Genomic DNA, 57,671 nt, shown 5'->3' with positions numbered 1-57,671 from the left:
ATGCACAAACATTGTGCGCGTCCGATCGTATTCCCGCTATCAAACCCGACTAGCCGTGTTGAAGCGACACCGAATGACATTATTCGTTGGACTAACGGTGAGGCACTAGTTGCAACAGGTAGCCCATTTGATCCCGTAGTACACGATGGCAAAACATACCCAATCGCACAATGCAATAACAGCTACATCTTCCCAGGTATCGGTTTAGGTGTACTTGCTGTCTCTGCACGTCGTGTTACCGACGAAATGCTGCAAGAGTCAAGCCGTGCACTTGCAACGTGTTCTCCACTGGCAATCAATGGCCAAGGTGCGCTGCTGCCACCACTAGAAGCAATTCACTCTGTATCGAAGAAAATTGCCTTCGCCGTGGGTAAGAAAGCCATTGAGCAAGGCGTAGCTCAGGAAATCACTGACGAAGCACTAGAAGAAGCGATCGAAGCTTACTTCTGGCAGCCAGTTTACCGTCGCTACAAGCGTACTGCGTTCTAAACGCTATTTTAATTAACGTTAAATAGAAACAAAGCCCCTTTTAGGGGCTTTGGATTAAATTGATATGTTTGAATTTTTAGCCCCAGCCGGCCAATACATCGCCCCTTATTTAAGTGAGATTGCAACGGCTCTGATTGCGTGTGCATTGGTGATGTTTGGTGGTGAAATCAATTCTAACCTGCGAAAATTGCTCCGAAGTCAGAACTTTGTCGTAAGAACGATTGTCTTCATCTTGATCAATGCGTTTGGTTACGGCTTAATCATCGTAAAAGCAACACCTTACCTTACCAAGACATTAGGCCAACTTCCGTATGGCACAATGTTTATTGTTGTAGTGACAAGTTTTATTGTCATCGGTCTTTGGGCTCAACGGAATAGACAGATTTAGTGCGTAAGATTTTTTATAACCCTTTGAATAAAATCCATTTACGATGGATAGTTAATGCTCTGAAGTTATCACTCATTTCAGTGGTACTGCTTGTGGTCGCTCTATTTGCCATTGACCGCTGGGTCAGCTATCAAACGCAAGACCAACTCTATTTTTCAGCCGATGAGGTTACCTCATACGATGTCGCGGTCGTTTTAGGTACTAGCAAATATTTAGGTAAAGTACTCAATGAGTATTACCTACATCGTATTAATGCTGCGATTGAACTTTATCAGCAAGATAAAGTGGATAATTTTCTTCTCAGTGGCGATAACGCCCATCGTTCATACAACGAACCTTGGACCATGAAACGCGATTTGTTACGTGCAGAGATCCCTGAAGAGCGTATTTACCTTGATTACGCAGGGTTTCGTACTTTAGATTCCGTGGTTCGTGCTAAAGAGATATTTGATACCGACAATTTCTTGATCATTTCGCAAAAGTTCCACTGTGAACGCGCCTTGTTTATCGCTAATTATCACAATATCCAAGCGAAATGCTTGGCTGTGGCCGGCCCTTCTTCCCACTCAGGGTTTAAAGTGCGCTTTCGTGAAGTCTTTGCCCGAGTCAAAGCAGTGCTTGATCTTTACATCACTGGAGAGAAACCCAAATTTCTCGGTCCGAAAGAGCCGATTGTCACGATAGACGAGCAAGAGCAAGAGCAAGAGCAAGAGCAAGAGCAAGAGCAAGAGCAAGAGCAAGAGCAAGAGCAAGAGCAAGAGCAAGAGCAAGAGCAAGAGCAAGAGCAAGAGCAAGAGCAAGAGCAAGAGCAAGAGCAACCTTAAACTCTAACTAACGCATATCCAACACAAAAAAACGCCCCATCATTGGGGCGTTTTCATCATCGATGAGACAAAATAATCTATGAGACAAAGTCGTGGCGAGTAAATAGCTTAAAACCACACTCTAAACATTATTGTTCCTGACTCTCTATTTCCACTCGGTTTCGACCACTTCGCTTAGCTCGATAAAGCATTTCATCCGCTCGCGTAAGCATATCAATCGCCGTTTCTTGACCTAACTCCGCTACACCTAGGCTCGCAGTCAATACTTCACCATGCATCCATTTATGCAGTTCGATTTTTTGTCTTAGCCGTTCAGCCAAAATTGAAGCGTGGCGTAGCGTGCTGTTAGGACAAAAAACCACAAACTCTTCACCACCCCAGCGAACAAACCGATCACTAGCGCGCAACTCCGACATCACGACAATGGCAAATTCTCGCAGAATATCATCCCCCATTTTGTGGCCATGAACATCGTTAACTTGTTTGAAATAATCGATATCGAGATAGATTACGGTCAACTGCGTTTTGAGTTCACGTTCAGGGTAATACTCTTGTTCCAGCCAATTACGAATAGAATGGCGATTCATCGCACCTGTTAACGCATCGCGATGGGCTAACTCAGCAAACTGGGTGTTTTCTTCCCGTAGTGAGCGGTTCAACATTTTTAGATGTTGGCGACGCGCTTCTGATTCACTCAAAATACGTTGCTTGCGATGAATTTGCGTTGCACTAAATATCAGCGCTAATCCAACCCAAATAAACAGCAGCAGCAACATTAATATTTCACCGTCAATATAATGACCGACAAATTCAATACTACGAATACGTAGCTGATACTTCCCGACGGGCGTTCCTGAGCCAGTGGCAAATTCAATTCGATTAACGTTATTAAATTCAGGCGCTGAGTGCGCGATCGGAATTTTGTTATCCACTAACCACCAAGTTAAGACTTGTAAACTTTTCAGGGGTACTTCTAGTACTTGAGAGTAGTCAGCTTGGCGGTAATCAAGGCCATTATATTTATGGGTATATTCGTTGTCTGGTAGAGAATAAACTGGATTATAGTTGCGTAAGTAGACACGTAGGGCGGGGTTGGTATCACCATCAAGACGGATAAAATCCACATCTAAACGTACGGTGTGGTAATCAGAGAGGTCCTTACCTCGTGTCGGATCTTCTTTATCATACAAAATGGAGATACCGCAGTATGGCCATTTATAATCCGCGCTAACTTTGAGTTCACAGTCAAGAATAACTTCATCACCTTCCCTGCTGATTGAACTAGTGGAGGCGCCTTTTTGTAACTGATCATTAGTTGCAAGATAAGTATATTGGCTTGGACTTACACGATAAATTTTCTTCTCACCATACAACCAATGCAATGCAACGACAATTATCGTAAAGATGAATAAGCCAAATATAAGTTTATGAATTGTTTTCAATTTCACATTCCAGCCAGACAAGCACATTAACGTTTGAATTAAATCTTATTTTTGAGAGCAAATTTACTTAACTCAGCAGACCAACACAACTAAAAATCATTAAGTAGCACAATATTTATGAGACAGCTCATACAACACAGCAGACGGATAACTTGTGAACCGTTGCCGGATGAAAATGTACAGTTAAACAAAATGGTGCATATTTCTGTTAACATACTCCTGAAACGGATCGTCAACGATTCCACCCAATAAAAAAAACATATAGAGCAAAGTCATGTCGTTAATTACAACCGGTACGCTACAAAAAATGCGCGCGTCTCTTGATCAAGAAGTTCACTACCACCTTCCTGTTGGTGAACAACTTGTTGACCTTAAACCCTTTCTCGGCAAGGCACTGACGCTAACTCACACAGGTAATATTTTTTGTCAATCGTGTGGAAAAAAAACCAAGAAAAGCTACTCTCAAGGCCACTGTTTTGTCTGTATGAAGAAATTGGCGAGCTGCGATATGTGCATCATGAAGCCAGAAACCTGCCATTATGAGCAAGGCACTTGCCGTGAGCCACAATGGGGCGAAGAAAACTGCATGGTTGACCATTACGTCTATCTTTCAAACACCTCGAGCTTGAAGGTCGGCATTACTCGTCACACACAAATTCCCACTCGCTGGATCGACCAAGGTGCGACCCAAGGCCTACCAATTTTGAAAGTGAAAAGCCGCTACATCTCGGGCTTAGTCGAAATCGAGTTAGCCAAACATATCGCCGATAAAACCAATTGGCGTACATTGCTCAAAGAAGATGGCGCACCACTGCCGCTTGAAGAGAAATTTGCTCAGTTACTGCCATTGATTGAAGAAAAAATCGCTGAAATTAAACAACAATTTGGTGATGATGCGATTGAGATACTCAATGAGGCAATCACACCGATTGCTTACCCTGTTAACGAGCATCCAACTAAAATTGTATCGCACAATTTTGATAAAAACCCAGTGGTAACCGGCACGTTAAAAGGCATCAAAGGCCAATATTTAATCTTTGATACTGGTGTGATTAACGTGCGTAAATTTACTTCCTATGAAGTGGAAGTGAGTGACGAGGCTTAAACTAAGCCGTCCTCATAACATCACTCATAAAACACAGAAAGCCGCTAGACGCGGCTTTTTTATTGGAACATTACAACTGAGCATCACCGTGTGATTAATGATCCCTAAATCAATCAGCAACACAAAAACGCTCAAGCGCGTCAAACAAACGATCGACCTCCGCCTTCGTGTTGTAATGCATCATGCCAATGCGTACCACACCACCGTTTTTTTCTAGATCGAGTTGACGCACCAAACCCAAAGCGTAGAAGTGCCCACTCCACAGGCATATATTTTGCTCGCCTAACGCTTTAGCGACATTCACCGGCTCAATGCCCGAGAACGTCAGCGCAAAGGTTGGGGTGCGCAGATTAGCGTCAGCCACATCCCGCCCCAACAATGTGACCCCTTTCATTTTGCCTAAACGCAGCAGAAAATAGTCACTTAATTGAGTTTCATAGCGATTATAAATTTTAAAACTCTGCTCTAAACGCTCTCTGAGCGTCAGGCGCTCATCAGCCCATTGAGCGAGGTACTCAATCGTTGCCACCAGCCCAGCTAATGCTTCGAAGCTTTGTGTCCCAGTTTCAAAGCGTCCCGGCCCAAGATCCGCGGCAGGCTCTACTTTATAAGGCTGCAATACTTGCAACCATTTGGGGGCAATATAGGCAATACCGATATGCGGCCCACAAAACTTATAAGCGGAACAGACTAAAAAATCGCACTCAAGTGCTTGAACATCAATGAGGTGATGAGGTGCATAGTGCACGGCATCCACATACACCTGAGCTCCTACCGCTTTCGCCGCTGCGATCACTGGTGCAATATCGACAATAGATCCTGTGGTATTGGACGCTAATGTAATCGCAATTAAACGTGTCTTTTCGTTAATCAATGACAGTAGATGATCTATATCAACGCTGCAATCTTGTGGATCCACTCTTGCCATAAAAACTTGAACGGACTTATCTTCCGCAGCCTGCTGCCACGTACTCACATTGGCATAGTGATCAAGGGCTGTGACAATCACCTCATCTCCCGCTTGCCAATGGCGGCTAATCGCCCGGCTCAAAGAAAAAGTCAGCGAAGTCATATTAGCGCCAAATACGATTGAATCGGCGCTGGGCGCATTCAACAACGCTTGGCAACTACTACGCGCGTCACTAAGCAATTGATTGGTTTTGTGGCTGGTAAAATAATGTCCCCCCAAATTGGCATTGGAGTAGCCTAGATAAGCGCTCATTGCATCGAGCACCGACATCGGCACTTGCGCCCCACCCGGCCCATCAAAAAAACTGACGGTTTGATTATTATGCCGCTGATGCAAGGCGCTAAATTGCGCTCGTACACGCTCAGGAGTGAAGCTCATCAACACCATCCTTAGCCGTCAAAACAAACACATCCATGTGACCTTCATTGTGGTGGTCAATCGCTCGAATAGGACAAGCGTTATGCCATAATTTGCTGTCGGCTAATAACGCCACTTCACCATTTTCCAGTACTTTCCTAAAAAATGGCGCTTCATGATTATCGTTATATAGCATTATTTCTCCGCCAACGATGTTATGGCGGTCAATACCAATAAGGGCAATATGATCAAAGCCATCTTGGTGCACACCTTCCGGTGCAACTTGTGTTTCGTCAAAGATAGCCGTCACACGTATCTGATGAATTTCAATCTCTTGCCCATTTGCAAGTTCATTGCTTTCCACAAACAAGGCGACACATTTCTTGCATTCCTTGGCTGGTTAACGTCGCATCAAGCAAAGGCTCAAATTGACGCACAATATCACCTTGAAAATGGTTAATATCTTCAGATTGCACGAAGGCGTTTTTGTCCGTCACAATCACCTTGCCATCAACAAATCGGATCACAGAATAACGGCGTAAACGATATTGCCCATCGGCGTGCTTAGTATGTGGCAACGTGCCAAATGAAGGGGAAAGTTGGCGAATCGCACTGCGGCTCAGTTGAGTCAGCTGCAGCGTATTCTCATGATTATGTATCATCATCGACTCCTTAATGAATATACACCTTCGCAAGTTTAACATTTTTATTACATTAACTATTGCGCATTAATTCCAACAAATCAACAAAACTCAAAATATGAATCGGTTAAATTGAACGATACAACACAGAACTCCACTAAAGCCCGACATGACAGAGATATACACCAACATAAAATCCTAGCCTCATCTAAAACTAGATGAGTTGACTGGCCATCATGCGTTTGTTATTCAATTCAGCCGCTTAGCTTGGTTCTAAGCTATAGCCAATTATTTGTAATAGTTGGCTTGAATGTCCTTTTCCCCTCCCCAATATTTCTATTACAATCAGAAACAATCTCAACGTACAGTGAGCCCCACCTCGCCTAAGGCGTAGCTCGGGTAATGCTAATGGAGCGCTAATGAGCAACGTAAAACACTGCAACCTACTAATTCTTGGTTCTGGCCCTGCGGGCTACACCGCGGCAGTTTATGCTGCACGTGCCAACCTAAAACCAGTACTGGTTACCGGTATGCAGCAAGGTGGTCAGCTAACCACAACAACTGAAGTTGAAAACTGGCCTGGGGATCCGGAAGGTTTAACCGGCCCGGCATTGATGGAACGCATGAAAGAGCATGCAGAACGTTTTGAGACTGAAATGCTGTTTGATCACATCAACGAAGTGGATTTCAGTCAGCGTCCATTCCGCCTAAAAGGCGATAGCAGCGAATACACTTGCGATGCTTTAATTATCTCTACAGGTGCATCGGCTAAATATCTTGGTTTAGAGTCTGAGGAAGCGTTTAAAGGTCGCGGCGTATCGGCGTGTGCAACTTGTGACGGTTTCTTCTATCGCAATCAGAAAGTCGCCGTTGTCGGTGGTGGTAATACCGCCGTTGAAGAAGCCTTGTATCTTTCAAACATTGCCGCTGAAGTGCATCTTATTCACCGTCGTGATAGTTTCCGTGCGGAAAAAATCCTCATCAACCGTCTAATGGACAAAGTTGAAAACGGTAATATTATTTTGCATACCGACCGCACTTTGGAAGAAGTTGTGGGTGACGATATGGGTGTAACAGGCGTTCGCTTGAAAGATACCCAATCTGACACCATCGAAGAGTTAGCCGTAATGGGCGCATTTATCGCTATTGGCCACCAGCCAAACACCGCGATTTTTGACGGTCAGTTAGAAATGAAAGATGGCTACATCGTTGTTAAATCAGGACTTGATGGCAACGCAACCCAAACCAGTATCGAAGGTATCTTCGCTGCGGGTGATGTCATGGACCATAATTACCGCCAAGCAATCACCTCAGCAGGCACGGGCTGTATGGCCGCATTGGACGCAGAACGCTACCTCGATAGCCTAGCTGACAAAGCGTAAAATCGCCCTCAGCCGAGTTTACTCACATTTTTTCACTAAATCCCTAAAGCCCTGCGGTATTACCGCGGGGCTTTCTTTTGTATACTCAACCGTTCACAAATAATAAAAAACAGCAGTAAGCCTTCATAATGGATAAAAAGAAACAACGCGGCTTGAACAAGTGGCTTCGAGAGCAAAGTAAACTGGCTAAGCGCTGGCTACTCCTTGCTGTCGGTTTAGGCGTACTTTCAAGTGTTCTCCTTTTGGGGCAAGCAGCATTGCTCGCTTCCATCCTTCATCAATTGATCATCGAACAAGTCGATAAGTCAGCGCTTATTGGCCAGTTTGCCACATTAGCGATTACCATCGCGTTGCGTGCCCTATGCTCATGGGGACGTGAAATTGCTGGTTACCGCTGTGGTGAACAAATTCGCATCTACATTCGCCAGTTGATTCTCGACAAACTGCGCGAACTCGGCCCTGCTTACATCAAAGGTAAGCCCGCAGGCTCTTGGGCTACCCTCCTGCTTGAGCAAGTGGAAGAGATGCACGATTTCTTCGCTCGCTATCTGCCGCAGATGTCTTTAGCGGTCATGGTGCCTTTTATTATTCTCGTGGTCGTCTTCCCTGTTAACTGGGCTGCCGGGGTAATCTTCTTACTCACCGCACCATTAGTTCCGCTATTTATGGCTTTAGTCGGCATTAAAGCTGCCGATGCGGGACAAAAAAACTTTAAAGCCTTGCAACGTCTCTCAGGTCATTTCTACGATCGTCTACAGTCGATGACCACCATTCGCTTATTTGACCGTACCAAAGCAGAAACAGAATTGATGCAAGGTGCTTCCGAAGTGTTCCGCTCACGCACAATGGAAGTATTACGTATTGCCTTTCTCTCTTCTGCAGTATTGGAATTCTTTACGTCGATCTCGATTGCCTTGACCGCGGTTTACTTTGGCTTTGCCTTCATTGGTGAACTTAACTTTGGTGGTTACGGCGCAGCCGTGACTCTGTTTGCCGGTATGTTTGTCTTGATCCTTGCGCCTGAATTTTATCAACCGCTTCGCGATCTCGGCACCTTCTATCACGCCAAACAACAAGCGGTCGCCGCTGCAGAAAGTATCGTAGAATTTCTAGATACTGATGTTACTGCAGTAAAATCAGGCGATAAGCCACTGCAAAATCCAACCCACATCACCATCAAAGCAACCGATTTAGAAGTGTTTAGCTTAGAGGGTAAAAAACTGCTCGGCCCTATTTCGTTTGAATTGCGTCCACAACAAACCACCGCTCTCGTGGGTCCAAGTGGCGCGGGTAAAACCAGCTTAGTGAATGCGATTTTAGGCTTTTTACCTTACCAAGGCTCTTTAACCATTAATGGGATTGAACGTACCGAGCTGAACCTAGCCGATTGGCGCAAACATATTAGCTGGGTTGGACAAAACCCATTGTTGGTGCACGGCACGATTCGTGACAACATCACGCTAGGTAAAGATGATCTTAGCGAAGCAGTCATCAAGCAAGCGTTGCAAGACTCGTTCGCCGCTGAATTTGTTGACCTGCATGGCCTTGATTATCCGGTCTCTGATCGCTCTGGCGGACTTTCCGTTGGTCAGGCGCAGCGTTTAGCACTGGCTCGAGCCATGCTGCAAAATGGCCAGTTCTGGCTATTAGATGAACCAACAGCCAGCCTTGATGCGCGTAGTGAACACCTTGTTACCCAAGGTCTCAATAACCAAATCCAAGAGCGAAGTGCGCTTATCGTGACTCACCAATTGGCCCCTCTGCAAAACGTGGAACAAATTCTGGTAATGCAAGACGGCCAAATCGTTCAAGCCGGAACGTTTGAACAGCTCTCTCAAACCGATGGCTTATTCCAACAAATGCTATCGGCCAATCAAGCCATGCAACACAGCAACGAGGGGAACTTAGATGCGTGATTTACTTCCCTACTTAAAACTGTACCGCAAACATTGGTTTGGCCTTACTTTAGGTATGCTACTTGCGCTGCTTACCGTCGGCGCTTCTATCGGTTTGCTAACGCTTTCCGGTTGGTTCTTATCTGCGGCAGCAGTAGCAGGTTTAACCATTGCCCGTGAAACGTTCAACTACATGCTGCCCGGCGCCTTTGTCCGTGGCTGTGCGATGGGTAGAACCGCTGGTCGTTGGGGTGAGCGCGTTGTTAGCCATAATGCAACGTTTAAACTGCTCACCGATCTGCGTATTTTCTTCTTTAAAAAACTTGCCCCTCTCGTGCCGGGTAAAGTGGCTAATTTACGTGATGCTGACCTGCTTAACCGCCTAGTCGCTGATATTGATGCAATGGACCATGTCTATCTGCGTCTTATCAATCCGGTTGTGGTTGGTGTGTTCGGCGTTGCTGCCTTAACCGCGGTTTTATATTGGTTTGATGCCACCCTTGGTTTAACGCTTGGCGGCATATTGCTGACTCTTCTCATCGTTTGGCCAATTTTATTCTACAAATTAGGCAAACGTAACGGCAGTGAACTAACGCAAAACAAAGCAGATTTTCGTATTACCACACTAGATTGGTTACAAGGCTACAGTGAGCTGACCCTGTTTGGTGCTGAAGAGCGCTACCGCAATGCGATTTACTCTGCGCAGGAAAAGCTACTAAAAAACCAACTGGTCAATGCGCACTTCTCTGGCTTGGCTCAAGCGCTATTGATGCTGGCAAATGGTTGGACATTAGTTCTGATGCTCTGGCTTGCAGCCGATGGTGTCGCAGGTGCCAAACCTGATCCAATGATTGCTCTATTTGCCTTCGCGACGATGGCCAGTGTTGAACTGCTAATGCCGATTGCAGGTGCTTTCCAGCATTTAGGTAAAACGCTAACCTCAGCTCGTCGCCTTAACGAAGTGATCTTAGCCGAACCAGAAGTTCAGTTCCCAGAAAGCCCAATTGCTCATGATGGTCAGTTTAGCGTCGAATATCGTGATGTTAGCTTCACCTACCCTGATGGCAACCAACCCGTCGTGGAGCAAGTGAACCTTCATATTCCAGCAAAACATCGCATGGCGATTGTTGGTCAAACGGGTTCAGGAAAATCAACCCTAATCCAACTGTTGACGCGCTACTGGGATGTGAATCAAGGGCAGTTACTGATCGCCGGCAAACCGATTCAACAGTGGAGTGAATCGCAACTGCGTGCCGCCGTTACTGTGGTCAGTCAACGTGTTGATGTGCTAAATGGCACGTTACGCGACAACTTAATCCTGGCTAAACCGGATGCTGATGACGAAGAAATCAGCCTTGCCCTGCACAAGGTTGGCTTGAGCAAACTATTACAAGGCGATACTCCAGAGAAAAGTGGTTTAGATGCTTGGCTTGGTGATGGTGGTCGTCAACTTTCCGGTGGTGAAAAGCGCCGTATTGGTATTGCTCGTGCATTGCTGCATAACGCGCCAATCCTACTGCTAGATGAACCCACCGAAGGTTTGGATAAACAGACTGAGCAACAAATCATGCGCCTGTTTGAGCAGCACTTCGCTGATAAAACCGTGCTGTTTATTACCCACCGTTTGGTCAATCTCGACAAGATGGATACGGTGTGTCTGATTGAAGATGGTCACGTCATCGAGCATGGTTCGCATCGTGATTTATTAGCGCAAAAAGGCCGTTATTACGCGCTTAATCAAACGCTATAACTAATACAGGCTAACTGCCACTATCTAACCTCAAAGGCCGAACTTATTGATTCGGCCTTTTTCCTCTCTGCTCTCCTCGCTTCTCAATTCTCAATTCTCAATTCTCAATTCTCAATTCTCAATTCTCTAGAGTTATTTCACCTCCTCGCTTGTGAAAATCGCTTTTTTAGCACAAGCTGATAATTAACACATTTATAACATCCATTACATCACTGGTAATAATCGGTGAAGGAGATTGCCAAGATTGCCTCTTAGCAAACGGCCAAACAAACAAGGTGTATTCGCCTCATCGAACAACAAGACAATTCAAGATAAAAGCTCTATAGAAGCCCAGCAGCCAAGCTAACCAGCAATGACTGATTTCTTCACTGTGACGACCTTAGCAGAGCACAACGGCCACCAAAGGCACAGCTAAGTGATTCAATAAGGAGATTGGAAATGACAAGCTTTGCTTTGCATTTTGACCATGATGAATACCAACAGCGCTTGGTTAAAGTTCGTCATTCGATGGCAGAGAAAAACATCGACGTATTGATCATTCACGACCCGTCAAACATGTCGTGGTTGACGGGATACGACGGCTGGTCATTTTATGTGCCTCAATGCGTGGTGATTGGCCCATCTGATGATCCGGTTTGGTTTGGTCGCTGCCAAGATGCCAATGGTGCTTACCGCACGGTCTATATGTCTGCCGAGAACATCGCCTATTACCCCGATCACTATGTGATGAATCCACCGCTACATCCAATGGCCTATCTCGTCGAGAGTGTTCTACAGCCAAGATTGTGGGATCGCGGCAGAATTGGGGTGGAAAAAGACAACTACTATTTCAGTGCCACGGCGTTCGAATCTCTTAGCGACAATTTGCCTAATGCCAGCTTGGTTGATGCCACAGGGCTAGTGAACTGGTGTCGTGCAGTCAAATCAGAGACTGAACTTAACTATATGTATCGCGCCGCGCGGATTGTCGAAAACATGCATAGAGTCGCTTTTGACATGATTGAGCCGGGTTTGCCAAAACATCATTTAGTCGCCGAGCTCAATCGCCAAGCGATTTTGGGCCATGAAGATCATTTTGGCGACTACACCGCAATCGTGCCGCTATTACCTTCAGGGGCAGATGCCTCCGCCCCCCATTTAACCTGGGATGATCGCCCTTTTCGTAAAGGTGAAGGGACATTCTTTGAGATCGCCGGAGCGCATCGGCGCTACCACTGCCCGCTCTCTCGCACTATTTTTCTTGGAGAGCCCAGTGACAAATTCAAACGCGCCGATCATGCCCTAACAAAAGCCTTAGAAGCGGGTATCGAAGCGGCCCGACCGGGCAATACCTGCGCAGAAGTGGCGCAAACCCTCAATCGCATTCTCGATAAAGCCGGATTCTCACGCCAAGGCGCTCGTTGTGGTTATCCCATAGGCTTGAGCTATCCACCCGATTGGGGCGAGCGCACCATGAGCCTGCGTGATAGCGACAACACGATTTTACAGGAAGGCATGACCTTTCATCTCATGCCGGGACTATGGTTTGAAGATTGGGGGCTCGAAACGACCGAAAGTATCGTGATCACCAAGCAAGGAGCCAAAACTTTGTGCGACTTTCCTCGTCATCTTTTTATCAAACATTAAGCCTCTACATCCAGCCGAAACAGCAAGGAGAACCGCTATGCGCTTAGATAAATACGACATGAAAATACTGCAAATTCTTCAGCATGATGGCCGTATTACTAAGTCGCAATTGGCGAAGCAAATCAACCTTTCCATTAGTCCTTGCTGGGAACGGGTGAAAAAACTGGAGCAGGCAGGCATCATTCAAGGATACGGCGCAAAAATCTCACTTAGCGAAACCAACAAGTGCACCACGGTTCTCGTGGAAATTTCGCTAAAACAGCACAACGCACAAGCGTTTAAACAGTTTGAGCAACAAGTGATTAAAACCGATGAAGTATTAGAATGTTACGCAACGGGGGGCGGCATTGACTATGTGGTAAAACTAAAGTGTGCTGACATCGACCAATACCAACGTTGTATCGACCGCTGGCTCGAATCAAATATGGGCATTGAGCGCTATTACACCTACATTGTGACTAAGATCGTCAAGCAACCAAAGCAAGTGATCGCCATCAATGAGGACGAAGCCGGCGTCATTCACCACTCCGAAGCCACAACGCGAAACTAGTTCAAATTCAGCCAGCCAAACTCGAACCGTCTACTCACGAAAACGTACGCCATTTCAGAAAATTCACCACGTTTAACGCTTATTACAGAAAAAAATCACACCGCTTCTCGCCTAAGGTTTAACTATGAAAGCCGTTGACTTGGTGTCTCCTTCAATCAGCCAGCTTCTTTCAAACGGTGAGTACACGCCATGATTATCTAAAACGTTTTACCGCCTCTCGGCTGTCGCTGTACTCACGCTTCTCTGTTAGAAAATAGACAAGTTGGAGGATTTGCCATGAGCACAGCTCGACGATTTGTTATTGAAGAAACCAAAGCCACACATGAAATGATGGCTGCCCTTACAGATGTGCGTCTGGTCCGTAACCTTGCCTACATTAATGGCAAGTGGATAAGTGGCGAGCAGTTTAATCCAGTTTATAACCCTGCCAGCGATGAAATAGTTGGTTACTCAACACAACTCAGTTGTGAGCAAATGGAACAAGCGGTTCTTGAGGCCGATAATGCCTTTAAACCTTGGCGACAATTACAAGCCGATCAACGTGGCGAATATCTGATGCGCTGGTACCAACTGATCCTTGAAGCCAAGCAAGACCTCGCCCATTTGATGGTGATAGAGCAAGGGAAAACCTACAGCGAAGCGCTGGGTGAAATTGAATATGGCGCCTCTTTTGTCCGCTGGTTTGCCGAAGAAGCAAGACGTAGTTATGGCGAAACCATTCCTAGCCACATTCCCAACGCACAACTCTCGACCATTCGTGAGCCCATTGGCGTAGCGGCGCTCATTACCCCGTGGAATTTTCCTAATGCGATGATCACGCGTAAAGCCGCCGCTGCTATGGCAATTGGCTGCCCTGTATTAATCAAACCTGCCAGTGAAACGCCCTTTTCCGCACTCGCCTTAGCCGAACTCGCTGACCGAGCGGGTATTCCCGCGGGGATATTCAATATCGTAACGGGTAAAGCCAGCACCTTTTCTCATGTCGTGTGTCAATCCGATAAGGTCAAAGCGCTCTCCTTCACTGGCTCTACACCGATTGGCAAGCTGCTACTGAGTGATGCCGCCAGCACCGTTAAAAAATGCAGTATGGAATTAGGGGGCAACGCGCCGTTTATCGTCTTACCTGATATGGATATTGCCCAAGCGGCTCAGGCTGCTGCAGATGCAAAATTTCAAACCTCCGGTCAAGATTGCCTGGCTGCAAATCGCATCTTCGTTCACCACACGCACTACGATGCCTTTCTCGAACATTTCGCTCAACATGTTGAGCAGCAAGTGGTTGGCAACGGTTTAGACCCCGATGTCACCGTTGGCCCGCTGATTAATCGAAAAGCGGCTGAAAAAGCGATGCAATTGCTCAACGATGCACTGTCAAAAGGGGCGCGCATCGTCGCACAGAGTCCTTCCGCAAAAGGTCATACTTCAACCAGAGGTAACTTCTTCTCACCGACCCTTTTAGCCGATGTCACACCCGATATGGCGGTGTATCGAGAAGAGAATTTCTGCCCGTTAGCGGCAGTATTGCCTTACCACGATATAGACCAAGTAATTGAAATGGGTAATGACACTGAATATGGCCTCGCCGCCTATGTCTATGGTCATGATATTCACGATATATGGCGCTGCATGCGCGGCTTAGAGTTTGGCATGATCAGCGTAAATTCGGTGAAAATGACCGGTCATCCCATTCCCTTTGGTGGCATGAAACAATCCGGTCTTGGCCGCGAAGGTAGCCAGCACGGCTTTGATGAGTTCAGCGAAATTAAATATTGCTGCTTGGGCGCGCTACCAACAGCTAGCGGCAGCTGAATATAAGAATAAAGTGGTGACCCTTTTCACCTTTAAAATTTTCACAATGCCTCTTTCACCGTAAAACAGGTGACGTAAAAAAGTAAATTTAGATAACGCTGCGGTTGTAATCTCCCTCTCGATTCAACCCGTAGCCCGACAATTAGGAGTGTTTTTAGATGGATAACAAAACTCAACAATTGCTCGATAGCGATCGCCAGCATGTTTTTCATGCCTCAACTCATCTCAAACAATATGCGCATGGCGAAGTTCCGGGTCGGATCATTACCGGCGCGAGTGGCATTCGCATTCATGACTCCTGCGGCAACGAATTGATCGATGGGTTTGCTGGTTTATACTGCGTCAATATCGGTTATGGTCGTGAAGAAATGGCTGAGGCCATTTACGAGCAAGCGAAAAAACTCGCCTACTATCACACCTATGTCGGTCATACCAATGAAGCGCTGGTTACATTATCTGAGCGTATTATTAATATGGCCCCTTCAGGCATGAGCAAAGTTTATTACGGCATGTCTGGTAGCGACGCAAATGAAACCCAACTCAAACTGGTTTGGTATTACAACAATGTATTAGGTCGCCCAGAGAAGAAAAAAATCATCTCTCGCGAGCGAGGCTACCATGGTTCAAGCATCGCTTCTGGCTCAATGACCGGCTTACCGCTGTTTCACGCCCATTTTGATTTGCCGCTTGAGCGCATTAAGCACACCATTTCCCCCTACTACTACCATCGCCGTGATGACTCAATGAGTGAGCTAGAGTTCTCCGCTTATTGCGCTTATCAATTAGAGGCAATGATTCTTGAAGAAGGACCGGAAACGGTAGCGGCCATGATTGCCGAACCAGTACTAGGCACAGGAGGAATTGTTCCACCACCAGAAGGTTATTGGTCTGCGATTCGACAAGTGCTCGATAAGTATGATGTGTTATTAATTGCCGATGAAGTGGTGTGCGGTTTTGGCCGAATCGGATCTCCGTTTGGTTCGATTCACTACGAAATGCGTCCCGATCTGATCACCATTGCGAAAGGGCTCACCTCGGCTTATCAGCCGCTTTCTGGGGTAATTGTTGGCGATAAAGTCTGGCAAATATTGGAAAACGGCACCGATAACTGGGGCGCATTTGGTCACGGCTATACCTATTCAGGCCATCCACTTGGCGCGGCGGCGGCCAACTGTAATCTGGACATTATTGAACGGGAAAACCTGATCCAAAAAGCGGCGGACAACGGCGCTTATTTACAGCATCGCATGGCAGAAACCTTCGCTGACCACCCGATTATTGGTGATTCACGTGGCGTAGGGATGTTACACGCGCTAGAATTTTCATCACAGAGAGAGCGTCGTATGGCGTTTGATCCCGACATGAAAGTCGGCCCAATGATTGCTGCAGCATGTGGCGAAGCTGGCCTTATCGCCAGAGCAATGCCTCATGGCGACATTTTAGGCTTTGCTCCTCCACTCATCGCCACCAAAGACGACATCGACATGATCGTTGAAAAAGCCCATCACGCCATCAACAAGGTCACCGATCATCTGGTCACCAGCAAACAATGGCAGGTGATTAGGCTTGATTAGCGTAAATAGGATATTAAAGGCTCAATTTATGAGCCTTTAATATCAATGCTAACTTCTACTTAAATATAAAGACTCACAACAATCGACGCTTATTTAAACAAATAGAACTTTATATAATAGAACTAACTTTACTCCCACCAATTAGTGAATATAATGCGCTCCCTTTCATATTAAAGTTAACCTTTACAATATATTCATGAGAACATTTTTTATTACCGCCGCCATCGTGGCTAGTCTTTCAGGTTGTGCAACAATCCTCACTGGCAGTGAAACATCAGTACGCGTAAAGCCCGTTGGAGTTCAGGGTGGATATTCAAATATTGAGTGCAAAGTCGAAAATGCAAATAGCACCGAATACGCACAAGGTCGCAACGATCGAGTTTTTATCGATCGTGACTCAAGCGATCTAGATGTATTCTGTGAATCGCCATACCAAGAGGGTTCAATCACCGTTGAAAGTGATTTCCGTCAAAGTATGCTGGTTTTAGACATTCTTTGGGATCTGTGTCTTTTCACATTATCGTGCCCAATTGATCTAGCGACTGGTAATTTCTATACATATGATGAAAACGTGAATGTAGAGATGTTCAATAAAGAAGGCATTATTATTCCAGATCGCCAACCAGTGTTGACGCCATATGCCCTACCTCAACAACCTCAACCTCAACCTCAAGCGCAACCCGTCAATATTACAATCAATAATAACTAGCATAAAAGGCAGCTTATAGAGCTGCCTTTTATTATTACATCCGGAATGAACTACTCAGAGCTAATTTTTTCGTTATTGCAACTTGTATTTATGCAGTAAGTCGAGCGAGATATGGCAGTAATCGTTCGGGTGATTTGTCAGCCGGTCTTGATGCTCTAAATCACTCTTAACGTAATTGTGCATTGGCAAGACTTCCACGACGATCTTGTTTGCATCACTGCGCTGCGCAATATACTGTTTTACTTGAGAGAGATGAGCAGCGTTGGTGCTATAGACGCCCGTTCGATACTTCTCGCCCACATCATTGCCTTGCTTATTAAGGCTATATGGGTCGATGATCTCAAAGAAAAAATCCATCAACTGAGCTATCGATACCTGCTGTGGATCAAACAGTGTTCGCACACATTCCGCATAACCATCATAAGGCGTACTTGTTGTATCACTGCTGCCATTCACTCGTCCGGCTTCAGTGCTCATCACTCCCGGTAGGTGGCGCATGAATTCTTGTACGCCCCACAAACAACCACCAGCGAAATAGATTTCTTGCATCATCGTCTCCAATAAAACCAAGTATGTAAGCTCAAATTCTTTATCAAACCGCCCTTTCACCCACCGTTTAAATTAGCCTTTATTGGGTTGGTTAGGCCACCATTTCCTGCCTAAATGCAGTAAGCTTAAACTGACCATCACCCACGCACAACCGATGAGAGTATCGATAAATCGCCACTGAATCAAAAATTCATCGCCGCCACTTTGCAGCATCGCCAGATCGACCACCAGCAACACAAATATACTCATTAACCAGCTAAAAATCATGTAATTTTGGCGAAGAAACATCGGCATAAAAAGGGCTGATAACACAATAATAAAGGACAACAGTGCGCTCGGGAAAAAGACCACCACAATATAGGCACTGATCACCCCCAACAAGGTTCCGGCAGTTCGCATCCAAATCTTACGCCAAGCGGTCACCGTATCCACATTCATCACAAATAGAACCGTCAAACCAACCCACGAGACATGCTGAGCATTAAGCCATTGCGCACTCAAAATCGAAACCAGAACAGTGATCGGTAGCGTCATACCATACAGTGGGCCATTGATCTTCCCAGAACGCAGTTGTTGCCATTCATCCACCAGTGACCACCCATTGACCTGAGTGGCAAAATAGCGAGCTTGTAGAATGGTTAGAATCAATGCCAACACTCCGCCACAAAAGAAAGCAACACCCGTCATCAACGTAACCGGGCTTCCAACCGCCTCAAGTACAAACGCCGCCGCGACAAACTTTCCTAGTAACGAGAAATATTTTTGTTCTATTGTTGGCTGACCAGCCAAATAACTGATAACCACAAGCACGATAATCGCCAGTTCGAAGTGACCGACCAATAACGTACCCACAGCGCCGGCGAGTATGACTAATGCCACTCCGCCGATCATCGCTATCGCCTGATGCTTAACATGGCTACGAGGATCGAGCCTCAAGGTAAATAGAGCGCCAAGAGTAATAAACACCACAATTTGGCTCTCAATCCAAGGTTGTAATAACAGAGGCAACCCAACTGCAGTTGCATATAAAACGCCGCGAATCCAATCATCTTTACTTGGTTTTGTTAGCACTACGATCTCCAAGTATTTTTTTGCACAATAAAGTGGCAAAAAACATCTTAATTTAGATACTCGAAGCATGACACAACCACGGAAAACAACAACAAAGAACCAACCATGAATATACAAACGACACGGGGCACAGAGCGGGATAGTCTAAGCAACCACGCTCTTTGAGAAAAGCGGTTAACCAACTGAACGTTTGCTGGCAAGCTTAACCACCTGCTTAGTCCACTTATCTCTTTGTACTATCGTAGAGTTAATGACAGGGCCAATGTAAGTCGCAGAGACACGTTTGAAGCCGCTAAATTTTAGAATAGTACGCTCTAACTGCTTAACCACTGGATTACCTTGAAACCAACGATAGTAAAATGGTGGAGAGTCCATGGTGACAATCACATCGGCTGTGCGCCCTTTGAGCAACCTTTCCGGTATGGTTTTATTTTCCAAAAATTTGAAGGCGAAGCCGGGTAAAAAGGTTCGGTCAATTAAACCTTTCAATTTAGCAGGCATTCCGCCCCACCAAACGGGTAAAACAAATACCACATGCTCCGCCCATAAGATCGCTTGTTGAAAGTCGACCAAATCCGGCTCAAGCGCCTGAATCTCGTCGTAGCCACTGGTCAGGTCACAATCAAACTCAAGCTCATGTAACGAGATAAGTTTCACTTCATTATGCTTGCTCGAAGCGATATAACTGTTAACCAGTTCAGCGCAAAAACTATCAGGTTTTGGGTTACCGTTGACGACTAAAATTTTCTTACACATCATATTACTCCCTATAAAACCATAAGCTTACCGCTTGTCCTATAGGGCAGAGTCAATGCTTTTTAAGTAGGATTTAAACACTTTTCGATTTCAGAACGATACTGCTCAACTTTCTCTTTCTGCCTCGCTAGTGCCTGCATATCATGATCAATTCGATTTAGCTTCTCAGCCAACAAGTCAATCGCTGCGTGCCAATTAAGTTCATTTCGTTCAACCATTAGCGAGCGCAAATCAGACAAACTCACGCCAAGGGTTTGCGCGTCTTTGATCAAGCGTACAAATTTAACATCACGCTCATCATAAATTCGATAGCGGCCTTGCCGCTTAATATCAACCAGTAGCCCGAGTGATTCATAGAGCCGAATCGCTTTAGGCGAGGCTCCTGAACGTTTTGCTATTTCACCGATATACACGTTATTACTCCATGAATATTGAATACGCTAAGCACGAAAACATCTCGTAAACACTATATATTCGCAATTACTTTAATGAAATCAACTCACTTTAAACACTAAGCGCGCATCATGCTTTCATTACTCTCCCTTTAGTTTTGTCATTCCTCTACTTAAGCGCAGGTAAATACGCTAGAATGCGCGCCATTCTCTTTGTATTGAGCTTTTACTATTAATGACTACTGCGACAACACCAGCCAACTTTGCTGAACTAAACCTGATTCAACCCCTGTTAGCACGACTAGCTGAGCTTGAATATCAACAACCTACACCGATTCAAGCACAAGTGATCCCAAGTGTATTGGCAGGCCGTGATTTGATCGCTGGAGCGAACACAGGTTCAGGTAAAACAGCCGCTTTTGCGCTACCAATGTTGCAGAACATTTTCATTAATCAGCATCCAAGCCTTTACCGAAAAAATAACTCAGTCACTGGGCTTATCTTGGTGCCTACTCGTGAGCTGGCAAAGCAAGTGGCGGACAACATCAAGTCTTACGCGACTCACTTTAATGGCGCGATGAAAACCGTGTGTGTGTTCGGTGGTGTATCAGTAAACAGCCAAATGCTCGCGCTACGTGGCGGTGCTGATATCTTGGTGGCCACTCCGGGTCGTTTACTTGATCTAATTTCAAGCAATGCCGTTAAACTCGATCGAGTAAAAACCTTAGTACTGGATGAAGCAGACCGCATGTTAAGCCTTGGTTTTACCGAGGAACTGTCAGAGCTGTTGGCACTGCTACCAAAACAGAAGCAGACCTTACTGTTTTCAGCGACCTTCCCTGAAGAAGTGCAAGCGCTAACTCAAGAGCTATTGAATAACCCTGTTGAAGTGCAACTGCAAAGCAGCGAAGCTAGCACGCTTGTTCAACGTGTGTTTACCGTAGATAAAGGCAAAAAAACCGCGCTGCTGGCTCACCTAATTAAAGAAAATGACTGGCGCCAAGCACTGATTTTCGTGAATTCGAAAAACGGCTGTGAACATCTTGCCGACAAGCTCTACAAACGTGGTATTTCAGTTGAAGTATTCCATGGCGACCAAAGCCAAGGTGCGCGTACTCGCGTATTAGAAGATTTTAAAGCAGGCCAACTTGATGTACTTATCGCTACTGATATCGCAGCGCGTGGTCTGGATGTGGAAAAACTGCCTGTGGTCATCAACTACGATTTACCACGCAGCCCATCAGATTACATGCACCGTATTGGCCGCAGTGGTCGTGCTGGCGAAGTGGGCTTAGCGCTATCGCTAATTGATTACGAAGATTACCACCACTTCAAAGTGATTGAGAAAAAGAACAAAATTCGTCTTGAGCGTGAACAAGTACCGGGCTTTGAAGTGGACGAAACCATTACTGCTGCCATGCTTGAGGCAAACAAGCCAATGGCAAAACCAGCAGGTACGGGCAAAAAGAAACGTAAAAAGAACCAAGCCGCTCAAGGTGACGTTTGGTTGAAAAACAACTAACAATCACAGTCTAAATTGCCTATCGCGAGTAGGCAGAAACACTTGCCCACAGCAAATAGACAAAGATAAAAGCAAAAAGCAGCCATTGGCTGCTTTTTTGTTATTAGGCATCTTTTTGTTAATACACTTCTCTTAAAGGCTGCTACTAGACTCACTTCCTCGAGAGTCAATGGCGCTCCGTAAAGCTTTTAGCGGCACCACACCGCGAATATAAAAACCTAATTCAGATTGATCGCCATAGAGTACATAATTCGTCTCATCAAGTTCATACCATTCTTGCGTAATGCAAATAAAACCACGTGAGGTGCCTTTGATATAATCGCTCTCAATTTTGTAATCGCACTCTTTTGTCGCTGGCAGATGATACGGCGTGACAATCTCGACCTTCTTATGCTCTGTGCCCATCCATTGCGTATAAATGGAAGGAAGAGCATAAGCGGCAGAGACCCAATACAGCATTAATAAAAGGCCGCCACCAAACAGTGATTCCACTACCTTCAAATAACGATTATTAAAATGCGGCTTAAGGATCGACATTTTTCGACCATAAATGATCGTCACTGCCATCAGCAATATCGCAACACCCCCACCGAATATTTGTACCGATTTAATCGGCACAAAATCACTAAACAGCCCGATGAGACCTAAAATCATCGTCACGCCAAGCAAGAGGGTAATCGCCTTCTCAGCGGTGCTTTTCTTTTTCAACTCGTTCATTGTCCACTTACTGCTAAACCCAGGCTAAAACACCATGACATGATCCACTAAAATTCGACCATCACGCTCAACCATGACCATTTCTGCGACATACTCACCGTCTACTTTGCTGAACGCCTGCTTCCAAACAAGAGCGAATGAATCTGGTCTGCGAAACAAAGCCACACGCTCACGTTGTGTAAAAAAGCCTTTCTCGTCTTGATAATGAACACAAACCCGTTGGAGATATTCTGGCGTCACGATATCCCGCATTCGCTGGGTAAAATCTCGAGTATGCTGAGCATGATCAATTATCGTAGAACCCGCCATTAGATTGTCCATCAGATCATCGGCGATCTGCCACACTCGCTCGTCTGACATGTGCGCAAAATTCATTCTCACGTCTCTGTTTTGGGATTTTCGCCAAGCCTGCCACTGTCGTGGAATAAGCACAACTCGCAAGTGAACGTCATTGACGAAAATAGTCAGCAATGCGCGAAGAGTCACAAAGGCTAAGAGATCAACAAAGCCAAAGCGCAGCTGAGGTCGACGCCAGCGTAAGCAAAAGTAACGCTATACTGATAAGAAACAAAGTAAATAAGGAGCGATTGAGGCGTGATGATGAAAACAATAACAACCGCTAAACTCAGTTTGCTGCTTACGTTCCTCATGGTGTTCTCGTCCGCACCATCCATGGCAGAAAACAACACACTCGCCAACATTAATGTCGGGACATACAGTGCCCACCCTTTGTGATCATAGAGGGAGATGGCAGTTACTCTGGATTAAGTCTGTTTTTGTGGCAAGAGATCGCCTTAGATCTCGGCGTAAGCTACAACATCACCGATCACGGCCTGAGCGAATTGATCGATGATATCGCCAACGGCTCATTGAATGTCGGTGTATCCTGCTTGTCCATCACGCCACAAAGAGAAGAAATCCTCGATTTCTCCCATTCATTTTACGAAACCCATTTAGCCATCGCCGTTAAGCAGCAAGGCTACCTCGCTTCTATCGGTAACATTTTCACCAACACCAAACTGCTCTATATCATCGGTTTTGTGTTTGTGCTTGCCGCGATCGTTGGGGTTATTTACTACCTACTCGAACACCGGATTAACGACAAGCTCTACTCCATGCCAGGAAAAAAAGCGCAAATGGTCGAAGGCTTTATCCTTGGCTTATTGTTTATTACCAAAGGCCCCTTTAACTATTTTGAATTTAAGACCCTACCAGGGCGAATACTCACCGTCTTTCTGGCAATTTTTACCACCTTCTTTATAGCTAGCGTGACCGCCGTGCTCGCCAGTACCTTCACCTTGGGTCTACTCAATAGCGACATCAAAAACGTTAACGATTTGGCCAACATGTCTGTCGGCGCGAAAAAATCGTCGACCTCTTCTGAGTACCTGATCTCTCAAGCGATTGTGCATCGTACTTACGCAGATATAGACCAACTTTTACAAGCACTCGACGGGAATGAAGTCGATGCCATCGTTGCCGACGACGCGGTGCTCAAATACCTGATTAAGCAAGCCAAAGAACAAGGCCAATACGAACAATTAACGGTGCTACCGTATCGATTTGAAAAACAAAACTATGGTCTCGCGATTGAAAACAACAGCCCATATCGAGAACAGATTAATCGTGCGCTGCTCAAAATCCGTCACAGCCCAGAATGGCGACAAGTACTGCATGAATACTTTGCTGAAGAATGAAGATGACCACGAATTTAGCCATTTTCAGTTTGAGCGCTCTTTCCTTGCGTCATTCGTCCCGATGACAGACCATTGGATTGCTGTATTTACATTCACTTTTTATGGTTATAATGCCTGATTGGAAATAACGATAAATGCTCGCGAGCTTTGCTATAGAGACTCGCCATTCACACTAAAAGACTGACTATGAATTTTGATATCGATGCACTGAAACACCACCAACTGGTCGAAGATGGTCAACTAGAGGGGTGTTACATTCATCAGCCTGTACAGGGCAGTCAACCAAACGACGACGCGGTTGTGGCAGAGCGCCAAGCGTTGGAGAAGATGGGGCACAAGGTAATGCAGGTTCAAACCAAAGGCGGCACAACAACGTTTGCCGAGGCGATGCAACAATTTGCGAAGAAAACAGGCCACCAGCCCCGCTAATTGTCCCAACATAGAATCAACCTTGTTAATGATAAGCTCGGCGCTGCGCGACCATGCCCATGTTGAACGCTCGCAACATGGAAAACTCATTCACAGAAACCTAGAAGTAATCATAGATGTCTAAAGATTTCGATTTCACTACAGAATATACGCTCGACAAGCCTTTCTTTGCTGAGTGTTATGATCAAACAAGCCAACCCGTTAAATTCCCACACGCGTATTTAAAAGGACTGCTCTTTCTTATTTTTGGTGTGGTTTTATTAGAGTTTGAGCTATTACCTAACGGTTATGTTGGTTGGTTCTTTATCGTATTGAGTGTTATTGAAGCCTTCAGTGTTTATTGCAAGCGCACATGGTGGTTATGGCGACAAACCATAAGCTCGAGCCGCATGAGAAAAGTGCAGCTGCAAGTGAACGCTGATGGTGTGACTTATAAAAGTGGTAAAATCAACCGCAAACTCGGCTGGAGTGAAATCGACCAACTTGAACAAACCGATTTAGGTTTCATCCTGCATATCGGTAAACAACGTCAATACGTGAGTAAATCTTGCTTAAATGAAGAAGTAATTGCGTTCATGGTTGAGCAGCACGCCGCATCTCAATCCAAGTAACCTTATTGCGCCTCGCGATAAGCTAGTATCTCAAAGCAAGTCATCACTTTCTCAGTAAACAAGGCGAATCGATTGGTTCGCCTTGTTTGATCTTGAGCTTGGTGAATTAAGAGAGGCTATCCCGCTTACTGACTGACGTAATAACTTTCTTTGGCCTTGTGAAAAGGGAGTCTAAGAACTCCCAAATGCCCTATTTCCCCATCATTCCCGCAGCGACGGAAAACTCTAGCCTTCATCATTCCCGCGAAGGCGGGAATCTAGTGAATATCGAGTTATTGTTAAGCAAATGATTATTTAGGCGCTGTTTTTTAAGCTTATGAAAACTCAGATTCTATCGTCCAATCAGAGACTTTGACTGGCTTTGCGTAGGAGGGAGTCTTAATTGCGACAATTGCGTCAATCACAGACTGATGAAAAAAGACGATGATGGACTCAAATGAGGGCCTAAACACCAACCTATTTTCTAACGCAATCGAGTTTAACTTTTCGAAGTCAAAACCGACCTCATCATCCAAAATATTAATGATGTTGTAGCAGTGAAGATAAAGGTAATCTTTATCAATAATCTTAGCGGGAACAAGCGAATTCTTATATAGATCCAACTCAGCTAAAGGTTGCGCATAGTCCATATCAAAGAGCAGCTTAATGCTCGCCGAAATGTCGAATGCTGCGGCGATTGGCTTAAAGGTGCGCAGACTTTTGCATTCAAAACTAGCTGGGATATTTGTTAATATCGCTTGGTCTCGCAAAATCCCCAGTCTGCGAGTATCGTTCATATTGACGACAAAATTGACTTTAGAGTAGTCATTTGAAAAAACATAATACTCATCTTTAATTGGCATTGTCGGAACCTGTCTTATATAACTTTAGTGGATGAGCGTATTCGCCTATTCGGTTAAAGATTTGAATATCCTTGATAATCCTTGCAACGCTAATTTATCCATATCATCGACACACAATTGTTCGGAACCTTCTCCGCTGGCAGTTCGTAACTTAGAACTACCCTTGCCTTGTTAGAGATGCCAATTCGTCGATTTCAACTTACCGAATGATTTTCAGTCCATTCGAGTAATAAAAGTTTGCTCGTCATCTACAAAAGCGACAAAGCCGCCGTGGTAGATAAACACCCGACCACGCCCCTCAACTAGGCAAGCAAGCTGTGGGTCTAAATCTTCTTCGTTATTCTTGCTTTGAAAAGTGCCAACATCGGTGATGACGCCGCTGAGTGTCGGCAAATATCCATAACTGCGCTTAGCTTGATCAATCAGGCTCAATTCACTGGTGCTAGAGAAGCAAGACGGGATCGCCCCTGCATCTTCGATAAACATCGTTTTCAGTTCTTCAAAAGCGGTAATCACCAGCCAGTCGATGCCGTTAACATGATGGATAAACATAGGGTTTCTCAGTAATTCTTTTGCGGCGATTTTATCACTATCAGCGGCGAACGTCGTAAAGATTTCTTGGCTAAAATTGGTCATTAAGTGCCACTTCGGTATGTTCACTCAGCCAATTTGAAACAGCTTGTTGTCCCTTTTAGTGTTACGCCTCGAAATGTGAATTCAGATAGTCAGCAATTTTAGATATACCAAAAGTAATGTGAGGCAAAAAGAAAGACCTGACCCCGTTCGTTGTTTTATGCCCCGTTATGCGTTACGCCTCGAAATACGAATTCAGATAATCAGCAATTTTAGACATACCAAAAGTAATGCGAGGCAAAAAGAAAGACCTGACCCTCATCATTTCTTTCAGAATATTTCTGCCTTTTGCATTTATTTAGCTGGATTTCATAGTTAAGCTCATGTTTTTATGTGAAAAATTTCAATAGAATTAGACTAAAGAAAGAACTAGACAGAGAATTTTTTTGCCTAGTAGCTGTTATAAAAAATAAGGAGTTCATCACTAGATGACAAAGAAAATTAAGTTGAAAAACGTACCATATACGATTGTTTCAACGTATTTTGGGCGAGAGCATTCTGGTTCTCAAGCTGAAACTTGGAAAGTTTCATTAAGAGCAGAACCTCGGTCTGTAAATGCTTATATCAAACTAACAAACAATTATCGCCAAACAATTGCTGAGTTGGCTTGCGCACAGGTGGGAAAAGCTCTAGGGCTAAATATCCCCGATTGTTATTTAGTTTATGTCGATACGAACAACTTACCAGAAAAGGTAAAAAAGGAATCGATGTTTGCGAATCGCGGTGAAATGTTAGCTTTTGCAAGTGGCAGTCCAGATCCAGATGTTATGAGCTTTGAACGATTACTTGCAGTTGACAATGATAAAGCAAACGCACTTTTTGATGCATGGGAGCATCTAGATTTAATTATTGCTTTCGATGAATGGATTGCTAACCCTGATAGAACAATGTGTAACTATCTATTTTCACCAGCGGATAACGATTTTTGGTTAATCGATCACGGGAGTGCTCTGACCGGAGACTATATGCCACGTTGGGCGTTGCATGATACAAAGGTGGAAACGCATAACGCTTTGTATGAGAGTATTGCTCACCAAAAAGAACTCAGTGATAAATACGAAATGAAGAAAAAGGCGACTACATTAATGAGCAAAGCTCATAATGTAGATTTTGATAGTTTGGATGCTAGCGGATTCTATAAAATGATTGATAACAATGTTAACGTAGAAGACATCGCTAAGTTCCTTCAAGAAAGAATTGATTATTCGGTAGAGTTATTATGTCAAAAATTGGGAATTCCTCAGCTAGTTTAAAGTTTAGGTTGCCAGAGTTTTCAAACACGTTTTCAGCTCTTTGGGTGCCAGTCTATCTTGAACCAATTACTTTCTCCGGAGAGCGAATTACCATTGGTTTGGTTTTCAGGGCTATTGATGGAACAATAAAAGTTGTCAACACTTTGCCTTTTGAAGCGCTGAATAAAGTTTTTGGTAGCAAAGGTAGTGATTTACATTCACTAGCTAACTTTGTGCTCACAAGCTTTGATGCTCATGTCCGTGCAACGAACAAGTTCGAAACTTTTGTTCCAAATGTTAAAGGTGTTTTTATCGGTGAGTCTGTAGAGACTTTTGACAAGGACCTTGAATCAATAATTTATCAAGTTAGGAAAAACTATTCTGTATTTTCAGCTCTTTTTATAAGTGGAGAGGATGAAATAACTAAAAGCAGAACTGAATCTCAGGCTAAGGTTTGGGCAAATACAATTAAAACAGAAACACTCCAATTAAGACCTACTCTTTCAAATAACTTCAATCGTGAGTTCAAATTTCGTAAGGGAGCAAAAGCGGCAAGTATTGGGTATGTTGGTAATAATATAGCTTTTAACTTTGGTGCTTTAGACCCTGATAGCTCTTCATTTTCTTTGCAACAGAATAGGATTATACGACAAGCAACAGAATTAAATTCACTGAACAAGTTAGGCATGTCTGATTTTAATCATTTGGAAGTTAATGTTTGGACTCCCCCAAAAGAAAAGTTAACTAAGGCGTCTAAATTAAAGCTCTATTCCGTATCCGAAGAACTAGAACAGCTAGGGGACGATATAGATATTCGTATTGCTTTGGGGCAAGACTATAAAAGAGTGACAGAAAGAATACTGACGGATAGCCTTTTGCAGTAGATTTATTATAACAAGCGTTTAAGGTTTCAAAATACATTTTCCAATCGAATTAGATTATATTGACTAAATATAAATAGCTGATTTTTCTGCAAAAACTCGCTCGATAACACCTACTCTTTTGCTCGCAATCCTCCACCAACAAAAAAGCAGCCACTGGCTGCTTTTGTTCAATATCATCAATGATGTTATTTAATCGCGTGAGTAATAAAACGGCGCACATCATCGTTATCGATTGGGTTAACAAATGATGGCGTGATCTTAATTGGTGGGTTAAATATCCCCTTCTCCACCAAACGATTAATTTGCGGTAAATGCATCAGCGCGGTTTTGCCGCAAAGTAGATTCAAGAACCCTTCTTGCTCTTCATAAGCGTGCAACACTTCGTGAAATCCACGCAAATACAAGTAATCTTTAGTAAAGCCACCGCCACGATAAACACGCGCAGTAATGGTGAAAGCGAGGTTCTTCTCTACTCCTAGTTGCTCTTTGAGCATCATAAACGTGGTGCGGAAGGACTTGTCTTTGATCATCGACTCTACGGCCAGCACACGCAGTGCAAGAATTTTGAGTCGCTTAATCGTCAGATGGCCTGCCAAATATTCACTTAAGATCGCCATGCCTTCTTGAGTCATGGTGTTGACTGGGCAACCGAGTGACAGAACATGGAATGGCTGATTCATTGCGTTGATGGTAGTCGCAAGGTGCACACCCAATTCATGGTGCGCAAGAGCATGTGCTTCAATCTCTGGCACACTTGCCGCACTGTTGATCTTAACGGTGGTTTTGTTCACCAGCGCATTGGCGATCATGTCGTCGTCAATCACCAAATCGTATTGGTAGTCTTCCTGTTTGGCGAATTCAGCCATGATGGCTTGAATACCTTGAGCATCGATCAGCTTTTGATCATCTTCATCTGAATCCGGTAAGTGGAGGATAAAAGTCGCGTTGCGAATATCCTTCTCCGTTGGTTCACCGAAATAACGTAAAGAGTTATAGAGAAAGTCTTGCGTGCCAATGGTTTGCAACTGATCGATTTTATCAACATAAGAAAGAATGACATCTTCATAAATTCTATGCAGATCCGCATCTTCTACCGACTCAAGCGGCAAATTGAACAGTTGGCGCTTTAACTGAAACGGGTTGTGAATGTTCTCTTTGTAGCGAAATTCAGGCTCAATAGAAAAGTGACGTTTAAAGAACTCGCTTTTCTGTTGATTATAATTGGTCGGCCCAACCGCACTGAGGATTTCAATTCCATTGACCAACTCAAACAAGGATTTATCCAGTGCTTTGGCGTGGCGAAGTTCGCTGTTATGTTGCGCTGTAAATTCATGATTATTCAAACGGCTTACCTCTTTCAACATTCCCTATCCTCTTTGCTTTGTCCTTTGTACTGACACCAAGATTGCTTGCGAATCCGTCGCGCATCGCTATGGGCATAATGAGCCTTGCGAATCGCTCTCATGCTCCTTGCTTGCTGCCTCTCTCGAATATGCGCTGCTTTAATAAAGGCAACAATTATCGATAAGTGCCTCATTCTCACTTAATGAGAAGAACAAGTGCATTGGTGGGAATTCAAACAACCGCAATACTCAAGCGCATAAAGGCATAAACGGAATTACGCTGTACGTAGCATCGAGTGACGACTGCGGTTATAATCGCTGCGTTTTCATCTGGGATAAAAAAATGATTTCTAAAAACCAACTAAAACTGCTGCGTGCTTTAGGCCAAAAGAAACAGCGTAAAGCACTCGGCTTATTCCTAGTTCAGGGTGAAAAAAACGTACTTGAACTGGCAAGTAGTACGTTAACGGTAAAACACGTTTTCGCAACCGCCGACTTTTTGGAGCAGAATCAAGCGACGCTTGAGCGCTTTGAATGCATCGAAGCATCGCTGGATGACCTAACCAAAGCGAGCACCTTGGTGAGCAATAACGCGGCGATTGCCGTGGTTGAGATCCCAACCTTTGAGGCGCCCGTTGCCCAAGGCATGATGATTGCGCTCGATGGCGTTCAAGATCCGGGTAACCTTGGCACGATTATTCGCGTGGCCGATTGGTATGGCATTAAGCACATTGTCGCCAGCCAAGATTGTGCCGATCCATACAACCCAAAAACCATCAGTGCCACCATGGGCAGCTTTGGCCGTGTGCAAGTACACCAATTGGATCTACCTAACTATCTTGAGCAAGCGAATCTACCGGTTTACGGCGCGTTCCTTGAAGGTGAAAGTGTACATAAAACTGAATTTGCGGCTGAAGGTATTTTGTTGATGGGCAGTGAATCTCACGGCATTCGCGCTCAAGCAGCCGCGTTTGTGACCGATAAAATCACCATTCCAGCATTTGGTGGTGCAGAGTCACTCAACGTTGCGATGGCAACAGGCATCATCCTCGATAATATGCGTCGTCAGCACAGCTAATTCAGCGCTGCGGAAGCGCTCCGGAAATTAAGCGCGACATAGCGAACAATAAAAAAGCGTAACGACTGATTCAATCGTTACGCTTTTTTTAATGCTACCTATTGGTGTTACGGCCTAATTTGGTCTTAACGCTCTAACTTGTCGAGTTTATTTGGCACGCCATTCCACTGCTCAGCATCATCCATGGCAGGCTTAACCTCTGTTTGTACTGGCCAGATCTCAGCCAATTCCGCATTGAGCTCAATGAACACTTGTTGGTCATCAGTAAGCTCATCTTCTTGAAAGATCGCCTGCGCTGCACATTCGTCCACGCATAAGCCGCAATCTATACACTCAATCGGGTTGATCACCATAAAATTTGGCCCTTCATGGAAGGCATCGGCTGGGCATACCGCGACACAGTCAGTGTATTTACATTGGATACAGTTATCCGTTACGACAAACGCCATGACAATCAACTCTTAATTTGGTCAAAAATAAGATGGGGATAATACTCATCCCAAATCAAAATTCAACATTATGCGCGGTTAATCTTCGGCAAAATGCTCTCCTATTCCTGATTTAGTATGACAGACAATTCAATTTCTCGTAAAATGCGCGCCATTGTGAGCGAGTCAACCGTCCTCAAACGACTGAGTGATGGCAAAGCTGGCTAAGACACCTACTGCAACATAAGTAACGAGATATCACTATGATACGTTTAACTGAAATTAAACTGCCTCTAAACCATGAGGAAGGCGCGATCTTAGACGCCATTACTAAAAAACTTGGCATCGCTGCTGACCAAGTTCTTTCTTTTAATCTGTTTAAACGTGGCTACGATGCTCGTAAAAAAGCCAACATCCAACTGATCTACACACTTGATGTTGAAGTGGCAAACCAAGCTGAAATGCTTGAAGCTTTTATTAGCGATCCGCATGTCAAAGAAACGCCAGACATGGAATACAAATTTGTGGCTCAAGCACCAGCAAACCAAACTGAACGCCCTGTGGTGATCGGTTTTGGCCCATGTGGTCTGTTTGCGGGCCTAGTTTTGGCACAAATGGGCTTCAACCCAATCATTGTTGAGCGTGGTAAAGAAGTTCGCGAACGTACGAAAGATACGTTTGGTTTCTGGCGTAAGCGTGCGCTAAACCCTGAATCAAACGTACAGTTTGGTGAAGGTGGCGCGGGTACTTTCTCTGATGGCAAACTTTACAGCCAAATCAAAGATCCAAATTTCTACGGCCGCAAAGTAACAACGGAGTTCGTTGCTGCGGGCGCTCCAGAAGAGATCATGTACGTGAGCAAACCGCACATCGGTACGTTCAAGCTTGTAACGATGATCGAAAAAATGCGTGCAACCATCATCGAACTAGGCGGCGAGATCCGCTTTAGTACTCGTGTTGACGATATCCATATGGAAGACGGTCAAATCACCGGTGTAACGCTTTCAAATGGCGAAGAAATCAAATCTCGCTATGTTGTATTGTCTGTTGGTCACTCTGCACGTGATACGTTTGAAATGCTGAACGAGCGCGGCGTTTACATGGAAGCAAAACCGTTCTCGGTTGGTTTCCGTATCGAGCACAAGCAATCAATGATTGATGAAGCGCGTTTTGGTAAAAACGCTGGTCACCCAATCCTTGGCGCAGCCGATTACAAGCTGGTTCACCACTGTAAAAATGGCCGCACGGTTTACAGCTTCTGTATGTGCCCAGGCGGTACTGTGGTTGCGGCAACATCAGAAGAAGGTCGTGTTGTGACTAACGGTATGAGCCAATACTCTCGTGCTGAGCGCAACGCAAACAGTGCTATCGTGGTCGGTATCGACCCTGAGCGCGATTACCCTGGTGATGCACTCGCTGGTATTCGTCTGCAACGTGAACTTGAATCTGGCGCTTACGTGTTAGGCGGCGAGAACTACGATGCACCAGCACAAAAAATTGGTGACTTCCTGAAAGGTCGCGATCCAAGTGCGATTGGCGATGTAGAGCCTTCATTCACGCCGGGTATCAAGCTAACCGATATTTCTAAAGCGCTACCCGATTTTGCAATTGAAGCGATCCGTGAAGCAATCCCTGCCTTTGATAAGAAAATCAAAGGTTTTGCCTCTGAAGATGGCCTACTAACGGGTGTTGAAACTCGTACCTCTTCTCCAGTGTGCATCAAGCGTGGTAAAGATTACCAAAGCATCAACCTTAAAGGCTTCTACCCTGCGGGTGAAGGTGCTGGTTATGCGGGCGGTATCCTATCTGCTGGTATTGATGGTATCAAGGTCGCTGAAGCCGTGGCACTTGCTATGGTTGCAGACGCAGAAAGCCGCTAATCACTGTGCTTTAAGCACCGAAATAGCGATTAATTTAGAGCCAGTTAACGAGTGTTGACTGGCTTTTTTATTGATTTCACTTCACGCTATCTAGCAGAAAATAAATATAATCAATCATTTAAACTATCTCGTATAGACTAAACTCGCCAAGATAGTCACAACAAATAAATGGAAACCATCATGAGTGATATCGCTAGCTTTATGCTAGGAGAAAAAGCCGATAGCTTAGGGCGACATATTGGACAGTTCTTAGCCTACAATCATTTCTGGTTAGAGCATGATCATAAATACATCCAAGTCTTATTTCCCATCGACCAAGGCACCAAATTCAATCGACATGCACCGCTCGTGACCGCAGCGGATCGCGCACTATTTAGCAGCGACCCTCGTTTACCCGCTGCGCATTTAAACGTGCTCGATTTAATGTTGCCGTTTTGGGGATTGACTCGTGATGGCGAACAGATCAAATCTGACCTCCCTTTCAGCGCCAATAACCACGTCTGATTAAGACACCAAGATCATAACCAACTGCGAATCACCCGTGCGATACGCAGCCTCGCACTATTAGGTAATCAGAACATTGCGCTCAATTTGGCTCAGTTTGTGGTCGAACACTCGCAAGATTTCGATGCCGTTTCTGAAACGACACGCCAGTATTGGCAGCAAGCGCCGGTGGTATAGCGTTCGCCGCCCCTTGATTATTCGTTAAAATAATCAAGGCCACCCATGTTAAACGGTCAAAGTCATGCTATTCTACGCCACCGAATTTGACCGAAAAACGGATCGATTCGGCTATAGTGATCTTATTTATCCTTAACCACGTAATGCCATGAATCGCTTAAAAACTTTCCTTCACTTGTTAAAATCCTCTCCAACAGACTCGATGGCTTTATCAAGGCTTGAACAGCTAAATGCAATGATTGAATCCCACCCAGATTCGGCGAGTGCCTACTATCAACGCGGGATTTTATTGGCGGGCGATTATATGCTACCCGCTCAAGTTCATGGCAGAAGCGAGCAGAACGACGTTCCACAAGCGATTGACGATTTTAACACCGCGATTGACTTAGATCCCAGCTTGGTTGACGCCTATTACCAACTCGCAAACCTCTATTTTGCACTCAGTATCGATGACCGTACTGCACAAGAACTGCTGGAGAAGGCATTGAATCTCGCTCCCAATAACATCGATTGCTTACTGCTGTACGCCGATCTTATTTGCTGCGAAGGTGTCAATGCGTACGCTATCGAAATATTGGATCGCGTCATCAGTGAGGACCCAAGTGCCAAACACTTTTTCTACAAAGCGAGAACCTTGATGGACAACGGTGAGATCGCGTGGAACGCCGACAACTTTGTGCAAGGCGGCAACTTATTCCAAGCTGCGATTGAGATTTTTCAGCAAGTCACTCTCATGGAAGATAATGACCTATATTTCCCTGAAGCTCAGGAATACATTAACCATTGTCAGAACGTTTTAAGCAGTCACGTTTGCCATTGATGGCTTGTGTTATCCATGGGAAGTATTCATAGCTCAATGGAACTCAAACTACCGATAAGTTCGCTGAGCAAATAATTATCACGCAACCAAACATCTCATACCAAGTTCGGTATATAATACCGCGCGCTATTTGAGGCGAGCTCAAACTTCAGATCGCAGCACCATTGCAACATCATTCAGCATGACCAATAAAATTAGAAGGTAATTATGGCCGTTTTAGACATTCTCACTGCTCCAGATCCAAGACTTAAAATCCCAGCAACAAAAGTGAGTGATATTGAATCAGTCCAAACGCTTATTGATGATATGTTGGATACCCTTTACGCAACGGATAACGGTATTGGCTTGGCATCAACGCAAGTCGGTAGCAAAGAAGCGATCATCATTATCGATCTATCGGAAGAACGTAATGACCCTCTTATTCTGATTAACCCTGAGATCGTAAGTGGCTCAGACAAAGCAATGGGGCAAGAAGGCTGCTTGTCAGTACCTGAGTACTATGCTGATGTAGAACGTTACACCTCTGTGGTTGTGACTGGACTCGATCGCCAAGGTAACCCTGTCACTATCGAAAACGATGAGTTTCTTGCCATTGCCCTGCAACATGAGATTGACCATCTAGCAGGTAACCTTTTCATTGATTATCTTTCGCCACTTAAGCGCAATATGGCACTGAAAAAAGTGAAGAAGCACCTAAAGCAAACCGCATAATTATTGATGCGTGAGCGCGGCGTGACAAGATAACTAATCAAGTTGAGTCTACGCCGCCTATTCTAAATTTCTCCTCTTTTTCCACCCATCGATATTTAATCACCTCCCTCACTATCGGTAAAAACATGAACTAAAACGGGTTTTTACGTCATGATTTGAGGTACTTTACTCTGCTTATTTCACTGATAGATTCGTCTAGCAACTCAGCACATCTTGATAAGAACCAAACACCATGTTTAATAAGCTGCATTTTTATTGGCAACAACGCAAAGTGCTCTATAGTGGCAAAGAAGACATTACCCCAGCTCTTGGGCAAAAACTCTTTGCCAAGCTCAATACCGGCTATTACAGCGCGGATGAAGAAGCACTGATCCTGCGGCTGCTGATCAAAAAATCTTTCCTCAATAAGCGTCATGGTCAGTATGAATTCAGCAAAAAAGTGCCTGCTTACGTTGCCAATGAAATACCGCGACAAATGCGCAATTTATGGGCAGGTTTAGCGACGCTAATCATCATCTATGCCAGTCATGGATTAATCAATGGTGAGATTTATATTCCGGGTAAACGCAGTGACGGGATCACTTTTTCCGGTGCGCCTGTCGTGGTGGTATTCGCTGCTTGCTTCTGCCTTGCGCTAGCACTGTTAGTGACCGTTATTGATCATTACGATAAACGGGACAACGAATATCTCTATAACATTGCAGAGAAACTGTTGTGGGCCATGAGTTGTGGCTTATTTACTTGGGCATGTGTTTGGGATTGGGCACAAAAATCTATCCTGCTTAACTGAAACGCCGACAATTCATCATGAAAAAGAGCCTTGAATGAACACCAGCAGATATCTGAAATGCAGTTTAATGAGTATTAGCATCCTGCTGAGCAGCGCGGCTTATGCGGATAATATGGCAAACACGTCCACTCAAGATGAGGGAGCGCCAAATCTTCCTCCGCCTGTCGCTTGGTACGATCAAAATGGTCAGCAAGTATCACAACAACGGCTCGAAAAAATCAGCACTGAGTGTCAGTTGGATAACGCAGCTGATGACATTGCCAATGCCACCAGCGAAACGTTTGAAAAGGCCTATCAAGATTTTTTACAAGCTGTCGCGTGTTTTAATCAATACAATTTCACCAGCAAACCACTCTCGCCTTCCTCCAGCGATGAATGACGTGAAACATTTTGAATTAAAACCGTCAACCTAAGCACGGTTCTTTACCCCTTCGCTTGCATCGATAGCGTGATGGTTGTGCCTTCTCCACTTTGCAAGTCCAGCTTGATATCACCTTGTTGCGCCTGGGCGCATAGCTTAGCCGAATACGCACCAATGCCTGTACCACCTTGCTTTCCTGACGTTACAAACTTATCGAAAAATCGCTCACGAATTTCCTCAGGCACCTCGCCATCATTGTGCACGGTGATCAGCAACTCTTGTTCATTCTTACTCGCTTGAATGGTAATAGCAGAAGATACCGGAGCGGCATCAATGGCATTGGAAAACAGATTACAGAACAGGGTATAGCTGAGTAGCTCATCCCCCGTGTAACTCAGAGCGGGATCGACATCGAGGCTAAACCGCACTTGCTTTTGCTCCGCTTGCGCTTGGTAATTATCGATCACTTTCTGCATCACACTCTGAGCTGACACTGACGTTAATGATTGAGAATATTGCCCTTGCTCTAATTGCTTCAGCAAGCGATAGCTATCAATCATCTGCGCCAGCATCATGCTGTTGCTTTTCACCACCTGAATATCTTGGTCTTCCGTTTTGATCTGTTCCAGCGTGGTTTGAATCGCCGTTAATGGATTTTTCAGATCATGGATGAACATTTGGTCGGCTTGATCTTGATCTCGCGATGACTCAATCAACTGATCGATTTGTTTAACCAACTTTTCTCTTTGAATCACGGCGTTAATGTGTGTTTCTACCCGCGCTAATACGATTTCAGGGATCACTGGCTTCATGATGTAATCCAGCGCCCCTAATTTAAGCCCTTTCACCACATCGTCCGTTTGCGATAATGCCGACACAAAGATGATTGGTATAAACTCTGTATCTGGATCTGATTTAAGCGCCTTACACACCGCCAAACCATCCATCTCGGGCATCATTATATCGAGTAAAATCAAATCAGGCTTATCGGCTTTGCTACAAATATCAATCGCTTGTGCGCCACTGCGGCAGGCTTTAATTTTATAAATCGGCTTCAGCAGTTCGCCGAGCACTTGTAAGTTCGAAGGTTCATCATCAACCACCAAAATCGTACGTTTCACCTCAACATCAAGCTGCAGATCTTTATCGCTTGAACGATTAGATGAATGACTTCGAATCGGCGACACAAACGCTTTATGCACTCTTTCGCTCAAGGTGACTTTGGAAAAAGGCTTAACCAGATACTCAGAGACTCCCGCTTCAATGGCTTCCACTACATCACTTTGATGTAAGTTACCGGTCAGCATAATAAATGGCACACTCTTGTGTGCTTTGGATTGGCGAACTTTTTTCAGTAACTCTAAGCCCGTCATTTTCGGCATTTTCCAATCTGAGACAATGATATCAACCGAGTTACGCTCTAAACTCTGCCACGCTTCACGCCCATCGCGCGCTTGATATATGGTCTTAAAGCCAAGTTGTTCGAAGGCGCTACATAGCGTGCGAGTAATGGCTTCAAAGTCATCGACGATAAGAACCGACATCCCTTTATAGGGTGAGTCATAAGCAACCCGCTTAAAATTGTCCATGCTATGCTCCTCCATGTAAAAGCGTTGTATTGTTTGAGGCGTCTTTGTACGTTTCGGCAATATCACGGATATGCTCGGCAATATCGAGGAAGACATCGACTAGCAGAGGTTCAAAGTGCGACCCTTTGTTTTCCAGAATAATTTGCAGCGATTTTTCATGACTAAAGGCTGGCTTGTATACCCTTTCAGAGATCAGCGCATCGTAAACATCCGCTAGCGCCATGATTCTTGCCGAGAGCGGGATCTCTTCACCAATGAGCCCTTCGGGATAACCGCTGCCATCCCATTTTTCATGATGGGAATAGGTAATCTCTTTGGCAAATTCGAGAAAGTTGTCCGCAAACCCCAATGAGCCTTCCGCCGCTTCCACCGCATCACGCCCATAGGCTGCATGCAGCTTCATCTGATCAAACTCTTGCTCGGTTAATTTGCCCGGCTTGAGTAGGATGCTGTCAACGACACCAACTTTACCAATATCATGCAGTGGGGCTGATTTAGCCATCGCCGCGATGACGTCGGGCGTTAAGTAGTCACGATATTTATCATGATTTGCCAGCTCTTGTGCCAACACTTCCACGTACTTTTGTGTTCGGCGAATGTGGTTGCCGGTCTCTGGATCTCGCGACTCCGCCAGCGCTCCCATCGCCACCAGCACCACGTTTTGCATATCATCAAGCTGCTGGGTACGCTGTTTAACTTTGTGCTCTAAAATTTCGTTTTGCTGAGCAAGCTGATCTCGCGCTGATTTGAGCAGCAAATGGTTTTTCACCCGCACTTTTAAGATGGCAGGGCTGATCGGTTTAGTGATGTAATCCACCGCGCCAAGAGAGAGGCCTTTTCTCTCGTCCTCTTCTTGAGACTTTGCGGTAAGAAAAATCACCGGTATATCTTTTGTCTCTGGAGATGCTTTCAATTGGCGGCACATTTCGTAACCATCCACTTCTGGCATCATGACATCAAGCAAAATTAAATCCGGCTTACGTTTATCAATAATTTTCATCGCCATTGGCGCACTGAGCGCCGCCTGAACCAAATACTCTTCTGACAACACACCTTTGACGACCTCAATATTGATCGGGGTATCATCCACCGCCAATATGATCGCTCTGTTATTTGTATCCATACGCGCATCTCTCTTTTCTATGCGTTCACTTGTGCTTTATTTATCTTCATTACTGTTGGTAAATTGATGATTCAGCCCTAGCTCCGTTCAATCCATTTCTTGTTTAAGTTGCTTAATGATTTCAGCCCCTTTATCAAAGTCGTAACTGCTTAATGGCTCCCGTAATTGTTCTAGGCGAACTTTTAGCCAGTCATCAATATCGCTCTCTAATACCTCATCAAGGCTATCCACCACCGTTGAATCAAATAGGTCTATCTTCTCCTTCATTGTGTTCAACCATTCGGTAAGATCAGGCTGTACAGACTGAGCTGATGACGGTTGTGATGAAGACGGCGACTGCGGTGAAGACAATGCTTGTTCCATTCGTTGAATAAATTCTTCTAACAACGGCAGTGCTGCATCAAAGTCATAATTCGAGATCGCAGTTGAGATTTGATTGGCTAAACTCTTATCGAGCTTGTCGCCGACAGATAGAAGCATCTCTTCAAAGGTATCAACCGCCGCGCTGTCAAAGTCATCGAGTTGCTGGCTAAGTTGGTGTGCCAACTCTCTAAATCGATCGGCATCAATTACTGTCACTTCTTTAGCACTATTGGCTTCGCTCTTTGCTAACGCGCTTGCAATGGCCTGAATCATTTTTTCGACCAAGGATGCGACTTCCGCGAGCATTTGCTGTTCCACTGAGCCTAATTCACAACGCGATTGGGTTTGCTGTTCAGCCAAAGCATGCTCGAGTTTCTCAGCAGGGGCTCGCAGATAATTCGCACCGATATTGCCAGCGATCCCTTTGAGGGAATGGACTGCAATGACGGCAGTGTTGATCTCTTGTTGCGCTATCGCTTCGTTAACTCTTGTCACAACATCAGCTTCGCTATGCATCACGTTCGCCAGCGTCTTTTTGTAGGCTTTAAGATTGCCCCCCATCCGAGCGATTGCTCCCTCTGTATCAAAATCTTCTATCTCGATGGTGAGGACTTCATCTTCAATCATGACCGAAACGGATTCTCCGGTCGGTTCGATCCAATCCACCAGCGCTTGAAATACTTGGTTAGGATTGATCGGCTTAGGTAAGTGATCATTCATCCCTGCCGCTAAGCATTTTTCTTTATCGCCCGACATTGCATTGGCGGTCATAGCGATAATCGGCAGATCATCATATTGCCCTGTATTACGAATCGCTTGGGTGGCTTGATAGCCATCCATTACCGGCATTTGAATATCCATTAACACCAAGTCAAAATCTTGCGAGCCGACCAAATCTACGGCCTCTTGACCATTGTTGGCGGTGGTGACATCCATTCCGACCATTTGCAGTAGCTCAGTGGCGATTTCTTGGTTAATCGCATTATCTTCCACCAAAAGGATGCGCGCTCCCGCAATGCCTTGCGCGATTGAGGTATCCAGCTTATTACTGGTGTTGGTCTTGTTCGTGATCCCCTCTTTGGTCATTACTCTTGATAGGGTATCGAGTAAGGTTGAAGAGCTGACTGGTTTGGTCATCGAGGCAACAATGTTCACCCCTTGGCGATTCGCCAGCATGTCATCCTTGTCGTAAGCCGTCACCATGACAAAATGAGGCAGCGTTGCTATCTCTTTGCTTTGGTGCATCAATTCAATTTGCTGTCCAAGCGCAATACCATCCATCTGTGGCATCTTCCAATCAGACAAGATGACATCAAAGTGCTGTTCATTGTTCTCGGCATGACGAATTTTCTCTAACGCTTCTGCACCAGAGCTCGCCACATCAGCGTTAAACTTCAGGCTCTGACATAAGCTGAATAGGATTTCACGGGCAGCAACACTGTCGTCGACAATCAGTACCGACACTTCTTTCATACTTTCAGGCGCTAAAACAGGCTGCTGTGGAATCTCGCTCGATAGACCAAATTGCGCGGTAAAGAAGAAGGTACTGCCTTGGCCACTTTCGCTTTCAACCCAAATCGAACCTTCCATCATTTCAGCCAACGTTTTACTGATCGTCAGGCCTAGCCCCGTTCCACCATACTTGCGCGTGGTTGACGCATCGGCTTGACTGAATGATTGGAACAAGCGCGCCATTTGCTCTTTGGTCATACCGATGCCGGTGTCACTGACGGAAAAACGCGCCTCTAGCTTGTCATCGCTTTGCTCGATGAGTTCCGCTTTGACAATAATTTCCCCTTGGTCGGTAAACTTAATCGCATTGTTGGCAAGGTTTAGTAGGATTTGCCCTAAACGCAGTGGGTCGCCAATTAGATGGGTCGGAAGTTGCGGGTCGAGATCGACCAACAGTTCCAGATCTTTCTCCTGAGTTCGCTGCGATACCACTTGGACTAGGTTGTCGATGGTGCTTTCTAAATCAAACTCCGTCTGCTCTAGATCCAGCTTACCTGCTTCTATTTTTGAGAAATCGAGAATGTCATTAATGATGCCTAAGAGTGACTCGGCTGAGGTTTGGATCTTATTAACATAGTCGGCTTGTTTTTTATTTAGGTCCGTTTGCATCGCCAAGTAACTCATACCTATGATGGCATTCATTGGCGTGCGGATTTCATGGCTCATATTGGCTAGAAAATCACTCTTCGCTTGAGTGGCTTCCTCTGCTTTTTGTTTCGCGAGCATGAGTTCGCGTTCCGCTTCTTTTCGCTCCGTTGCGTCACGAACGATACCAGTAAACAACTGCTCACCAGAAATTTTCGCTTCACTAATTGCTATTTCAAGATCGACCTCTTCACCTGTCTTCTTATACCCAACAAATTCCATCAGTACATTGGTGTCGGTGTCACCTCTCTCTTGCATATCAAGGTAGACTTTGTGATACGGTTGAGACATTAAAGTGTCAATTTGTGTCGCTTCTAGAAGCACTTCTTTAGCTTGATAGCCAAAAATCTTCTCCGCTGCGGGGCTAAACTCAACCAGCGTGCCGTGGCTATTGACCACAATGATGCCATCAGAAGCATTATCAATAATGGTGCGAGTACGTTCTGCATTGATTTTTAGCTCAGAGGTGCGTTCTGCGACTTGTGTTTCAAGCTCGGCTTGTGAGCGTGCTAATGCTCTGGTTGCACGAGTCCCTAGCCTTAAGGTAAATAAGCTCGTGCCCATCATCAACACCAATGCAACGCCCAAGATCGACCATACGGTGAACTTAAAGGTGCGCAATAAAGCGAACGCTTCACCGCTATCCATTTCAGCGGCAATCCCCATATGCAATGTCTCATCCCACACCCAGTTACCGACGACCGGCACACCACGATAATCGTTATAACCCGACAAGTTTCTGCCTGATTTTTTCTCACTGATGTTTCTCGCCATATAGGTCAACGGCCAACTCGGATCCGCTTCTACTTGACGTTTGGATATGTCAGAACCTGGGTTGGCAACCCGAATATTAAGTGATGAGCGTTGCTCATCGGCTAACAAACCAATTTGCTTGAGTTGATCTTCAAAACGAACATTCGACAGCAACAAACCAGAACGGTCTAGGGCGTAGGTTTCACCACTTTTACCAATAAAACCGGCCGACAAAACCGAAGAGAACACCCCTTCAAAATTAACTCGTTTAGTTAAAATCGCGATCACCTTACCCGCACTGTTTTCAATTGGCACCGCAAAAAACATCGTCGGAGGATTACGCTCTCCACCTTGTGTTTCAAGCATGACATCAGACTCAATCGGAGGAACAAAAACGCCATTGCCGTTTAAGACCTCTTGCATTAAATCAGGACGTTCTAGCTGGATAAGGTTTAGGCTGCCTATGTTGGTATCACGGCGCGATGAAAGGCTGATCATATCGGGAGATATAATAAAGAAACCAAACGAACCTGAGATCCCAGAATGCCCTTCAATAAACTCTCTTATCTGTGGCTGTAGTGGCGAGCTTTTTAAAGCTTGAGGCATTCTGGCGACCTCAAGCAACTCTTCGGTCAAGCTAACTAACTGTGGATTGCGCCCCAATTGTTTGAGGTTATCGAGTTCTAAATCAACCCAACCGACAATGCGCTTGTGCGCGGATGCAAGTAAGGTTGATAAACTATCGTTAATAGACTCGACACTTTGCCGTTCGGCGTAGCGAGTGACGTTGAGCGCGGTGGCAATGAGAGCCACACATAAACCAACTTGTACGATAATGATGGAGCGCTTGAAGCTGACACTGCTGAATTTTTGCGCCAGCTCTTTATCGCTTGCTTTAAATACCCGTGAAATCATTAACATCAACAGAATAAGCAAAACAAACACAGCGATAATCACATACTGTAAGGTTTGATTGAGGTTTATGCTGCCACTATCAGTAAATGCGGGTAGCTGCTGTTGTTGATACCAATCATTCTTGGTCAATATGAGGTTGCGTAAATCTAAGGTATCGAGCCCTTTCTGCATTATCGAACCCAGCAAAGGCGCTTGATTAGTTGTCCAAATATGTAACGACGAAGGCGTAACCACGTCTTCATTGATTGAATGTAGCCCTGAAATTTGGTTTTGCACCAACCAGTTGTTAACGACAGTTTCCGCATCCAGCACCGCATCAGCACGGCCATCCAATACGGCATGGATTGCTTCATCGATGCCTGACGTCTGCAGTACCTTAATTTTTGGGTAGAGCTTTTTAACCTTGTCTATCGTGGTATAGCCAGCAGAAATGGCGACGGTGGCCTCGGCAAGATCGGCCGCTACACGAAATTGTTCATCTTGATCTTTAACAAAGAACAGCTCGCGCACTAAAAAATAAGGCGTGGAAAACTGTCCAAATTGCAATCGCGATTCGTTTTTATACGCATGAGGTAATAAGTCAATTTCGCCATTTTCAAACTGACGCAACAACTCACTCCATTCCCCTTCAACGATTTCAATCTTAAGCCCAGTTTTGGCAACAATTTGATTGACGATTTCACCCGATAAGCCCCCCATTTTTCCCGACTCATCGCGATATAACATTGGTGGCCAGTGTTCAATACCCACTTTAACAACACGTTCGTTCAGCCATTGGCGTTCGTCGTCACTTAACGTCAAGGCACCCGTGGTTTGACTTTGTGTTGCTTGCTGTTCAATACGTTCAGCCAGCTTGATCAATGCCGACATGTATTGATTTTTATAGTCGTGATACTGCTCTTGGTTAATCAAATCCATTGCCGCGCGGCGCTGATCTTCTTGAACTAAATCGATGGCCTGCATATCAAGCACTGAAAGTTCAAAATGGGCACTTTCCATTTGTTCAACCAAGGTTAACTCGGTATTCGCTTGGCTAGCTAAGAGCGCATTAATTAACTCTGTTAGACGAGGTTCATTTTCTAGGTAGCGATCAAGCCACTTTTCATCACCAGAAAAAGCATAACTCAATACCGATGAAGTCAGGACTTCATCAAGATATTTCAACTCAACGGCAATATTTTTGGCTTGAGATTGGGTTAATTGACCTTGTAAAGAAGGGGGCAAGCCATCTAGGCTGGCTGAAGCAATAAAAGGAGAAAGGAAAAGAAGAGGATATAACAACGCGACACAAAATTTAGCTATAACTCTAGGCAATAATTGCCGCACCAAACCCAACCCTAAACTTATCATTTGCACTTCCTTGCATATACTACGATAGATTTAACGTAGGATAGCCTTCAAAGTTCAGCAAGTTATTGGGTAGATTAGTTTTACACTTTGTGTGGATAAGCGTTATTTGCTTTCTTTGCTGTGAGCTTAGTTAAACTTTAGTACTAAAAAAGATTTTGTTGCAATCAATTTGGTTACTGCTCGCACGACCCTGATAACGAACGGCAAGTCACCGTGTTCAAGCAATAAAAAAGCAGCCCGTAGGCTGCTTTCTCGTTTTATTTTTTCGCTGGGCGGCTTGGGCGGCTCACTTGCGTTTTAGCACGAGCACCTTGTTCACCTGCCGCTTTTTTCGGCTTACGGCGACTTGGGTTATTGCTGCGGCCTTTTGGTGCGCTTACGCGCTCTTCGTGACGCTTAACTGCACGACGGATCTTCTGGCTACGTGAACGCTCACGACTACGTGATGTTGAATCCTTGCTTTCGTCTAGCATGGTTTCACGTTCTGGTTTCAATTCAACCAGTTCACGTAAGTAGTTAACGTCTTTCAGTTGCAGTTCCATCCAACCACCACGAGGCAGTTTCTTATCTAAGTAGATGTCACCGTAACGAACACGTTTCAAGCGGCTTACTGTTGTCTCTTGTGATTCCCACAAACGACGAACTTCGCGGTTACGACCTTCGTTAATCGCAACGTAGAAGGTGTGGTTCATACCTTCACCACCTGCGTACACGATGTCTTCAAAACGAGCCATGCCGTCTTCAAGTTGTACGCCGCGTACTAGGTTTTTCACTTTCTGTTCGTTTACTTCACCAAATACACGTACTAGGTATTCACGTTCTACTTGGCGGCTTGGGTGCATTAGGCGGTTAGCCAACTCACCATCGGTAGTAAACAGTAGTAGGCCAGATGTGTTCGCATCTAGACGACCAACAGAAATCCAACGAGACCCACGGATTTTAGGTAGACGGTCAAATACGGTACGACGACCTTCTGGATCGTGACGAGTACACAATTCACCTTCAGGCTTGTAGTAAGCCAATACACGACAGACCACTTCTTCATCTGCTTTAACAGACACAGTGTGTCCATCAATACGAACGATCGCGGTTTCATCTTCTAGGCGCTCACCTAGTTTTGCCACCATGCCGTTCACACTCACGCGTCCTGCTTTAATCAACGTCTCTAATTCACGTCGAGAGCCATGACCCGCTCGAGCCAATACTTTCTGAAGTTTTTCGTTCATCTAACTACCTATGTGTCGTCTTCGCAGACGTCGAATGAAATATGCGACCTAAATTCGCGGTCGCATAATATATCAAATATTAGCGGTGAAGACAGCTAATTTTGTGATCTCAGCACACCGATTGTTGGTTATTCAAATGGGGCAGGATCGCCCGCACCTAAACGCACCAACTCGGCTTCACCTTCACTAAAGTCAATCACAGTGGTTGGTTGTTCACCAAGATAACCACCATTTAAAATCACATCCACTGCATGTTCTAGCTTATCGCGGATATCTTCTGGATCCGATTCGGTCACTTCGTTGCCCGGCAGAATCAACGATGTTGACATCATCGGTTCACCTAGTGCTTCTAATAAGTCTAGTGCAATACGGTTATCGGGCACACGAATACCAATCGTTTTACGTTTGGCATTCATTAGACGACGTGGCACTTCTTTGGTTCCTTTAAAGATAAAGGTGTAAGGCCCCGGCGTATTGTTTTTTAGCAAACGAAACGCGGCGTTATCAACACGCGCATACAATGAAATCTCAGATAAATCACGACACAATAACGTAAAATTATGTTTATCGTTAAGACGACGGATCTGACAAATGCGCTCTAGCGCTTGCTTGTTTTCTAGCTGGCAGCCAAGTGCGTAACCGGAATCTGTTGGGTAAACAACGACTCCACCGTTACGAATGATTGCTACCGCTTGAGTGATCAAGCGAGCCTGCGGGTTTTCAGGATGCACGTAAAAAAACTGGCTCATGGTAATTCCTCATTAATCGAGCTTTATTCGCTCTCAGGAGTATCGGAATGTGAAGGCTCGATACCCCAATCTTTCCAAACTGGTTCAACGCCGGATGGCAACCAGAGGTTACGTCCCAGTTCCATCCATGGTGACGGATAGTGAAAGTCGCTGCCTTGGGACGCTAATAGGTTGTATTGTATCGCATAATCCGCCAAGTTGCGTCTTTCTTGTTGTGCTTGTTGTGGCTGAGCAACTTCCATTGCATCACCGTTCGCTTCAACAAACGCTGCCAGTAGACGCTTTATCCACTTCGCCGTCAAACCATAACGCGCTGGGTGAGCTAGTACCGCCTTACCACCAGCGGCATGAATCGCCGCCACCGCTTCCGACATTGAGCACCAGTTTGGTGGCACATAACCGGGATTATTACGCGTTAAATATTTTTTAAACACTTGCTGCATCGTCTTAGCATAGCCATTGGCGACCAGCCATGCTGCAAAATGTGCACGGGTTAAAGGCGCACCATCGGCAATCGCTCTCACTTCTTCGAGCACGCCCTCTCGGGTGGCTTTTTCCAGACGAGCAGCCATGAGTTCTGCACGAACTTCACGGCGCTGCTTTTGCTCGGTGATCAAGCTTTGTAGCGCTGGATGTTCTGGATCTAAATTCAGCCCAACGATATGAATGTCTTTATTTTCCCATACCGTCGAAATCTCAATGCCATTGATAATGTGCAAATCAATATTGTTATCAGCAACATATTGCTTGGCTGGCGCAAGTCCATTCACGGTATCGTGATCGGTAATCGCCAGTACTTTTACATCAAAACCTACCGCGCGATCGACTAAGTCTTGGGGGCTAAATCTGCCATCTGAAGCCGTGGTATGGCTGTGTAGGTCTATTTTCATATCTATTTCTTTGTACCAATTATTTTGTTCATTCTCGGCTGCATATCTTCACCCACCACACTTAAATTCATGGTTAAAAACACGTTCTATGAGTCAATGACGTCTGTGGTGACTGGGCTTGTTAACCGTTATTCGGCGCAACTCAATAAAAAGATATTGATTAGTGTAGGTCGAAAGGTTGACACCAAGTTAAAATACTAGTTAACTAGTACGCAATTACAGGCGAGAATGTGAAGACAGGCTATGTTACAAGAATTTAACCAAAAGCAGAAAACAAAAGTGACTTTGCACTCACCTAAGCGTGAGCAAGCAGAGTTATCTTGGTGGCGCACTTGGAATAGTTCTTGGTGGGCTAGCGTGTATTTCTAAACTATCGACAGATTGAAAAAGAAGTCACTCGTAAAGCCCGCTAAGTTAGCGGGCTTTTTGTTTTGTTGTGCAGCTCACACCCAACTGTTTAAAGAATAAACAAATAACTGCCATCGCAGTTTGGGAGAACGTTTGCTTTGTGCGAGACTGTACGACAGGAAGGATACCGATAATAAAAAGGAGGTCTTGTGAACAAGGCCATTAAAATTAACGCACTGGCTAGTGTCGATGTGATCCATACTCAAGTACCGTATGCTCAAGACCCAACACGTCTTTTCCATACTTTATGCGAAAACAAGACAGACAGCTTGTTACTTGAGTCTGCTGAAATCGATTCGAAGCAGAATCTAAAAAGCCTACTGATCGTGGACTCTGCGGTACGCATTGTTTGTTACGGCCATCAAGTCACTATGACGGCACTCACCGACAACGGCCAAGCACTCCTTCGTCATCTCGTCAAAAATATCGCGCCGAGTATTGAGTTTGAGCTACTCGATAACTGCTTAACCCTGACTTATTCTGAACCCAATAATCAACTAGATGAAGATTCTCGCTTACGTGAAGCCTCATCATTTGATGCACTGCGCTTGATCCAACATAGCTTTTATCTCGCTAATCACGATAAATATGCGCTGTTTTTGGGTGGTTTATTTGCCTATGACTTAGTGGCAAACTTTGAACCACTTGGCGATGCCCAAGCCACCAATCAATGCCCTGATTACGTTTTCTACGTGGCTGAAACACTCTTAATTGTCGATCACCAAGAACAAACCTGCTTATTACAAGCCACTCGTTTTGATTCGTCTAGCAACTCGGCAACCATCGAAAAGCGCTTAGTGGAAATTGCGTACGCATGTGGCGATCCGAAAACGCTACCTATGGCAACGCAACTTGACGAGGTCACGGTAACCCCTAGCGTGTCCGATCAAGATTTTTGCCAAACAGTGCGAGACTTAAAACAGTTCGTCATTAAAGGTGACGTTTTCCAAGTAGTGCCGTCACGCCGTTTTACTCTGCCATGCCCTTCTCCATTAGCCGCCTATAAAGAGCTTAAATTAAGTAACCCAAGCCCTTACATGTTCTACATGCAAGATGAGCTATTTACTCTGTTTGGTGCTTCTCCAGAAAGCGCGTTGAAGTATGAAACTGACACCAACCAAGTTGAGATTTACCCGATTGCCGGTACTCGACGTCGTGGTAAGCGTGCTAACGGTGAAATTGATTTTGATCTCGATAGCCGTATTGAACTAGAGCTACGTACTGACGGCAAAGAAAATGCGGAGCATATGATGCTGGTTGACTTGGCTCGTAATGATGTTGCTCGTATTGCCGAAGCGGGTACCCGCCATGTCGCCGATCTTCTCAAGGTCGATCGCTACAGCCATGTGATGCACCTTGTCTCGCGTGTTGTTGGCCAATTACGCAATGATCTAGACGCGTTACATGCTTATCAAGCGTGTATGAATATGGGTACGTTAACGGGTGCGCCAAAGATTCGGGCAATGCAGCTGATTCGCGATGTTGAGCAAGCAAGACGTGGCAGTTACGGTGGCGCTGTCGGCTACTTAACAGGTGAAGGCACGTTAGATACTTGTATCGTGATTCGTTCAGCGTATGTCGAAAACGGCATTGCTCAAGTGCAAGCTGGCGCAGGTGTGGTGTTTGACTCTGAACCACAAGCGGAAGCCGATGAGACTCGAGGTAAAGCGCAAGCGGTTATCTCAGCGATTCAAGCCGCCCATCAGCGTCATCCTCAAGACCATTCTCACAACGGGTAAGGGAGCAAGATTATCATGGCAAACATCGTCTTTATCGATAACTTCGATTCATTTACCTACAACTTGGTTGATCAGTTTCGTACGCTTGGTCACCACGTGACCATCTATCGTAACCACATTGCTGCCGCCACGATTGAACAGGCTATCGAACAATTAGACAACCCGGTCGTACTACTATCACCGGGCCCTGGTGAACCCTCGCAAGCAGGCTGCATGCCCGAGCTAATCTTACGCCTCAAAGGCAAAGTGCCGATGATTGGCATTTGTCTTGGTCATCAAGCGATTGTTGAAGCTTATGGCGGCAAAGTCTCTGGCGCAGGTGATATTGTGCATGGCAAGGTATCAATGATGGCGCATCAAAATCACGCCATTTATGCCAACCTGCCGTCACCACTTGCCATCGCGCGCTACCACTCGTTGGTCGCTAGCCATGTTTCTGCAGAGCTAACGGTGACCGCAGAGGTGGATGATTTAGTGATGTCAGTGGTTCAAGAACAAGACAAGGTGTGCGGCTTTCAATTTCACCCAGAGTCCATTATGACCACCTACGGGGCGACATTACTCGCCAATGCCATTGAATGGGCGTTAGAGCGAAGCAAAGGATAAGGAATATAATCATGGAACAGATTATTAATAAGCTTTACGAGCAACAAGCATTAACCGAACAAGAGAGCCAAGCGCTTTTCGACATCATCATTCGTGGTGAACTCGATCCCGTGCTGATGGCCTCGGCGCTAACCGCGTTAAAGATCAAAGGCGAAACGCCAGCCGAAATTGCCGGCGCCGCAAAAGCCTTACTCGCGAATGCGAACGCCTTCCCTCGCCCTGATTATGATTTCGCTGATATCGTTGGTACCGGTGGCGATGGGCACGATACCATCAATATCTCGACCACCGCCGCCTTTGTTGCTGCCGCTTGTGGCTTAAAAATCGCCAAACATGGTAACCGCAGCGTATCGAGTAAATCTGGCTCTTCAGACTTGCTTGATTCATTCGGCATTAATCTCGCCATGAGCGCACAAGACACGCGAGACGCCGTCGATGAACTTGGCGTCGCCTTTCTGTTTGCGCCGCAATATCACGGTGGTGTTCGCCATGCGATGCCGGTGCGTCAAACTATGAAAACCCGCACCATTTTCAATATTCTCGGTCCTCTGATTAACCCAGCACGACCTAATATCGAATTAATGGGCGTATACAGCGAAGAGCTCGTACGTCCTATTGCTGAAACAATGTTAAAAATGGGCATGAAGCGAGCCGCAGTCGTGCATGGCAGCGGTTTAGATGAAGTGGCGATTCATGGCGAAACCACTGTTGCTGAAATCAAAGAGGGTCAGATCCACGAATACACCTTAACGCCGGAAGATTTTGGTGTTACTCGCTTTCCACTAGAGGCGATCAAAGGCGGCGATCCGCAAGAAAACAAAGCCATCATCACCAATATTTTGACTGGAAAAGGCACTGAAGCACAGCTGGGCGCGGTTGCGGTAAACGTGGCTCTGCTCATGCGCTTGTTCGGCCATGAAGATTTAAAAGCCAATACACAACAAGCCATCGAGGCCATGAATTCAGGTAAAGCGTATCAGTTAGTTGAACAACTGGCAGCGCGTGGATAATTAAGGGATCACCATGACACAAGTATCCGACAATTTATCGCAGCATGTCTCACGTAAAGAGGCACAGATGGCGGAAGTACTGGCGAAAATAGTACGTGATAAATTCGAATGGGTTGCAGCGCGTAAAGCCACGCAACCGCTGGCAGAATTTCAATCGTCACTGACGCCCTCTGAGCGAAACTTCTACCAAGCGCTCAGTGGCAACAAAACCGCTTTTATCTTGGAATGCAAAAAAGCATCACCATCAAAAGGGTTGATTCGCGACGACTTTGATCTCGATTACATCGCCTCAGTGTATAACAACCATGCTGATGCTATCTCTGTACTGACCGATGAAAAGTACTTTCAAGGCATCTTTGATTTTCTTCCACAAGTCAGCCGTCAGGTTCGCCAGCCGGTATTGTGTAAAGACTTCATGATTGACCCTTATCAAGTTTATTTGGCACGCCACTACCAAGCTGATGCCATTCTGCTGATGTTGTCAGTGCTTGACGACGAAGAGTATCAACAGCTTGCTGAGGTTGCCCACTCACTTAACATGGGTGTGTTGACTGAGGTTAGTAACGATGAAGAACTGCATCGCGCGGTAAATCTTGGCGCGAAAGTGATTGGCATCAACAACCGTAATTTGCGCGATCTCAGCACCGATTTGAATCGTACCAAGCAGCTTGCTCCGACCCTGCGTAAACTCGCGCCGGACGCAACGATTATTTCTGAATCCGGCATTTACACCCACCAGCAAGTGCGTGATTTAAGTACCTATGCCGATGGCTTTTTGATTGGCAGCTCTTTGATGGCGGAAAGTAACATCGAACTGGCCGTGCGCAAGGTAACACTGGGGCAGAATAAAGTATGCGGGCTGACCCATTGTGATGATGCCGCCAAAGCCTATCAATCCGGTGCGGTGTATGGCGGTTTGATTTTCGTTGAGGCCTCTAAACGCTACGTGACGCCAGAACACGCTCGCTTGGTGATGAGTGGCGCACCACTTAACTATGTTGGTGTATTTCAGAACCACCCCGCTGAAATCGTCGCTGAAATTGCTGACCAGCTACACCTAACTGCCATCCAGTTACACGGTAACGAGTCACAAGAGTACGTTGATGCCTTACGCATTCAATTGCCCGCAGAGATCGAAATCTGGAAAGCCTATGGCGTGAGTGATCAAACCGCCATTCGCCTAAGTCGCCATGTCGACCGTCACCTTCTCGATACCAAGGTTGGCAACCAAAGTGGTGGCACAGGGCAAGTATTTGATTGGTCGCTGATTGGCAACACTGAACAAGTGATGTTGGCCGGTGGTATTAGCGCCGATAACGCACAACAAGCAAGTCAACTTGGCTGCTTAGGATTAGACCTTAACTCAGGTGTGGAAAGCGCACCGGGTAAGAAAGATTTAGTGAAGTTGCAACAAGCGTTTGCTGCAATTCGACAATATTAAGGAAGAGAGCAATGGCAAAGTTAGATGCCTATTTTAGCGAGTACGGCGGTCAATACGTTCCGCAAATATTAGTGCCTGCGCTTGAGCAGTTAGAGCAAGCGTTTATTGATGCACAAGAAGACCCTGAATTTCGCAGTGAGTTCATGACCCTATTACAAGAGTACGCTGGTCGCCCAACGGCGCTTACTTTGACGCGTAACCTCACTAAGGGCACCAAAACCAAGTTATACCTTAAACGAGAAGATTTGTTGCATGGTGGCGCGCACAAAACCAACCAAGTGCTCGGTCAGGCTTTGCTGGCAAAACGCATGGGCAAAAACGAAATCATTGCAGAAACTGGCGCAGGTCAACATGGTGTTGCAACTGCACTGGCGTGTGCACTGTTGGGCTTAAAATGCCGCGTTTATATGGGGGCAAAAGATGTTGAGCGTCAAAGCCCGAACGTTTTCCGCATGAAACTGATGGGCGCGGAAGTGATCCCTGTTCATTCAGGCTCAGCAACATTAAAAGATGCCTGTAACGAAGCTTTGCGTGATTGGTCTGGCAGCTACGAAACCGCGCACTACCTTTTAGGTACGGCAGCAGGCCCTCACCCATTCCCAACCATCGTACGTGAATTCCAACGTATGATTGGCGAAGAAACCAAGAATCAAATTTTGGCGCGCGAAGGCCGTTTGCCTGATGCGGTGATCGCCTGTGTCGGTGGCGGTTCCAATGCCATTGGTATGTTTGCTGATTTTATTGAGGAAGAGAGCGTACGTCTGATCGGAGTTGAGCCTGCTGGTAAAGGGATTGACACCGACCAACATGGCGCACCGTTGAAGCATGGCAAAACGGGTATCTTCTTTGGTATGAAGGCACCATTAATGCAAGATCCTAATGGCCAAGTAGAAGAGTCTTACTCAGTCTCTGCTGGCCTTGATTTCCCATCCGTTGGTCCACAACACGCACACCTTAACGCAATTGGTCGCGCGGAATACGACAACATTACCGATGACGAAGCATTAGACGCGTTCCAAGAGCTGGCTCGTAGCGAAGGGATTATTCCTGCGCTTGAGTCCTCTCATGCACTTGCACACGCTCTGCATATGGCACGCAACAACCCTGAAAAAGAACAGCTACTGGTGGTCAACCTATCCGGTCGTGGTGACAAAGACATCTTTACCGTCCACGCCATTCTTGAAGAAAAAGGAGTGTTTTAATGGACCGTTATCAACTGATGTTTGAACGCCTAGACGAAGTCAAACAAGGCGCGTTTGTGCCATTTGTTACCATCTGCGATCCTAACCCTGAGCAGTCACTAGAGATCATGCGAACGCTGGTTAAGTCTGGTGCTGATGCACTCGAATTAGGCATGCCCTTCTCCGATCCTCTTGCGGATGGACCAACCATTCAAGGGGCCAATATTCGTGCATTAGATTCTGGTGCGACACCGGATATTTGCTTCGAGTTGATCAGTAAAATTCGTCAAGAGTATCCTGAACTGCCAATTGGTTTGCTGATGTATGCCAACCTTGTCTTCTCGCGCGGCATTGAAGACTTTTATCAACGCTGTGCCAAGGCTGGTGTTGATTCGGTACTGATTGCTGATGTCCCAACCAATGAGAGCGCTGAGTTTGTTGCGGCGGCAGAAAAATTTGGTATCCACCCAATCTTTATCGCGCCACCAACCGCCAGCGACGAAACATTACAGACCGTTGCACAGCTAGGCGGTGGTTATACTTATCTACTCTCTCGCGCAGGCGTGACGGGCGCGGAAACCAAAGCGAATATGCCAGTCGGCGATCTACTGGCTCGCCTTAATCAATTTGATGCGCCTCCTGCACTACTTGGCTTTGGTATCTCAGAGCCCGCACAAGTTAAAGAAGCGATTGATGCGGGTGCCGCAGGGGCAATCTCTGGCTCTGCGGTGGTGAAAATCATTGAGTCAAATATTGACCAGCCAGCACTCATGCTGCAGTCACTTGGTCAATTCGTCACAACGATGAAAGCAGCCACGCAAAAGTAGCTTTTTCAGCTTAAATGTGGGGTTATTGTTTTAATAGCCCCTACTTCCTTGCTGCGCCTATCGACACCTTGCGTGTTTGCGATCTCTCTTTACCCTCACAGCAGCAACGCAACCATTCAGCCCAGTTATCAATCAAACCCATCACTTACAGCAATGCAACTAACTGGCATTAAATTATCAACAAACTGTCATATTCAACCCACTCGCTGTCACTCTTAACGCATCAGTCGCACAAGCAAACGTTTGCTCTTGAATAAAAATCACACTTCAACCGCAAAAAGTGACTTTTGTCGGCCGTTTTTCACGTGTTGCTTATTGCCAATTGTGAAAATTACGTGTACAAATTCACTCGAATTATTATCCATTCGTTGCAATATGCGCAGTGGTTAATACTAGGATTTTCAAATTTAATAGCACAGAGGTTATGGAAGTGTTAAAAGAAAAGAGTTTGCTAAGCAACATTGGTATTCAAGTTGTCATCGCAATGATCGTTGGTACTGCCGTTGGTGCCATGATGGGTCAAAGCGCGGTGATGTTCGCCCCACTTGGTGCTATTTTTATCAATCTAATCAAAATGTTGGTGATTCCATTAGTTGCCGTTGCGCTGATTTCAGGTGCAGCAGGACTAGGAAATAGCCAATCTGCAGGTAAAGTCGGCACCGTTACGCTCGGGTTTTTCGCGCTAACATCTGCGCTGGCTGTTGCACTTGCTCTCGTCATGGGTGCGGTCTTCCAACCAGGTATTGGTATCGACTTATCGGGTGTTGAAGGCATGTTCTCTGCTGAGTATGCTTCTAAAGGTGAACTACCTACTTTCTGGGCAACCATCACTGGTATGATCCCAACCAACGTTTTCCAATCACTGAACGAAGCAAACATCCTCCAAATTTTGGTTTTCTGCCTATTCTTTGGTATTGCACTGTCAAAGCAATCAGAAGAACGCCGCACGCCAATTATTAACGGCGTAAACTGCATCGTTGATTCTATGGTATGGATGATCAACAAAGTGATGATCATCGCCCCTATCGGTGTGTTTGGCTTGATGGCTGAAGCTGTAGGTACCTTTGGTTTTGGTGCACTGATGGTGGTATTCAAGCTATTCCTTGTTTACACCGCAGCAATCCTGATCTTCGGCTTTGTGGTTTACCCAGCGATGATCCACGTCTTCACTAAGACGTCAGCGAAGCAGTTTATTAGTGCGATGAAAAAGCCTCAGGCTGTGGCACTCTCAACCGCTTCATCAATGGCGACACTGCCTGTAACCATGGATACGGTTGAGCACGAGCTGAAAGTACGTAACTCTACAGCTTCTTTCGTATTGCCATTAGGCGCAACCATCAACATGTCAGGTAATGCAATCTACTATGGCCTAGTCGCTATCTTCTTTGCTCAGCTGTTCAATATTGATCTTGGAATGGGTGCTTACATCGCGATCATCGTTACATCAACGCTTGGTGCTGTAGGTCAAGCTGGTGTACCTGGTCCATCATTCCTCGTGGTTGCCGTTCTTCTTGCCGCTGGTATTCCAATTGAAGGTTTACCACTGTTGTTCGCACTTGACCGTATTTTCGACATGATTCGTACTGCACTGAACATCACTGGCGATGCAGCTTGTGCTGTTATCGTTGATGCGCTGATTGAAGATGAAGTAGCAGAACAAATTGAGCTTGAGAAACAGCAAGCTTAACCAACGCTAAAATATTAGAAGCCACTCAACAGAGTGGCTTTTTTGTTCCCGCTCACAAGTCATTCTACTTATAAACTCTCACCACGACAGTGCTGCCCAAATAGTCATGTAAGGTGCGCTTTTTCTCTGTCATTACCAAGGTAAAGAACGAAATCACAAACCACACACAAGACGCAATCATGACGTAAGACGACCAGCTTGGCGCCCGACTCTGCACGATTTCATCACGTACATACCATTCTAAATGGGCATATTGGTCAGCAGGGATAGATTGAAAACCGATGATTTCCCAGTAACTGAAGATCATTGCGAAAACGAGATAAAAGCTGCCACGTAATAGCGCGGAACGGAAATTGATTTTTCGCTCGTAGTATTCATCCACAACGCGTAAGCTTAATAGGCGCTTACCAACGGTTGCCCCATAACGCCAATGCATGATGATGTAATAGCTTGAAAACAGTAATGCGGCAGGAAGAGAGAGCCATATGCCCATCTCTTTCGAGAAGCCTTGCGCGTAAATTAGCAGTGCGGTGAAAGGCAACAAAACTAAACCATCAATTAGCGACGCGGCTGACCGACGCCAAAAACCTCCGTATCTCATAGGCGATCTCCTAAATAAAAGAACACAGCCTAACATTGGTCATAAAACCATCTACGTACGCGCGCCAATTTTCAGATCGATTTCAAAAATGGCGGATAAAAAAACCCAGCACATTGGC

At 45.5% G+C, this 57,671-nt stretch carries 51 protein-coding genes, 2 pseudogenes and 1 other annotated feature (1 of these 54 running past the window's edge); of the genes and pseudogenes, 33 read left to right on the top strand and 20 right to left on the bottom strand.

Annotated elements, in window-relative coordinates:
• From RH88_RS12830 to RH88_RS12820, 3 genes are all read left to right on the top strand, one after another.
• Positions 1 to 489: the 3' portion of an NAD-dependent malic enzyme gene (locus tag RH88_RS12830; RefSeq protein WP_005596584.1), read on the top strand. The gene continues 1,200 nt to the left of window position 1, outside the view; 489 of the gene's 1,689 nt are visible here — the last part of the coding sequence; its start codon lies off the left edge, out of view; it ends in the stop codon at positions 487 to 489.
• A 64-nt stretch (positions 490 to 553) separates the two neighbouring features.
• On the top strand, positions 554 to 877 hold the full coding sequence (locus RH88_RS12825; protein WP_005596582.1) for a DUF3392 domain-containing protein: 324 nt from the start codon (positions 554 to 556) through the stop codon (positions 875 to 877).
• Positions 877 to 1,701, top strand: coding sequence for a SanA/YdcF family protein (locus RH88_RS12820; protein WP_005596580.1), 825 nt, complete (start codon positions 877 to 879; stop codon positions 1,699 to 1,701). Before RH88_RS12825 ends, RH88_RS12820 begins: the two co-directional genes overlap by 1 nt.
• Positions 1,702 to 1,829: 128 nt before the next feature.
• Here RH88_RS12820 and RH88_RS12815 read toward each other — a convergent pair whose 3' ends face one another.
• Complete coding sequence (locus tag RH88_RS12815) at positions 1,830 to 3,143, bottom strand: GGDEF domain-containing protein (protein WP_040757962.1); 1,314 nt, start codon at positions 3,141 to 3,143, stop codon at positions 1,830 to 1,832.
• A gap of 274 nt (positions 3,144 to 3,417) precedes the next feature.
• On the opposite strand from RH88_RS12815, the gene RH88_RS12810 reads away from it, so the two are divergent.
• Positions 3,418 to 4,248, top strand: a complete 831-nt coding sequence (locus tag RH88_RS12810) for a DUF2797 domain-containing protein (protein ID WP_005596576.1) — start codon at positions 3,418 to 3,420, stop codon at positions 4,246 to 4,248.
• 109 nt (positions 4,249 to 4,357) lie between these two features.
• Here RH88_RS12810 and RH88_RS12805 read toward each other — a convergent pair whose 3' ends face one another.
• Together RH88_RS12805 and RH88_RS12800 are read right to left on the bottom strand one after the other, a co-directional pair.
• Positions 4,358 to 5,596, bottom strand: coding sequence for a cysteine desulfurase-like protein (locus RH88_RS12805; RefSeq protein WP_005596574.1), 1,239 nt, complete (start codon positions 5,594 to 5,596; stop codon positions 4,358 to 4,360).
• Positions 5,580 to 6,237: pseudogene (locus RH88_RS12800) on the bottom strand (2OG-Fe dioxygenase family protein). The gene RH88_RS12805 and the pseudogene RH88_RS12800 overlap by 17 nt, the downstream one beginning before the upstream one ends.
• 398 nt (positions 6,238 to 6,635) lie before the next feature.
• Between RH88_RS12800 and trxB the strand changes: the two are divergent.
• The 8 genes from trxB to RH88_RS12760 all read left to right on the top strand — a co-directional run bounded on the left by trxB (position 6,636) and on the right by RH88_RS12760 (position 17,511).
• On the top strand, positions 6,636 to 7,598 hold the full coding sequence (gene trxB, locus RH88_RS12795; protein ID WP_005596573.1) for a thioredoxin-disulfide reductase: 963 nt from the start codon (positions 6,636 to 6,638) through the stop codon (positions 7,596 to 7,598).
• 128 nt (positions 7,599 to 7,726) lie between these two features.
• A complete protein-coding gene (gene cydD / locus RH88_RS12790; protein WP_005596571.1) occupies positions 7,727 to 9,514 on the top strand; it encodes a heme ABC transporter permease/ATP-binding protein CydD in 1,788 nt (595 codons plus the stop codon).
• Entirely contained in the window at positions 9,507 to 11,243 is a 1,737-nt protein-coding gene (cydC, locus tag RH88_RS12785) for a heme ABC transporter ATP-binding protein/permease CydC (protein WP_005596569.1), read from the top strand. Before cydD ends, cydC begins: the two co-directional genes overlap by 8 nt.
• Positions 11,244 to 11,681: 438 nt before the next feature.
• Positions 11,682 to 12,869: a M24 family metallopeptidase gene (locus tag RH88_RS12780; RefSeq protein WP_005596566.1), complete on the top strand. Its 1,188-nt coding sequence runs from the start codon at positions 11,682 to 11,684 to the stop codon at positions 12,867 to 12,869.
• A gap of 37 nt (positions 12,870 to 12,906) precedes the next feature.
• Positions 12,907 to 13,419 carry an Lrp/AsnC family transcriptional regulator gene (locus RH88_RS12775; RefSeq protein WP_005596565.1) on the top strand — a complete coding sequence of 171 codons (513 nt, stop codon included), beginning with the start codon at positions 12,907 to 12,909 and terminating at the stop codon, positions 13,417 to 13,419.
• A 276-nt stretch (positions 13,420 to 13,695) separates the two neighbouring features.
• On the top strand, positions 13,696 to 15,228 hold the full coding sequence (locus RH88_RS12770) for an NAD-dependent succinate-semialdehyde dehydrogenase (protein WP_005596563.1): 1,533 nt from the start codon (positions 13,696 to 13,698) through the stop codon (positions 15,226 to 15,228).
• Between the two features lie 158 nt (positions 15,229 to 15,386).
• A complete protein-coding gene (locus RH88_RS12765) occupies positions 15,387 to 16,802 on the top strand; it encodes an aspartate aminotransferase family protein (RefSeq protein ID WP_005596561.1) in 1,416 nt (471 codons plus the stop codon).
• Positions 16,803 to 16,998: 196 nt separating this feature from the next.
• Positions 16,999 to 17,511: a hypothetical protein gene (locus RH88_RS12760; RefSeq protein ID WP_005596559.1), complete on the top strand. Its 513-nt coding sequence runs from the start codon at positions 16,999 to 17,001 to the stop codon at positions 17,509 to 17,511.
• Positions 17,512 to 17,583: 72 nt separating this feature from the next.
• On the opposite strand, the gene RH88_RS12755 is transcribed toward RH88_RS12760, so the two are convergent.
• The 4 genes from RH88_RS12755 to RH88_RS12740 all read right to left on the bottom strand — a co-directional run bounded on the left by RH88_RS12755 (position 17,584) and on the right by RH88_RS12740 (position 20,300).
• Positions 17,584 to 18,060, bottom strand: coding sequence for a peptide-methionine (S)-S-oxide reductase (locus RH88_RS12755; RefSeq protein ID WP_005596558.1), 477 nt, complete (start codon positions 18,058 to 18,060; stop codon positions 17,584 to 17,586).
• 72 nt (positions 18,061 to 18,132) lie between these two features.
• Entirely contained in the window at positions 18,133 to 19,131 is a 999-nt protein-coding gene (locus tag RH88_RS12750; RefSeq protein ID WP_005596555.1) for an FUSC family protein, read from the bottom strand.
• A 174-nt stretch (positions 19,132 to 19,305) separates the two neighbouring features.
• Positions 19,306 to 19,890 carry an NAD(P)H-dependent oxidoreductase gene (locus RH88_RS12745; protein ID WP_338131495.1) on the bottom strand — a complete coding sequence of 195 codons (585 nt, stop codon included), beginning with the start codon at positions 19,888 to 19,890 and terminating at the stop codon, positions 19,306 to 19,308.
• Between the two features lie 59 nt (positions 19,891 to 19,949).
• Positions 19,950 to 20,300: a MerR family transcriptional regulator gene (locus RH88_RS12740; protein WP_005596551.1), complete on the bottom strand. Its 351-nt coding sequence runs from the start codon at positions 20,298 to 20,300 to the stop codon at positions 19,950 to 19,952.
• 214 nt (positions 20,301 to 20,514) lie between these two features.
• Between RH88_RS12740 and RH88_RS12735 the strand changes: the two genes are divergently transcribed.
• Positions 20,515 to 21,801 carry a DEAD/DEAH box helicase gene (locus tag RH88_RS12735; RefSeq protein WP_005596549.1) on the top strand — a complete coding sequence of 429 codons (1,287 nt, stop codon included), beginning with the start codon at positions 20,515 to 20,517 and terminating at the stop codon, positions 21,799 to 21,801.
• 132 nt (positions 21,802 to 21,933) lie between these two features.
• On the opposite strand, the gene RH88_RS12730 is transcribed toward RH88_RS12735, so the two are convergent.
• Positions 21,934 to 22,518, bottom strand: a complete 585-nt coding sequence (locus RH88_RS12730; RefSeq protein ID WP_005596548.1) for a hypothetical protein — start codon at positions 22,516 to 22,518, stop codon at positions 21,934 to 21,936.
• 24 nt (positions 22,519 to 22,542) lie between these two features.
• Positions 22,543 to 22,893 carry a hypothetical protein gene (locus RH88_RS12725; protein ID WP_005596546.1) on the bottom strand — a complete coding sequence of 117 codons (351 nt, stop codon included), beginning with the start codon at positions 22,891 to 22,893 and terminating at the stop codon, positions 22,543 to 22,545.
• Between the two features lie 356 nt (positions 22,894 to 23,249).
• Here RH88_RS12725 and RH88_RS12715 point away from each other — a divergent pair, with 356 nt between their 5' ends.
• From RH88_RS12715 to RH88_RS12705, 3 genes are all read left to right on the top strand, one after another.
• Positions 23,250 to 24,215 carry a substrate-binding periplasmic protein gene (locus RH88_RS12715; protein ID WP_241212190.1) on the top strand — a complete coding sequence of 322 codons (966 nt, stop codon included), beginning with the start codon at positions 23,250 to 23,252 and terminating at the stop codon, positions 24,213 to 24,215.
• Between the two features lie 186 nt (positions 24,216 to 24,401).
• Positions 24,402 to 24,644: a hypothetical protein gene (locus RH88_RS12710; protein WP_005596543.1), complete on the top strand. Its 243-nt coding sequence runs from the start codon at positions 24,402 to 24,404 to the stop codon at positions 24,642 to 24,644.
• 116 nt (positions 24,645 to 24,760) lie between these two features.
• Positions 24,761 to 25,255, top strand: coding sequence for a YcxB family protein (locus tag RH88_RS12705; RefSeq protein ID WP_005596542.1), 495 nt, complete (start codon positions 24,761 to 24,763; stop codon positions 25,253 to 25,255).
• 314 nt (positions 25,256 to 25,569) lie between these two features.
• On the opposite strand, the gene RH88_RS12700 is transcribed toward RH88_RS12705, so the two are convergent.
• A complete protein-coding gene (locus tag RH88_RS12700) occupies positions 25,570 to 26,097 on the bottom strand; it encodes a hypothetical protein (protein ID WP_005596541.1) in 528 nt (175 codons plus the stop codon).
• 213 nt (positions 26,098 to 26,310) lie between these two features.
• Positions 26,311 to 26,649 carry a hypothetical protein gene (locus RH88_RS12695; RefSeq protein WP_005596540.1) on the bottom strand — a complete coding sequence of 113 codons (339 nt, stop codon included), beginning with the start codon at positions 26,647 to 26,649 and terminating at the stop codon, positions 26,311 to 26,313.
• 509 nt (positions 26,650 to 27,158) lie between these two features.
• Here RH88_RS12695 and RH88_RS12690 point away from each other — a divergent pair.
• Positions 27,159 to 27,983 (top strand): HipA family kinase, encoded by an 825-nt coding sequence (locus RH88_RS12690; RefSeq protein WP_005596539.1) that lies wholly within the window; start codon positions 27,159 to 27,161, stop codon positions 27,981 to 27,983.
• Entirely contained in the window at positions 27,950 to 28,846 is an 897-nt protein-coding gene (locus tag RH88_RS12685) for a hypothetical protein (RefSeq protein WP_005596538.1), read from the top strand. The genes RH88_RS12690 and RH88_RS12685 overlap by 34 nt, the downstream gene beginning before the upstream one ends.
• Positions 28,847 to 29,031: 185 nt before the next feature.
• On the opposite strand, the gene RH88_RS12680 is transcribed toward RH88_RS12685, so the two are convergent.
• The gene (locus RH88_RS12680; protein ID WP_005596537.1) at positions 29,032 to 30,210 is read right to left on the bottom strand and encodes a flavohemoglobin expression-modulating QEGLA motif protein; all 1,179 of its coding nucleotides are present in this window, start codon (positions 30,208 to 30,210) and stop codon (positions 29,032 to 29,034) included.
• 322 nt (positions 30,211 to 30,532) lie between these two features.
• Between RH88_RS12680 and RH88_RS12675 the strand changes: the two genes are divergently transcribed.
• Positions 30,533 to 31,267, top strand: a complete 735-nt coding sequence (locus tag RH88_RS12675) for an RNA methyltransferase (protein ID WP_005596536.1) — start codon at positions 30,533 to 30,535, stop codon at positions 31,265 to 31,267.
• Positions 31,268 to 31,392: 125 nt separating this feature from the next.
• Here RH88_RS12675 and fdxA read toward each other — a convergent pair whose 3' ends face one another.
• Positions 31,393 to 31,716: a ferredoxin FdxA gene (fdxA, locus tag RH88_RS12670; protein ID WP_005596535.1), complete on the bottom strand. Its 324-nt coding sequence runs from the start codon at positions 31,714 to 31,716 to the stop codon at positions 31,393 to 31,395.
• 242 nt (positions 31,717 to 31,958) lie between these two features.
• Between fdxA and RH88_RS12665 the strand changes: the two genes are divergently transcribed.
• From RH88_RS12665 to RH88_RS12640, 6 genes and pseudogenes are all read left to right on the top strand, one after another.
• The gene (locus RH88_RS12665; protein WP_005596533.1) at positions 31,959 to 33,575 is read left to right on the top strand and encodes an NAD(P)/FAD-dependent oxidoreductase; all 1,617 of its coding nucleotides are present in this window, start codon (positions 31,959 to 31,961) and stop codon (positions 33,573 to 33,575) included.
• A gap of 180 nt (positions 33,576 to 33,755) precedes the next feature.
• A pseudogene (locus RH88_RS12660) lies at positions 33,756 to 34,256 on the top strand (opioid growth factor receptor-related protein).
• A 202-nt stretch (positions 34,257 to 34,458) separates the two neighbouring features.
• Positions 34,459 to 35,076, top strand: coding sequence for a tetratricopeptide repeat protein (locus RH88_RS12655; RefSeq protein WP_231893124.1), 618 nt, complete (start codon positions 34,459 to 34,461; stop codon positions 35,074 to 35,076).
• 207 nt (positions 35,077 to 35,283) lie between these two features.
• Positions 35,284 to 35,787, top strand: coding sequence for a peptide deformylase (gene def, locus RH88_RS12650; RefSeq protein WP_005596530.1), 504 nt, complete (start codon positions 35,284 to 35,286; stop codon positions 35,785 to 35,787).
• 232 nt (positions 35,788 to 36,019) lie between these two features.
• Positions 36,020 to 36,577: a hypothetical protein gene (locus RH88_RS12645; RefSeq protein WP_005596529.1), complete on the top strand. Its 558-nt coding sequence runs from the start codon at positions 36,020 to 36,022 to the stop codon at positions 36,575 to 36,577.
• Positions 36,578 to 36,644: 67 nt separating this feature from the next.
• Positions 36,645 to 36,956, top strand: coding sequence for a hypothetical protein (locus RH88_RS12640; protein ID WP_241212189.1), 312 nt, complete (start codon positions 36,645 to 36,647; stop codon positions 36,954 to 36,956).
• Positions 36,957 to 37,000: 44 nt separating this feature from the next.
• On the opposite strand, the gene RH88_RS12635 is transcribed toward RH88_RS12640, so the two are convergent.
• The 6 genes from RH88_RS12635 to rnm all read right to left on the bottom strand — a co-directional run bounded on the left by RH88_RS12635 (position 37,001) and on the right by rnm (position 48,053).
• Positions 37,001 to 38,527, bottom strand: coding sequence for a response regulator (locus tag RH88_RS12635; protein ID WP_005596527.1), 1,527 nt, complete (start codon positions 38,525 to 38,527; stop codon positions 37,001 to 37,003).
• Between the two features lies 1 nt (position 38,528).
• A complete protein-coding gene (locus tag RH88_RS12630; protein ID WP_005596526.1) occupies positions 38,529 to 39,650 on the bottom strand; it encodes a response regulator in 1,122 nt (373 codons plus the stop codon).
• An 87-nt stretch (positions 39,651 to 39,737) separates the two neighbouring features.
• Positions 39,738 to 45,188 carry a response regulator gene (locus RH88_RS12625; RefSeq protein WP_005596524.1) on the bottom strand — a complete coding sequence of 1,817 codons (5,451 nt, stop codon included), beginning with the start codon at positions 45,186 to 45,188 and terminating at the stop codon, positions 39,738 to 39,740.
• 257 nt (positions 45,189 to 45,445) lie between these two features.
• The gene (rluB, locus tag RH88_RS12620) at positions 45,446 to 46,414 is read right to left on the bottom strand and encodes a 23S rRNA pseudouridine(2605) synthase RluB (RefSeq protein ID WP_005596522.1); all 969 of its coding nucleotides are present in this window, start codon (positions 46,412 to 46,414) and stop codon (positions 45,446 to 45,448) included.
• Between the two features lie 128 nt (positions 46,415 to 46,542).
• Entirely contained in the window at positions 46,543 to 47,163 is a 621-nt protein-coding gene (locus tag RH88_RS12615; RefSeq protein WP_005596520.1) for an L-threonylcarbamoyladenylate synthase, read from the bottom strand.
• 23 nt (positions 47,164 to 47,186) lie between these two features.
• The gene (gene rnm, locus RH88_RS12610) at positions 47,187 to 48,053 is read right to left on the bottom strand and encodes an RNase RNM (RefSeq protein WP_005596519.1); all 867 of its coding nucleotides are present in this window, start codon (positions 48,051 to 48,053) and stop codon (positions 47,187 to 47,189) included.
• A 243-nt stretch (positions 48,054 to 48,296) separates the two neighbouring features.
• On the opposite strand from rnm, the gene trpL2 reads away from it, so the two are divergent.
• The 8 genes from trpL2 (at position 48,297) to RH88_RS12570 (ending at position 56,952) form a co-directional block, all read left to right on the top strand.
• Positions 48,297 to 48,422: a tryptophan operon leader peptide gene (trpL2, locus tag RH88_RS12605; protein WP_005596518.1), complete on the top strand. Its 126-nt coding sequence runs from the start codon at positions 48,297 to 48,299 to the stop codon at positions 48,420 to 48,422.
• Positions 48,369 to 48,484 (top strand) — a sequence feature (Trp leader region). Its footprint overlaps the gene before it by 54 nt.
• A 126-nt stretch (positions 48,485 to 48,610) precedes the next feature.
• On the top strand, positions 48,611 to 50,200 hold the full coding sequence (locus RH88_RS12600; protein WP_005596517.1) for an anthranilate synthase component 1: 1,590 nt from the start codon (positions 48,611 to 48,613) through the stop codon (positions 50,198 to 50,200).
• 15 nt (positions 50,201 to 50,215) lie between these two features.
• On the top strand, positions 50,216 to 50,806 hold the full coding sequence (locus RH88_RS12595; protein WP_005596516.1) for an aminodeoxychorismate/anthranilate synthase component II: 591 nt from the start codon (positions 50,216 to 50,218) through the stop codon (positions 50,804 to 50,806).
• A gap of 11 nt (positions 50,807 to 50,817) precedes the next feature.
• Entirely contained in the window at positions 50,818 to 51,816 is a 999-nt protein-coding gene (trpD, locus tag RH88_RS12590) for an anthranilate phosphoribosyltransferase (protein WP_005596515.1), read from the top strand.
• A 13-nt stretch (positions 51,817 to 51,829) separates the two neighbouring features.
• Positions 51,830 to 53,257: a bifunctional indole-3-glycerol-phosphate synthase TrpC/phosphoribosylanthranilate isomerase TrpF gene (trpCF, locus tag RH88_RS12585; protein ID WP_005596514.1), complete on the top strand. Its 1,428-nt coding sequence runs from the start codon at positions 51,830 to 51,832 to the stop codon at positions 53,255 to 53,257.
• An 11-nt stretch (positions 53,258 to 53,268) separates the two neighbouring features.
• Positions 53,269 to 54,459 (top strand): tryptophan synthase subunit beta, encoded by a 1,191-nt coding sequence (gene trpB, locus RH88_RS12580; RefSeq protein WP_005596513.1) that lies wholly within the window; start codon positions 53,269 to 53,271, stop codon positions 54,457 to 54,459.
• Positions 54,459 to 55,265 (top strand): tryptophan synthase subunit alpha, encoded by an 807-nt coding sequence (gene trpA / locus RH88_RS12575; protein ID WP_005596512.1) that lies wholly within the window; start codon positions 54,459 to 54,461, stop codon positions 55,263 to 55,265. The genes trpB and trpA overlap by 1 nt, the downstream gene beginning before the upstream one ends.
• A gap of 424 nt (positions 55,266 to 55,689) precedes the next feature.
• Entirely contained in the window at positions 55,690 to 56,952 is a 1,263-nt protein-coding gene (locus tag RH88_RS12570) for a dicarboxylate/amino acid:cation symporter (RefSeq protein ID WP_005596511.1), read from the top strand.
• 64 nt (positions 56,953 to 57,016) lie between these two features.
• Here RH88_RS12570 and RH88_RS12565 read toward each other — a convergent pair whose 3' ends face one another.
• On the bottom strand, positions 57,017 to 57,553 hold the full coding sequence (locus RH88_RS12565) for an RDD family protein (protein ID WP_005596510.1): 537 nt from the start codon (positions 57,551 to 57,553) through the stop codon (positions 57,017 to 57,019).
• Positions 57,554 to 57,671: the final 118 nt, after the last annotated feature.

It is taken from the genome of Vibrio scophthalmi LMG 19158, from assembly GCF_000222585.1.
Taxonomy (GTDB): domain Bacteria; phylum Pseudomonadota; class Gammaproteobacteria; order Enterobacterales; family Vibrionaceae; genus Vibrio; species Vibrio scophthalmi.
This window is presented reverse-complemented; position numbering and strand designations above follow the sequence as displayed.

Excerpts from the sequence above, each read along its gene's own strand:
- RH88_RS12565 (WP_005596510.1), bottom strand. The coding sequence starts at position 57,553 with ATGAGATACGGAGGTTTTTGGCGTCGGTCAGCCGCGTCGCTAATTGAT.
- trpB (WP_005596513.1), top strand. The coding sequence starts at position 53,269 with ATGGCAAAGTTAGATGCCTATTTTAGCGAGTACGGCGGTCAATACGTT.
- RH88_RS12640 (WP_241212189.1), top strand. The coding sequence starts at position 36,645 with ATGAGTATTAGCATCCTGCTGAGCAGCGCGGCTTATGCGGATAATATG.
- RH88_RS12775 (WP_005596565.1), top strand. The coding sequence starts at position 12,907 with ATGCGCTTAGATAAATACGACATGAAAATACTGCAAATTCTTCAGCAT.
- RH88_RS12725 (WP_005596546.1), bottom strand. The coding sequence starts at position 22,893 with ATGAATTTTGCGCACATGTCAGACGAGCGAGTGTGGCAGATCGCCGAT.
- rluB (WP_005596522.1), bottom strand. The coding sequence starts at position 46,414 with ATGAACGAAAAACTTCAGAAAGTATTGGCTCGAGCGGGTCATGGCTCT.
- RH88_RS12780 (WP_005596566.1), top strand. The coding sequence starts at position 11,682 with ATGACAAGCTTTGCTTTGCATTTTGACCATGATGAATACCAACAGCGC.
- trpA (WP_005596512.1), top strand. The coding sequence starts at position 54,459 with ATGGACCGTTATCAACTGATGTTTGAACGCCTAGACGAAGTCAAACAA.
- fdxA (WP_005596535.1), bottom strand. The coding sequence starts at position 31,716 with ATGGCGTTTGTCGTAACGGATAACTGTATCCAATGTAAATACACTGAC.
- RH88_RS12710 (WP_005596543.1), top strand. The coding sequence starts at position 24,402 with ATGAATTTTGATATCGATGCACTGAAACACCACCAACTGGTCGAAGAT.
- RH88_RS12735 (WP_005596549.1), top strand. The coding sequence starts at position 20,515 with ATGACTACTGCGACAACACCAGCCAACTTTGCTGAACTAAACCTGATT.
- RH88_RS12595 (WP_005596516.1), top strand. The coding sequence starts at position 50,216 with ATGGCAAACATCGTCTTTATCGATAACTTCGATTCATTTACCTACAAC.
- RH88_RS12570 (WP_005596511.1), top strand. The coding sequence starts at position 55,690 with ATGGAAGTGTTAAAAGAAAAGAGTTTGCTAAGCAACATTGGTATTCAA.
- RH88_RS12825 (WP_005596582.1), top strand. The coding sequence starts at position 554 with ATGTTTGAATTTTTAGCCCCAGCCGGCCAATACATCGCCCCTTATTTA.
- RH88_RS12695 (WP_005596540.1), bottom strand. The coding sequence starts at position 26,649 with ATGTTTATCCATCATGTTAACGGCATCGACTGGCTGGTGATTACCGCT.
- RH88_RS12635 (WP_005596527.1), bottom strand. The coding sequence starts at position 38,527 with ATGGACAATTTTAAGCGGGTTGCTTATGACTCACCCTATAAAGGGATG.
- trpD (WP_005596515.1), top strand. The coding sequence starts at position 50,818 with ATGGAACAGATTATTAATAAGCTTTACGAGCAACAAGCATTAACCGAA.
- RH88_RS12655 (WP_231893124.1), top strand. The coding sequence starts at position 34,459 with ATGGCTTTATCAAGGCTTGAACAGCTAAATGCAATGATTGAATCCCAC.
- RH88_RS12805 (WP_005596574.1), bottom strand. The coding sequence starts at position 5,596 with ATGAGCTTCACTCCTGAGCGTGTACGAGCGCAATTTAGCGCCTTGCAT.
- RH88_RS12685 (WP_005596538.1), top strand. The coding sequence starts at position 27,950 with ATGTCAAAAATTGGGAATTCCTCAGCTAGTTTAAAGTTTAGGTTGCCA.
- trpL2 (WP_005596518.1), top strand. The coding sequence starts at position 48,297 with ATGTTACAAGAATTTAACCAAAAGCAGAAAACAAAAGTGACTTTGCAC.
- RH88_RS12755 (WP_005596558.1), bottom strand. The coding sequence starts at position 18,060 with ATGCAAGAAATCTATTTCGCTGGTGGTTGTTTGTGGGGCGTACAAGAA.
- RH88_RS12705 (WP_005596542.1), top strand. The coding sequence starts at position 24,761 with ATGTCTAAAGATTTCGATTTCACTACAGAATATACGCTCGACAAGCCT.
- RH88_RS12760 (WP_005596559.1), top strand. The coding sequence starts at position 16,999 with ATGAGAACATTTTTTATTACCGCCGCCATCGTGGCTAGTCTTTCAGGT.
- cydC (WP_005596569.1), top strand. The coding sequence starts at position 9,507 with ATGCGTGATTTACTTCCCTACTTAAAACTGTACCGCAAACATTGGTTT.
- RH88_RS12680 (WP_005596537.1), bottom strand. The coding sequence starts at position 30,210 with ATGTTGAAAGAGGTAAGCCGTTTGAATAATCATGAATTTACAGCGCAA.
- RH88_RS12645 (WP_005596529.1), top strand. The coding sequence starts at position 36,020 with ATGTTTAATAAGCTGCATTTTTATTGGCAACAACGCAAAGTGCTCTAT.
- RH88_RS12625 (WP_005596524.1), bottom strand. The coding sequence starts at position 45,188 with ATGATAAGTTTAGGGTTGGGTTTGGTGCGGCAATTATTGCCTAGAGTT.
- RH88_RS12690 (WP_005596539.1), top strand. The coding sequence starts at position 27,159 with ATGACAAAGAAAATTAAGTTGAAAAACGTACCATATACGATTGTTTCA.
- trpCF (WP_005596514.1), top strand. The coding sequence starts at position 51,830 with ATGACACAAGTATCCGACAATTTATCGCAGCATGTCTCACGTAAAGAG.
- trxB (WP_005596573.1), top strand. The coding sequence starts at position 6,636 with ATGAGCAACGTAAAACACTGCAACCTACTAATTCTTGGTTCTGGCCCT.
- RH88_RS12630 (WP_005596526.1), bottom strand. The coding sequence starts at position 39,650 with ATGGATACAAATAACAGAGCGATCATATTGGCGGTGGATGATACCCCG.
- def (WP_005596530.1), top strand. The coding sequence starts at position 35,284 with ATGGCCGTTTTAGACATTCTCACTGCTCCAGATCCAAGACTTAAAATC.
- RH88_RS12810 (WP_005596576.1), top strand. The coding sequence starts at position 3,418 with ATGTCGTTAATTACAACCGGTACGCTACAAAAAATGCGCGCGTCTCTT.
- RH88_RS12665 (WP_005596533.1), top strand. The coding sequence starts at position 31,959 with ATGATACGTTTAACTGAAATTAAACTGCCTCTAAACCATGAGGAAGGC.
- RH88_RS12765 (WP_005596561.1), top strand. The coding sequence starts at position 15,387 with ATGGATAACAAAACTCAACAATTGCTCGATAGCGATCGCCAGCATGTT.
- RH88_RS12615 (WP_005596520.1), bottom strand. The coding sequence starts at position 47,163 with ATGAGCCAGTTTTTTTACGTGCATCCTGAAAACCCGCAGGCTCGCTTG.
- RH88_RS12745 (WP_338131495.1), bottom strand. The coding sequence starts at position 19,890 with ATGATGTGTAAGAAAATTTTAGTCGTCAACGGTAACCCAAAACCTGAT.
- RH88_RS12770 (WP_005596563.1), top strand. The coding sequence starts at position 13,696 with ATGAGCACAGCTCGACGATTTGTTATTGAAGAAACCAAAGCCACACAT.
- RH88_RS12730 (WP_005596548.1), bottom strand. The coding sequence starts at position 22,518 with ATGAACGAGTTGAAAAAGAAAAGCACCGCTGAGAAGGCGATTACCCTC.
- RH88_RS12675 (WP_005596536.1), top strand. The coding sequence starts at position 30,533 with ATGATTTCTAAAAACCAACTAAAACTGCTGCGTGCTTTAGGCCAAAAG.
- cydD (WP_005596571.1), top strand. The coding sequence starts at position 7,727 with ATGGATAAAAAGAAACAACGCGGCTTGAACAAGTGGCTTCGAGAGCAA.
- rnm (WP_005596519.1), bottom strand. The coding sequence starts at position 48,053 with ATGAAAATAGACCTACACAGCCATACCACGGCTTCAGATGGCAGATTT.
- RH88_RS12700 (WP_005596541.1), bottom strand. The coding sequence starts at position 26,097 with ATGCCAATTAAAGATGAGTATTATGTTTTTTCAAATGACTACTCTAAA.